General features: G+C 38.9%; 48 protein-coding genes and 1 riboswitch. Of the genes, 32 read left to right on the top strand and 16 right to left on the bottom strand.

Annotated features, from left to right (window positions below; all coding sequences use genetic code 11):
* The first annotated feature begins 18 nt into the window (after positions 1 to 18).
* The 5 genes from SPK86_RS12980 (at position 19) to SPK86_RS12960 (ending at position 5,069) form a co-directional block, all read left to right on the top strand.
* Positions 19 to 957: an ABC transporter permease gene (locus SPK86_RS12980; RefSeq protein WP_330949555.1), complete on the top strand. Its 939-nt coding sequence runs from the start codon at positions 19 to 21 to the stop codon at positions 955 to 957.
* 20 nt (positions 958 to 977) lie between these two features.
* Entirely contained in the window at positions 978 to 1,859 is an 882-nt protein-coding gene (locus tag SPK86_RS12975; protein WP_284141513.1) for an ABC transporter permease, read from the top strand.
* A gap of 13 nt (positions 1,860 to 1,872) precedes the next feature.
* A complete protein-coding gene (locus SPK86_RS12970; RefSeq protein WP_330949554.1) occupies positions 1,873 to 2,736 on the top strand; it encodes an alpha/beta fold hydrolase in 864 nt (287 codons plus the stop codon).
* A gap of 33 nt (positions 2,737 to 2,769) precedes the next feature.
* Positions 2,770 to 3,621, top strand: a complete 852-nt coding sequence (locus SPK86_RS12965; protein WP_330949553.1) for an alpha/beta fold hydrolase — start codon at positions 2,770 to 2,772, stop codon at positions 3,619 to 3,621.
* Positions 3,622 to 4,052: 431 nt separating this feature from the next.
* Entirely contained in the window at positions 4,053 to 5,069 is a 1,017-nt protein-coding gene (locus SPK86_RS12960; RefSeq protein WP_330949552.1) for a phosphotransferase enzyme family protein, read from the top strand.
* Between the two features lies 1 nt (position 5,070).
* On the opposite strand, the gene SPK86_RS12955 is transcribed toward SPK86_RS12960, so the two are convergent.
* Complete coding sequence (locus SPK86_RS12955) at positions 5,071 to 6,513, bottom strand: amino acid permease (RefSeq protein ID WP_330949551.1); 1,443 nt, start codon at positions 6,511 to 6,513, stop codon at positions 5,071 to 5,073.
* A gap of 294 nt (positions 6,514 to 6,807) precedes the next feature.
* On the opposite strand from SPK86_RS12955, the gene SPK86_RS12950 reads away from it, so the two are divergent.
* The gene (locus SPK86_RS12950) at positions 6,808 to 7,947 is read left to right on the top strand and encodes a response regulator (protein WP_330949550.1); all 1,140 of its coding nucleotides are present in this window, start codon (positions 6,808 to 6,810) and stop codon (positions 7,945 to 7,947) included.
* 76 nt (positions 7,948 to 8,023) lie between these two features.
* Here the strand turns inward: SPK86_RS12950 and SPK86_RS12945 are convergent, their stop codons facing one another.
* Positions 8,024 to 11,083: a hybrid sensor histidine kinase/response regulator gene (locus tag SPK86_RS12945; RefSeq protein ID WP_330949549.1), complete on the bottom strand. Its 3,060-nt coding sequence runs from the start codon at positions 11,081 to 11,083 to the stop codon at positions 8,024 to 8,026.
* A 365-nt stretch (positions 11,084 to 11,448) separates the two neighbouring features.
* Here SPK86_RS12945 and SPK86_RS12940 point away from each other — a divergent pair, with 365 nt between their 5' ends.
* From SPK86_RS12940 to SPK86_RS12915, 6 genes are all read left to right on the top strand, one after another.
* The gene (locus SPK86_RS12940) at positions 11,449 to 16,776 is read left to right on the top strand and encodes a SpaA isopeptide-forming pilin-related protein (RefSeq protein ID WP_330949548.1); all 5,328 of its coding nucleotides are present in this window, start codon (positions 11,449 to 11,451) and stop codon (positions 16,774 to 16,776) included.
* Positions 16,777 to 16,793: 17 nt separating this feature from the next.
* Complete coding sequence (locus SPK86_RS12935) at positions 16,794 to 17,387, top strand: class D sortase (RefSeq protein WP_330949547.1); 594 nt, start codon at positions 16,794 to 16,796, stop codon at positions 17,385 to 17,387.
* A gap of 68 nt (positions 17,388 to 17,455) precedes the next feature.
* On the top strand, positions 17,456 to 18,121 hold the full coding sequence (locus tag SPK86_RS12930) for a response regulator transcription factor (protein WP_330949546.1): 666 nt from the start codon (positions 17,456 to 17,458) through the stop codon (positions 18,119 to 18,121).
* 200 nt (positions 18,122 to 18,321) lie between these two features.
* Positions 18,322 to 19,158, top strand: a complete 837-nt coding sequence (locus SPK86_RS12925; RefSeq protein ID WP_284141502.1) for a PRD domain-containing protein — start codon at positions 18,322 to 18,324, stop codon at positions 19,156 to 19,158.
* A 117-nt stretch (positions 19,159 to 19,275) separates the two neighbouring features.
* Entirely contained in the window at positions 19,276 to 21,132 is a 1,857-nt protein-coding gene (locus tag SPK86_RS12920; protein ID WP_284141501.1) for a beta-glucoside-specific PTS transporter subunit IIABC, read from the top strand.
* Positions 21,133 to 21,177: 45 nt separating this feature from the next.
* The gene (locus SPK86_RS12915) at positions 21,178 to 22,644 is read left to right on the top strand and encodes a glycoside hydrolase family 1 protein (RefSeq protein ID WP_330949545.1); all 1,467 of its coding nucleotides are present in this window, start codon (positions 21,178 to 21,180) and stop codon (positions 22,642 to 22,644) included.
* A 350-nt stretch (positions 22,645 to 22,994) separates the two neighbouring features.
* Here SPK86_RS12915 and SPK86_RS12910 read toward each other — a convergent pair whose 3' ends face one another.
* Together SPK86_RS12910 and SPK86_RS12905 are read right to left on the bottom strand one after the other, a co-directional pair.
* Entirely contained in the window at positions 22,995 to 24,059 is a 1,065-nt protein-coding gene (locus SPK86_RS12910) for a hypothetical protein (RefSeq protein ID WP_284141499.1), read from the bottom strand.
* Positions 24,060 to 24,195: 136 nt separating this feature from the next.
* Positions 24,196 to 24,963 carry a sulfite exporter TauE/SafE family protein gene (locus SPK86_RS12905; protein ID WP_330949544.1) on the bottom strand — a complete coding sequence of 256 codons (768 nt, stop codon included), beginning with the start codon at positions 24,961 to 24,963 and terminating at the stop codon, positions 24,196 to 24,198.
* An 89-nt stretch (positions 24,964 to 25,052) separates the two neighbouring features.
* Here SPK86_RS12905 and sat point away from each other — a divergent pair, with 89 nt between their 5' ends.
* From sat to SPK86_RS12880, 5 genes are all read left to right on the top strand, one after another.
* Positions 25,053 to 26,801, top strand: a complete 1,749-nt coding sequence (gene sat, locus SPK86_RS12900) for a sulfate adenylyltransferase (RefSeq protein ID WP_330949543.1) — start codon at positions 25,053 to 25,055, stop codon at positions 26,799 to 26,801.
* Between the two features lie 17 nt (positions 26,802 to 26,818).
* Positions 26,819 to 27,559, top strand: a complete 741-nt coding sequence (locus SPK86_RS12895) for a sulfotransferase (RefSeq protein ID WP_330949542.1) — start codon at positions 26,819 to 26,821, stop codon at positions 27,557 to 27,559.
* A 144-nt stretch (positions 27,560 to 27,703) separates the two neighbouring features.
* Complete coding sequence (locus SPK86_RS12890) at positions 27,704 to 28,387, top strand: galactosyltransferase-related protein (RefSeq protein WP_330949567.1); 684 nt, start codon at positions 27,704 to 27,706, stop codon at positions 28,385 to 28,387.
* Positions 28,380 to 29,003, top strand: a complete 624-nt coding sequence (locus tag SPK86_RS12885) for a hypothetical protein (RefSeq protein ID WP_284141496.1) — start codon at positions 28,380 to 28,382, stop codon at positions 29,001 to 29,003. Before SPK86_RS12890 ends, SPK86_RS12885 begins: the two co-directional genes overlap by 8 nt.
* A 178-nt stretch (positions 29,004 to 29,181) precedes the next feature.
* A complete protein-coding gene (locus SPK86_RS12880) occupies positions 29,182 to 30,477 on the top strand; it encodes a glycosyltransferase (RefSeq protein ID WP_330949541.1) in 1,296 nt (431 codons plus the stop codon).
* A gap of 95 nt (positions 30,478 to 30,572) precedes the next feature.
* Here the strand turns inward: SPK86_RS12880 and SPK86_RS12875 are convergent, their stop codons facing one another.
* Entirely contained in the window at positions 30,573 to 31,238 is a 666-nt protein-coding gene (locus tag SPK86_RS12875; RefSeq protein WP_330949540.1) for a collagen-like triple helix repeat-containing protein, read from the bottom strand.
* A 182-nt stretch (positions 31,239 to 31,420) separates the two neighbouring features.
* On the opposite strand from SPK86_RS12875, the gene SPK86_RS12870 reads away from it, so the two are divergent.
* The gene (locus SPK86_RS12870; RefSeq protein ID WP_330949539.1) at positions 31,421 to 31,963 is read left to right on the top strand and encodes a CotY/CotZ family spore coat protein; all 543 of its coding nucleotides are present in this window, start codon (positions 31,421 to 31,423) and stop codon (positions 31,961 to 31,963) included.
* A 42-nt stretch (positions 31,964 to 32,005) separates the two neighbouring features.
* On the opposite strand, the gene SPK86_RS12865 is transcribed toward SPK86_RS12870, so the two are convergent.
* Positions 32,006 to 32,374 carry a carboxymuconolactone decarboxylase family protein gene (locus SPK86_RS12865; protein ID WP_443089785.1) on the bottom strand — a complete coding sequence of 123 codons (369 nt, stop codon included), beginning with the start codon at positions 32,372 to 32,374 and terminating at the stop codon, positions 32,006 to 32,008.
* A 178-nt stretch (positions 32,375 to 32,552) separates the two neighbouring features.
* On the opposite strand from SPK86_RS12865, the gene SPK86_RS12860 reads away from it, so the two are divergent.
* The gene (locus SPK86_RS12860; RefSeq protein ID WP_284141328.1) at positions 32,553 to 32,981 is read left to right on the top strand and encodes a pyridoxamine 5'-phosphate oxidase family protein; all 429 of its coding nucleotides are present in this window, start codon (positions 32,553 to 32,555) and stop codon (positions 32,979 to 32,981) included.
* A 141-nt stretch (positions 32,982 to 33,122) separates the two neighbouring features.
* Positions 33,123 to 33,329 carry a hypothetical protein gene (locus tag SPK86_RS12855; protein WP_284141329.1) on the top strand — a complete coding sequence of 69 codons (207 nt, stop codon included), beginning with the start codon at positions 33,123 to 33,125 and terminating at the stop codon, positions 33,327 to 33,329.
* A gap of 20 nt (positions 33,330 to 33,349) precedes the next feature.
* On the opposite strand, the gene SPK86_RS12850 is transcribed toward SPK86_RS12855, so the two are convergent.
* From SPK86_RS12850 to SPK86_RS12840, 3 genes are all read right to left on the bottom strand, one after another.
* A complete protein-coding gene (locus SPK86_RS12850) occupies positions 33,350 to 33,640 on the bottom strand; it encodes a hypothetical protein (protein WP_330949538.1) in 291 nt (96 codons plus the stop codon).
* A gap of 13 nt (positions 33,641 to 33,653) precedes the next feature.
* Positions 33,654 to 34,175: a hypothetical protein gene (locus tag SPK86_RS12845; protein ID WP_330949537.1), complete on the bottom strand. Its 522-nt coding sequence runs from the start codon at positions 34,173 to 34,175 to the stop codon at positions 33,654 to 33,656.
* A 74-nt stretch (positions 34,176 to 34,249) separates the two neighbouring features.
* Positions 34,250 to 34,909: a hypothetical protein gene (locus tag SPK86_RS12840; RefSeq protein WP_330949536.1), complete on the bottom strand. Its 660-nt coding sequence runs from the start codon at positions 34,907 to 34,909 to the stop codon at positions 34,250 to 34,252.
* 295 nt (positions 34,910 to 35,204) lie between these two features.
* Here SPK86_RS12840 and SPK86_RS12835 point away from each other — a divergent pair, with 295 nt between their 5' ends.
* Positions 35,205 to 35,732, top strand: a complete 528-nt coding sequence (locus tag SPK86_RS12835; protein ID WP_330949535.1) for a hypothetical protein — start codon at positions 35,205 to 35,207, stop codon at positions 35,730 to 35,732.
* Positions 35,702 to 36,139 (top strand): Mov34/MPN/PAD-1 family protein, encoded by a 438-nt coding sequence (locus tag SPK86_RS12830; protein ID WP_330949534.1) that lies wholly within the window; start codon positions 35,702 to 35,704, stop codon positions 36,137 to 36,139. The genes SPK86_RS12835 and SPK86_RS12830 overlap by 31 nt, the downstream gene beginning before the upstream one ends.
* A 35-nt stretch (positions 36,140 to 36,174) precedes the next feature.
* Here SPK86_RS12830 and SPK86_RS12825 read toward each other — a convergent pair whose 3' ends face one another.
* Complete coding sequence (locus tag SPK86_RS12825) at positions 36,175 to 36,363, bottom strand: hypothetical protein (RefSeq protein WP_330949533.1); 189 nt, start codon at positions 36,361 to 36,363, stop codon at positions 36,175 to 36,177.
* A 156-nt stretch (positions 36,364 to 36,519) separates the two neighbouring features.
* Here SPK86_RS12825 and SPK86_RS12820 point away from each other — a divergent pair, with 156 nt between their 5' ends.
* The 6 genes from SPK86_RS12820 (at position 36,520) to SPK86_RS12795 (ending at position 43,967) form a co-directional block, all read left to right on the top strand.
* Positions 36,520 to 37,320 (top strand): AraC family transcriptional regulator, encoded by an 801-nt coding sequence (locus SPK86_RS12820; RefSeq protein ID WP_284141330.1) that lies wholly within the window; start codon positions 36,520 to 36,522, stop codon positions 37,318 to 37,320.
* A 189-nt stretch (positions 37,321 to 37,509) separates the two neighbouring features.
* Complete coding sequence (locus SPK86_RS12815; protein ID WP_284141331.1) at positions 37,510 to 38,748, top strand: LL-diaminopimelate aminotransferase; 1,239 nt, start codon at positions 37,510 to 37,512, stop codon at positions 38,746 to 38,748.
* Positions 38,749 to 38,779: 31 nt separating this feature from the next.
* Positions 38,780 to 40,105, top strand: a complete 1,326-nt coding sequence (gene glnA / locus SPK86_RS12810; RefSeq protein WP_330949532.1) for a type I glutamate--ammonia ligase — start codon at positions 38,780 to 38,782, stop codon at positions 40,103 to 40,105.
* 176 nt (positions 40,106 to 40,281) lie between these two features.
* Entirely contained in the window at positions 40,282 to 41,370 is a 1,089-nt protein-coding gene (locus SPK86_RS12805; protein ID WP_330949531.1) for a GerAB/ArcD/ProY family transporter, read from the top strand.
* Positions 41,360 to 42,826 carry a spore germination protein gene (locus SPK86_RS12800; protein WP_330949530.1) on the top strand — a complete coding sequence of 489 codons (1,467 nt, stop codon included), beginning with the start codon at positions 41,360 to 41,362 and terminating at the stop codon, positions 42,824 to 42,826. The genes SPK86_RS12805 and SPK86_RS12800 overlap by 11 nt, the downstream gene beginning before the upstream one ends.
* 1 nt (position 42,827) lies before the next feature.
* A complete protein-coding gene (locus SPK86_RS12795) occupies positions 42,828 to 43,967 on the top strand; it encodes a Ger(x)C family spore germination protein (RefSeq protein ID WP_330949529.1) in 1,140 nt (379 codons plus the stop codon).
* Between the two features lie 94 nt (positions 43,968 to 44,061).
* On the opposite strand, the gene opp4C is transcribed toward SPK86_RS12795, so the two are convergent.
* The 5 genes from opp4C to SPK86_RS12770 form a co-directional block, all read right to left on the bottom strand.
* A complete protein-coding gene (opp4C, locus tag SPK86_RS12790; RefSeq protein ID WP_330949528.1) occupies positions 44,062 to 44,970 on the bottom strand; it encodes an oligopeptide ABC transporter permease in 909 nt (302 codons plus the stop codon).
* 11 nt (positions 44,971 to 44,981) lie between these two features.
* On the bottom strand, positions 44,982 to 45,947 hold the full coding sequence (locus SPK86_RS12785) for an ABC transporter permease (protein WP_284141337.1): 966 nt from the start codon (positions 45,945 to 45,947) through the stop codon (positions 44,982 to 44,984).
* A gap of 518 nt (positions 45,948 to 46,465) precedes the next feature.
* Positions 46,466 to 48,268 (bottom strand): peptide-binding protein, encoded by a 1,803-nt coding sequence (locus tag SPK86_RS12780; RefSeq protein ID WP_330949527.1) that lies wholly within the window; start codon positions 48,266 to 48,268, stop codon positions 46,466 to 46,468.
* 118 nt (positions 48,269 to 48,386) lie between these two features.
* A complete protein-coding gene (locus SPK86_RS12775; RefSeq protein ID WP_330949526.1) occupies positions 48,387 to 49,409 on the bottom strand; it encodes an ABC transporter ATP-binding protein in 1,023 nt (340 codons plus the stop codon).
* Positions 49,402 to 50,394 (bottom strand): ABC transporter ATP-binding protein, encoded by a 993-nt coding sequence (locus SPK86_RS12770; RefSeq protein WP_330949525.1) that lies wholly within the window; start codon positions 50,392 to 50,394, stop codon positions 49,402 to 49,404. The genes SPK86_RS12775 and SPK86_RS12770 overlap by 8 nt, the downstream gene beginning before the upstream one ends.
* A 214-nt stretch (positions 50,395 to 50,608) precedes the next feature.
* Between SPK86_RS12770 and SPK86_RS12765 the strand changes: the two genes are divergently transcribed.
* From SPK86_RS12765 to SPK86_RS12750, 4 genes are all read left to right on the top strand, one after another.
* A complete protein-coding gene (locus tag SPK86_RS12765) occupies positions 50,609 to 52,129 on the top strand; it encodes an amidase (protein WP_330949524.1) in 1,521 nt (506 codons plus the stop codon).
* A 600-nt stretch (positions 52,130 to 52,729) separates the two neighbouring features.
* Positions 52,730 to 53,689, top strand: a complete 960-nt coding sequence (locus tag SPK86_RS12760) for an AAA family ATPase (RefSeq protein ID WP_330949523.1) — start codon at positions 52,730 to 52,732, stop codon at positions 53,687 to 53,689.
* On the top strand, positions 53,689 to 54,957 hold the full coding sequence (locus SPK86_RS12755) for a DUF58 domain-containing protein (RefSeq protein ID WP_330949522.1): 1,269 nt from the start codon (positions 53,689 to 53,691) through the stop codon (positions 54,955 to 54,957). The genes SPK86_RS12760 and SPK86_RS12755 overlap by 1 nt, the downstream gene beginning before the upstream one ends.
* Positions 54,951 to 57,152, top strand: coding sequence for a transglutaminase TgpA family protein (locus SPK86_RS12750; RefSeq protein ID WP_330949521.1), 2,202 nt, complete (start codon positions 54,951 to 54,953; stop codon positions 57,150 to 57,152). The genes SPK86_RS12755 and SPK86_RS12750 overlap by 7 nt, the downstream gene beginning before the upstream one ends.
* A gap of 43 nt (positions 57,153 to 57,195) precedes the next feature.
* Positions 57,196 to 57,297, top strand: a riboswitch (purine riboswitch).
* Between the two features lie 120 nt (positions 57,298 to 57,417).
* Here the strand turns inward: SPK86_RS12750 and SPK86_RS12745 are convergent.
* Positions 57,418 to 57,671 (bottom strand): hypothetical protein (locus tag SPK86_RS12745; RefSeq protein WP_330949520.1); only part of this gene is annotated, 254 nt, incomplete at its 5' end.

Genomic DNA, 57,671 nt, shown 5'->3' with positions numbered 1-57,671 from the left:
AAGGAGGAGCAATAATCCATGCTACAGTTTACGATAAAAAGATTAGGACAAAGTATTGTATTAATATTGATTGTGACGATGATTACCTTTTTTCTCATGAATTTGGCACCTGGTGGTCCATCTTCCATGATGCGAATGGATGCAACTGAGGAAGAAAGGGCAGCAATTTCAGAGCAGCTAGGTCTCGATGATCCGATTCCAATCCGATATGGAAAGTGGCTCATAGACGCTATGCAAGGTGATCTAGGCCTTTCTTTATCAAGCGGACAAGAAGTGACAGATAGAATATTAGAAAGGTTTCCTTTTACTTTGCAATTAACGATGTGGACGATTGTCTTGTCTATTATTTTTGGAGTTTTATTCGGAATCATTTCGGCAACAAACCGTAATACTTGGAAGGACCATACGATAAATTTTGGCAGTGTTATTGGATTGTCGGTTCCCTCTTTTTGGTTGGCGATCATGATGATTTTGTTGTTTTCTGTGCAATTAAAGTGGTTACCATCATCTGGAGTTGGTGAAGGAAGTCTGCTTGATCAATTTAAAGCATCAATTATGCCAGTAGTTATTTTATCAACAGCTACATTGCCAACAATCGTTCGCTTTACACGATCATCGATGTTAGAAGTGATTACTCAAAACTATATTCGGACATCTCGTGCAAAAGGAATTAAAGAACGAACGGTTATTTATTCTCATGCCTTAAGGAATGCACTTATTCCTGTGATATCAATTATTGGGGTTCTTATACCGAGGTTATTAAGTGGTGCGGTCATTGTTGAATCTGTTTTTGGCTGGCCTGGGATGGGACGACTTATTGTAGAGGCAGCACAATCCAGAGATTATAATTTGGTAATGGGAGTAACTGTGATAGTTACTGTGTTAGTTGTAGTCTGTAATTTTATTGTAGATATTATTTATTCAAAAGTAGACCCACGTGTTAAAAATATGGGTTAATTGGTTTAGGGGGTGTATACATGAGTGAGATGACAGAAATAAGAGACGTTAGGACCTCAACCGTAGGATTAAAAAGCTTTTTTCATCAGCTGTCAAAAAATTATGTTGCGTTCACAGCGTTTCTATTTCTCTTAATTATTCACCTTGCTGTTTTTCTTGGACCACTTGTATGGACAGTTAATCCAGAGGCGGTGGATCCTATTAATGCATTAGCTGGCTGGTCATTAGAACATCCTCTTGGTACGGATAATTTAGGTAGGGACGTTTTAAGTAGAATGCTATATGGCGGACAAATTACACTTCTAGTAGGTTTTGGTTCTATGTTATTTACCGTTTTAATAGGTGGTTTAATTGGAGCGGTTGCTGGATACTTTGGAGGTTGGATTGATACGATACTTATGCGTTTTACAGAGGCTATGATGTCGATACCTAACTTTTTCCTTGCATTGGTAGCATTAACTGTACTTGGAAAAAGCCCGTTTATGATTATTATGGTTATTGCTTTTACCTCTTGGATGGAGATTGCAAGAGTAGTATATGGAGAAACGTTAAAATGGAAGGAAAGTGAATTTGTTGAGGCTTCAAATGTGATGGGATCTAGTCCTATCCGCACTTTAATGAAGCACGTCATCCCACAGGTAATTCCTTCTATTATTGTTGCGAGTACGCTTGGAATTGCATGGGCAATTTTAACGGAAAGTGCAATTAGCTATTTAGGTTTAGGGATACAACCACCAACTGCTACTTGGGGGAATATGCTTCAGAATGCCCAGCAGTATATTTGGACTGCCCCTGTGTTAGGTGTTCTTCCTGGTGTAGCAATTACGTTGGTAGTTTTAGCGTATAACTTTTTTGGAGACGGATTAAGAGATTTACTTGATCCTAAAAATTCTCGAAAATAATTGGAGTGGAACGATGTTTATAGAAATTAATGGATGCAAACTTTATTATGAAGTACATGGACAATCTGATGAAAAGGACACTATTTTTTTTATTCATGGTGGTCCTGGACTAGGTGATTGTCGCGGGGATGTAACTACTTTTAAGCATTTGGAGTCAATGTATCAGCTTGTGTTTTTAGATATGCGTGGATCAGGTAGGTCAGCAGATGTACCGCCATATACGCATGAGCAATGGGTAAAGGATATAGATGGTTTGCGGGATAGACTTGGTATCGACTCCATCATCTTACATGGCAGCTCCTATGGTGGATTTATTGTTCAGGAATATGTTTTAAAATACCCTGAGCGCACAAAGGCGATCATATTAAATGTAACGGCACCGGATAATCAGCATCATTTTGAAGCAATCGATAATGCGTTGAAAAGTGAGAAATCAACTATATGTAAAGAAGATCTAAAACGTTTATTTGCAGGTAAAGTTCAATCAAATCATGATTTTAGAACATTGTATGGAGCTATATTACCTTTGTATACAATGAAAAACGATATTGAAGCCCAGCAAGAAAAATTGAATCAAATTTATTTTCATTATCAAACACATAACGATGCTTTTCATAAAAATCTAGAAACATTTGATTTAAAGGATAAATTAAATGAAATTAGAGTCCCAACACTTGTTGTAGCTGGGAAAAAGGATTGGATAGTACCATCTAAGTATGCGAGGAGTATCGCAAATCTAATCCATCACTCAACTTATGTGGAGTTTGAAAACTATGGACATTCCTTAGTAAGAGAGGTTCCAGATGTGTACAGTGATTTACTGCAAAAGTTTTTGATGGGGAACCTTACTGGAAATCTAGTAGTTGATATTAACTAGCCCGTGAAAATCAATCAAAGGAGTTAATTTAAAATGTATGTGAAGTTAAACGGCTGTAAAATATATTATGAAATTCATGGAAATAAAGAAGGAGAAACGATTTTCTTTATTCATGGTGGTCCAGGCATGAGTGATTGTCGGGGAGATGTTCATGCATTTCAAAAATTAGGGGATATCTATCAGCTCGTATTTCTAGATAATCGTGGCTCTGGTCGTTCGGAAACAGTGCCCCCATATACACATGAACAATGGATTGATGATATTGATGCTTTAAGAAGTCATTTAGGAGTCGAAAAAATTCATATTCTTGGAGGAAGTTATGGCGGATACTTAACATTGGAATATGTGTTGCGATATCCCTCAAAGGTTAAATCGGTAATTTTAAGAGATACTGCAGCAAGCAGTAAATATAATTATATTTCCGAGGAAAAAGCCTTAAAAAGTAATTTGCCAGGAATAAATAAGGAAATGCTTGATCGTCTATTTAATGGACAGGTTCGCTCGAATGAAGAATTTAAAGAGATGATAAAGGCTATATTGCCTTTATATACAGTTGAATTTGATGAGAAAGCTGCTGAAGAAAAATTAAATAACATCTTCTTTCGATATGAAACACATAATTATGCGTTTCGGGTAAACAAACAGCATTATGATATCACGGATCGATTAAAAGAAATTGAGGCGCCTGTTTTAATAACGGTAGGGATTCATGATTGGGTAACACCTGTTGAATGCTCTGATGAATTGGCAGCAGGTATAAAGAACAACACTTATATAAAATTTGAAAATAGTGGACATTCTCCGCACGTGGAGGAGAATGACAAATATTTAAAGCTTGTAAGAAAATTTCTTAATGAAAATGGAGCTTTACCACATATCAAATAAGATGGACAACATGTAAAGTAGTGCAGCTTATCCTCTAAGCTGCACTTTTTTCTGTGTAAATTTATGATAAAAAGAAGTTTTGGTAGAAATATTCAGGCTCCTAATTTTGTTAAACTCTGATTAGGCCCGATTACTTAAAGAAGCTTTGAATGAGAAGCGAAAAATAATCAAGAATTAGATGAAATGATCAAGAAAGCGCCTAAAACGATCAAGAACCCGCTCGAAACGATCGAGAAAGCGCCTAAAACGATCAAGAAGTCGCCAAATTCGAGCGAGAACACCCCAAACTCGAGCGAGAACACCTCAAACACGATCGAGAAATCGCCAAAACCGAGCGAGAATACCCCCGCAAACGATCAAGAATGCGCTCAACATTTATCTACCATCTTTGGTAGAATGAAAATCAACAGTTAAATAGGGGGGAGAGCGGATTGGAGCAATCGGTATTAATTCAAAGTGCGGAGAAGTATGGGATTCCTCTTTACGCTCCAACTTTGGTAGGTGGATTTAATAATAACGTCTATGAATGTACCTTTAGGGAAAAACCAAAGCCAATCATCTTGAAATTTTACGAAGCTACGTCATTTCAGACAAAATCATTAAAAGCTGAGGTGGAGTGGGTGAATTATTTGCATCGCGTCCATCTTGATGTAGCCACTCCAATTGCTTCAAAAAAGGGAAACCTTATCGAAAAAATTAAATCAACCGAGGGAAAAAGGTATGTTGTTGTTGCCTATGAAAAAGTAAATGGAGTTCAGATTGATTGTCAAAATCCTGGGATATGGAACGAAAACCTTTTCGAACAATGGGGACAAGCGATGGGGAAGATGCATGAAGCAGCTAAAAATGTTCCCTTATCAACATTCCATGCCGAGATTCCCCATTGGTATGAGGAAAGATTGCTTTTACAAACCCCTGAAAATATTGATAAATCCATCCTGCTTCAATGGAAGCAAGTCAAGGTTGAAATGGCAAGCTTTAAAGCTAGTCAAAAAAACTACGGTATTATTCACCACGATTTGCATCATGAAAATTTTTTGAGGAAGCAAAGCGGTATTGCTTTGTTTGATTTTGGCGATATTGTTCAGCATTGGTTTATTTATGATATTGCTATTTCTTTCTATCATGCCCTGCAAACTGTACCATCCCAAAACGAACGACAACGAGATACTTTTGCCCAAGGGTGTCTTATCCACTTTCTACAAGGCTATAAAAAAGAAACAAGCATCGATGAAAGGGAAGTGCTGAGGCTCCCGTTTTTCTTAAAGTATCGTCGAATATACTCCTACATTTACCTAATGACACACCTCACAATAGAACAAAAAAAGGAAGAAAGGATTTCCAATGCATTATTTCAAATGGAGAAAGCGATTGGCGAAGAACTCCCGTGTACGCCTTTAACAGGAGCGGATATATTAGCCTGCCTGCAAGGTGAAAATGAAAAGTGACTTATGCTTTTATCGTAATAATACCTGTTGCTAGAAGCACAGCCATGACGGCACCGAGAAGAAAAATAGACCCCATTGCGAGCCATTCTTTCTTTGTTACTGCTTGCTTTTGGTCCTTTTTTGTTTTGTAAAATACGAGCATTCCGATGCCATAAAGAAGACAGGATGCTGCGATGGATACAATGCCGACAGAAATAAAGCAGTAGACTGTATAAAGAATAGCAAGAACGGTAGCAAGGAGATGCTTTCCTCTTAATGAATCGGCTTTGACGACCTTAAATGCAAACATGGAAGAAAGAAAATAAGGAATCAATATACACGTTGTTGCTAATAAGAGGACGAAATTATACATGCTTTGTAGACCTTCCGAAAGAAGCACGAAAAAGAAGACCTGTGTTATTCCATTCGTAATGAGTAGTGCAGCGATTGGGACATCTTGTTTGCTTGTTTTAGTGAATATGTGTGGTAGCAATCCTTCTTTCGCAGCGATGTATGCTAATTGAACGGAAAGCATCATCCAGCTAATCAAGGCTCCGAGAAGGGAGATGAGAATGCCGATTTTTACAATGGCTGATCCGAAAGTGCCGATAGCTGTAGCCGCAAGCACGTCGGCCAGTGGTGTTTCTGCAGCTGCTAGTGATTTTGCTGGGATTACTCCCATCGAAATAACCGATATACCGACATAAACAGCAAGTGTGACGAAGATGGCAATAATCGTTGCTTTTCCAACAATGTTTTGGGATTTCGCTTTTTCTGCTAATACAGTAGAGGCTTCTACCCCGATAAAGCACCATAAAATAACTCCCATTGCCCTATTTATTTGCGTGAGGAAGCTAGTGGAAGCGGTCGGCTGTGTTGAGCTAGCTAACACAGTAGTCCAATTTGCGACATTGAAAGTTTCAGGATGCCACACAAACGCGCCAATGACCATCACGAGTACTAATGGGATAAGCTTGGCAATGGTGACGATTATATTAATGAATCCAACATTTTTTGCGCCTTTTGTTTGCAGCCATACGATGAACCAAAGGATTACCGATGCGAGCATAAAGAGGAGGATAGGTTGCAGACGATAGCCGGCTGGTAAGAGACTGTTTAATGTCTTCATCATTAAGGTAAAGAAAGCAACATTACCAAGCAGTCCGCTAACCCAGTAACCAAAAGCGGCTAAAAAACCGATAAAATCTCCAAAGCCAGACTTTGCGTAGGAAGCGATGCCACCGGTTAGCTTTGGACGCTGATGTGTGAGCAGCTGAAAGATAAATGCCAATGAAACGACGCCAATACCACCAATACCCCAAGTAATGACAATTACTTGTGGATTGGCTTTTAAGATGAGATCAGTTGGACTGTTAAAAACGCCTGCACCGATCATAGATCCGATTCCTAATGCAACGAGTGCAACAATTCCTAATTTCTTTTTCGAAGATGCAGATGTTTTCATTATTATCACCGCTTAGAAGAATGTGAGCAACTTGGAGAATTGCATTTAGTAATATGTGCTTAGGTGATGTTTGTGATACAAAGGACTAAGTTTATGGTTGAGCTTGTGGAGCTCTGCCCAAGGTAATACTTGAGCTTCTATGGAGAATAATTTAATTTTGCGCGGGACATTAGACCTGTTATAGGTGATAAGTAATACTGAAAAATAGCTAGACTACTCATAAAGTTGTTATAATAAACTTAGTAGAAGTATTTTTATAACCTATTTCCAGATCAATAAAAGGGGGCGATCTTCATGCGTGCGATTTTGATCGATGATGAGCAGCTTGCCTTAGACTATCTAGAACATCAACTTCATGAATTAGGCAATGTAAGGGTAATCGGGAAATACATAAATCCAATCGTAGGGAAAGAAGCAATTATTAGTCAAGATGTTGATGTTGCTTTTTTAGACATTAATTTACCAGAGATAAATGGGTTAGAGCTGGCAGAACAATTATTAGAAAAAAAACCAGAACTTATCGTTGTTTTTGTTACAGCTTATGACCAATATGCGGTCGATGCGTTTGAATTAAATGCACTCGACTATATTGTTAAGCCGCTCACAAAGGAACGCGTCAAGAAAACATTATTACGTGTTGCCAATCACTTACAAGTGCAAAAGGACTCGCCACAACCTAAAGAAGAAAAGAGCGTTCGTATTTATGTTTGTAACCAGCTTACTATTGAAAAAGATGAAGGGCAGGTTGCCTTCTCTTGGCGGACAAAAAAAGCAAATGAATTATTTTTATTTTTACTTCATCACCGTGGACAGCTTATTAGTAAAGGAGCATTAGTGGAGCTTCTGTGGCCAGAGCTCGAAGCGGATAAAGCATATTCACAGTTATATACAACGATTTACCATGTTCGTAAAGAATTAAAGAAATATAAAGGACATATTCAAGTTACCAATATGTCTGAAGGGTATAGATTAAAACTGATGAATGTTCAAATTGATATAGATGAATGGGAAAAGGGTCTTCAATCTGCACCACCCCTTCAAGCAGAATCTATTCAAGTGTATTTAGATGTAATGAAAAACTATACAGGTCCTTATCTACAGGCTTACGATTATTTATGGTTAGAAAATGAGCGGTATCGGTTTGAGCGATTATGGATTGAGACGTGCTTTAAGATCGCAGCGTATTATCATAAAAATAAGAGCTGGGCTGCTGCTATTTTATGGTATAAAAAGGTTTGCACGGCATATCCGGAAACAGAAGATGCGCATTTTTCCTTAATGAAGATTTACGCAACAATTAACGATCATATCCATGTACGGCAGCAATATGAAAAGCTAAAGCAATTTTTAGATGAAGAATTTGGTGTTTTACCGAATGAAAAGATAAACGTGTGGTATGAAAGTTGGGAGAAAAACCACCATGCATTGCTATAAATAAGGCGTAACATAGCATGTTAAACGATTGAAAAGGCTGAAACAAAACAATAGGCTTTGTTTCAGCCCTTCGTTATTATTTTTTTGGAATATACAATATAACGGTAGTTCCTTCATCCAGTTTGCTTTGAATTTCTAATCCTTTACCAAACAACTGTTTTAACCTTCTGTTTGTATTTGCTAAACCTACACCTTTTACATTGTGGAGATTCCCATAAAGAATATGGTTTATTTTCTCTTTACTCATCCCTACCCCATTATCAATAACATGTATTTGGTAGAAGCTATTTTCTTCAAAAATTTTAATCCAAATGGTTCCTCCATCCATACGTTGTAACACACCATGACGTACGGCATTTTCTACGACGGGTTGAAGTGATAAAGGAGGTATTTGAACGTCAATGTTCTCTGGTACTACCCATTTAACCTCTAATCTCTCTCCAAATCTTTCCTTTTCAATAAATAAGTAGGATTTGATTAAGTCAAGCTCATTTCCAAGTGGAATAAGGGATTTTCTATTTTGAACATCAAAGCTTCTTCGTAAATAATTTCCAAACTCATGTAACAGCTCTACCATACGAGTTGTATTCATTTCTCCCAATGATGCAATAGTATTGAGCGTATTATATAAAAAGTGTGGCTGGATTTGAGCTTGTAGCCAAGCGGCTTCTGTTCGAAGCTGTTCGTTAATAGCTTGTTTTAAGTTAGTTAATGCCCGTACACGTGGCTTCAATTGGAATGTATTCATCGTTTTGGCGATATAATCATTTGCACCAGCGACAAATCCTGAATAGATATCCTCAAATTGATTGCGTGCGGTTAAAATCAGTATTGGTAATTCCGATAACGAATATTGCTTGCGGATATGCTCTGTTAATTCATAGCCAGACATTTGTGGCATCATGACATCGGTAATAACGAGATCCCATGTATTCATTTCAAGCAGTTCCAGTGCTTGTTTGCCACTCATTGCAGTGATGACTTCATATTCGCTAACAAGGATGTTTTTTATAATTCGTAAATTAACCGGATCATCATCAACTACTAGAATTCTAGGCGCATCCTCTTTTCGAAGGTTTTCCGCTTCTTCCACTGTTGACCGAGAGTTTGCTTGAATCGGTGCAGCTTCATAGGTAGAAGCGACTTCTTCCGCTATATGCTCTTCCTTCTGTTTAGCATCAGCAGCAATCGGAAGCGTGAAATAAAATGTCGACCCTTCACCAAGGATTGACTCCACATAAATTGTTCCTCCGTGTAATTCTATTAACTGCTTACATATTGTAAGCCCTAATCCAATTCCGCCACCAACCGATGTTAGACTGCTGTCTGCTTGAACATAAGGCTGAAATACTTGCTGCTGAAGCTCCTGATTCATTCCAATTCCGGTATCGGCAATAAATATGGTAGCTATCCCATTTTCATGCGTCGCACCAATTGTAATGGAGCCCTTCTCTGTATATTTTACTGCGTTATGAATTAAGTTAAATAAGATTTGAATCAATCGATTCTTATCTGCATTTACATAAGGAAAATGATTTGGAATCTCGAGTGAAATATCAATATCCTTCTGCTCTGTTGTAAAATAAATCATGTCAAGCACACCAGCGGCAACCGATTCTACATCAATATTTTTTCGGTTAAGTTGTATCGATTGGTCTTGAAGTCTTGTTATGTCCAAGAGATCGTTCAAGGTAAATGACATTCGTTGTCCGATTTTTATAAGCAGCTGTAAATTTTCTCGATTAAGCTCAGAAAGTGATTCTGTTTTATCATCAAGTACTGTTTGAGCGATGTTAATGACGCCATGAAGCGGATTTCGAAGCTCATGGGACGTATTCGCTAAAAACTCATCCTTCTTTTTATCGGCTATTTGTAGTTGGGTGCTTTGTTGCTCCGTTAATTGAACGATTCGTATATGACGTTTAAATAATAGAAAAGCAATCACAACAACAGAAAATATAAATTCAAATGGATAGTAAGGGATATCAACTATCCCCATTTTAATTGCTGTTCCCCATAAAATATTTGATGTATAGCTCGTTAAGAAAAGCAGGATGTACAACGAGTCAGGATGTCCATCCTTTACAACCTTTATAGTATTCGTAAATAAGTAAAATAGTGAAAGTGTATAGTAGATGAATACGCCACTTCCGAGATATTCGATTTGTTCAATTGGAAGCAAAATTTCCCCAATTGTTATTATAGAATAAACAAAGATCAATCCTTTAAATAAACGTGTACGTTTTAGGCCAAATAAATGCCTTGTAAAAATAATCATCGATAGTAAAGTGCTATTAAAGATGAATAGAAGTATTTTGTTAGAAACCCCGATGGGAAATGGCAACTGTACTACAATGTCATCATCAATTAATATACCAATAGACGATAAAAGGAGCATAGCACCGTAAAAAACAACTTCCCTTTGATACCTACCTTTTCCTAAAAAAAATAATATAAATGCGTACATGCTGTGTAATAAATAAATAATGCTTACGATGAGTTGCATTGTTCTCGAGGAGCTAGCCTCTTTACTAATCGCAGTCTCTCTCCCAAATTTTACTGATTTCGTAATCCCTCCGCCAAAGATAGGGTCTTCAAAATTGGACACATGCACCATAACGATTGCTTCGTTTTCATGGGTATGAAAATTTTGCGAAAAGGGACCACGCTTTGTAACATCAAGATCTTTTGATTTGGAAGGACGATTAAATGCTTTGATACGTTCTCCATTTACATACACTTCTGCTGCGGTGGAAACATGCTTAAATCGAATTCCATATAAGTGATCTTTATCCTCTGGAAGCAAAATTTTTAAGTAATAAGTGCCAAATCCATAGGATGCATTCTCATCTTGTTTTTTAAAAGCGGTCGTCCAGTCTCCAGGAACAGCCATTAATTTTCTATTAGTATGATGAGGAGACACTGTGGGATCTAAAAACTCATTTGGATAAAAAAACCACTCGCCATCAAGTGTAATCGTCATTTTATCATCAAATTTCCAATTGCTTAGATCAATCACACCATTTGCTGCTTGCGGTTGGTCTAAGGGCTTATGATAGATAATCCAGCCTAAGCGAAAATTAGCTAAGACGATTAACGTTAAACTAATAATGATAAAAATCTTTCTATTTGTCATCGCCCCAGATTGCCCTCCTGCAAGTTAACTCACCATATTTTCTACCGGCTACTTTATTAGATTTATTATGCCCGAAGTTCTTTCAGTAAACAAGCTTCAGAATTTATCCTATACGTTAATGACAGTGATTCCCCCACTTATAGCCTATTAGGAGCCGACAAAGAGAGGAAGTAGAGGATGAAGGAACCCCCGACTAATTGAAGTTTCCTTCTTATTAAGTGTAACTAATCTCCATAAACACCTAGATGCTTTGTATAAAATTGTAGAGAAATTGTAGAGTTGAGTTTGATAACCTTAAAAAGTATGTCAAAGTCTATTTTAAGACGGAAAGCATAGTAAATGAAAACGATGAAAGGATGTCGAAGATGAAAAGGAGATTATATGTTTTTTTAGCCCTGTTACTCCTTTTTCAAACAATTTCTAGCAGTCTAGCAATCCCTATCCAAGCGAATGCTTTAAACAAAGAAGCAAACATTGTGAAAAATGTAGAGATTTTGGATGAGCAATCAGATGCTAATGTTGAGCAAGAGGTCAAAACAACTACTATTCGTTTAGACTGGTCTATTGCCGACATAAACGTTGAAAAAGGAATGACTTATACAGTTAGCCTTCCAGAAGAAATACGAATTGAACAACAACAAGAAGGCGAATTAGTGTATGAGGAAGTGAACATTGGAAATTACACAGTGACGAAGGATAACAAAGTTACTATTTCCTTCAATGAAAGTGTGGAACAAGCAGCAAATGCAACTGGGACAATTGTTATCGAAGCACAAAAACAATTCAACCAAAATGAAGAAAAACCAGAGCAATCACAGGAAGTAGCCACCAAGAATGAAGCAGCAAAGACAGATCAAACTAATCCTTCTGAACATGAGATCTCTCAACCAAAAGAAAACAATGCTGTAGTAACTGCGGAAGCTTCTTCCCCTACCAATAAAACTTTCGATGCAACGCAACCCTTAGCAGATGTAAGGCAGATCATTACAGAAAACATATTAACAAGTGCATCGTTATCCTATGAAGATATAGATGGAAATCCAGTAGATAAACCAGGTATTGATTCACTCATTTCAATTGACTATACATGGGCATTAGAAAATGGCCATTCCTATAAAGGTGGAGACGAATTCCGGTTTCAAGTACCAAATGAGCTGGAAATCTATACGGAGATTGATCAGCAAGAGATGATGTTTAACGGTGAAGTAATTGGTTATTTTTCTGTTAACAAAACTGGTGAAGCAATCATTTCATTTACCCCATTTATTGAGGAATATTCCAATATTCATGGCAATCTTCAAATATGGACCGAATTAAGTGAAGAAATTATTATAACCGAAGATAAAGAAATTATCGTTACGCCAATTGATGGCGAACAATCAACGACGATTCCAATTGATTTTCAACCAACAGGTCCTTCAGTAGATAAAAAAGGATTGCCAGATAGAGCATACAATGCAACCCAGATTGAATGGACTATTGATTTTAATAAAAGCTTAGAAACCTTGCAAAATGCGCGCCTAGAGGATCCGATATTAGCTGGTCAAATTTTAAAGCAAGATTCGGTAAAGCTTTACTATTTAAATACGAAGCTTAATGGAGAGACTTCTCTTGGTAGTGAAGTAAATCCTGCAGAGTATTCCATCGGAAAAACAAGTACTGGCGACGACTTTACGATTGATTTTCATCAAGAGATCAAATCTGCTTATCGCGTCGTTTACGAAACAATGATTACTGATGAGGATCAAGCAACGTTTCAGAACAATGCAAAGCTGCTCGCTGATACAACTGAAGTAGAAAATGCTTCAGCAGTTGTTACAGTTGGACGTGGTACGCCATTAGATAAAAAATCAGCTAAATATGATAAAGAAAATCAAACGATTACTTGGGAAATTAAGTACAACTACAATGAGAAAGCCATTTTAAAAAATGATGCGTTATTAAAGGACTTTTTTAATGACAGTCAAGAACTGCTTGCCGATTCTTTTATCGTCAAGAAAATAACGCTCGATGAGCATGGTAAAGAAGTAGGTGAAGGGGAAGTTGTTCATAACTATACGGTAGCTCCGCAAACAGCAACTAATAAAAATGGCTTTCACCTTCAGTTTAGCGAGAATATCGATACTGCCTATAAGATTATTTATCAGACAAAGGCCATTGATCGGGTATATGAATCAGAAACAATCACGAACCGTGTAGAAAGTGGAAGTAACGGAAAAGATGCAACCCAAAAGATTGGACAGCAAATTTTATTTAAAAACCACGGCGAGCCGAACTACAAGGATAAAACAATCGAGTGGACGATTACATTTAATAAAGATAAACATAAGATGGACCAAGTTGTGTTAACCGATAATTTTACGAATGAGGGGTTAACACTATTGCCAGAAACAATCCGCATATTAAATGGCAATGTAGAGCTTGAGAAGGATATTGATTATGTTTTATCTAAAAATGAACAAAATCAATTTGAGATCACGTTCAACAGTATGATTGAGACACCGCATACCATTATCTATACAACAGCATTCGATTTTGAAAAAAGACAGGATCAAACCAAAAACTACTTGGAAAATCAGGCCATTCTTACATGGAATGATGAAGCGGGAAATCCCCAATCCAAGGAAGCAATAACACCGTTTGAGCCAGATGACTTTACTAAAGCAAATGGATTTAAGGCGGGATCTTATAATGCAATTGATAAAGAAATTACATGGAGTGTTGGAATTAACTACAATTTAAAATCGATTCAAACTCCTATTGTAGAAGATTATATTATTGGAAACCAGCAGCTGTTAAAGGATTCCATTCTTGTTTACGAAATGGACTTAACAGGTGGAGTAAACGGAGCAGAACCTAAAGAACTCGTGCCAAGTGATAAATATACAGTCACGTGGATAAATGATGCAACTGGAAATCCCGGCTTCCAGCTCGCGTTCCATGATGGAATCAGCGCTGCATACAACATTGTTTATAAAACAAGCTTAAATAATTTGGACCTTGTTGAAGAGCGCTATGAAAACACGGCAACACTTTATAATGGTGCTGTAAAAGAAACGGATTTAAATGCTCTTGTGTCGATCCCACATGGAGGAAAATACACAGCAAAGTCTGGTGTTCAGAATGGGAAAATCATTGACTGGCAGGTAGATATCAACTTTGGTCAATCACAAATAGTGAATGCCACAGTAATCGATGAGCCTAGCATAAATCAAGCTTTGTTAGAAGGTTCATTCCAATTATTTAAAACAACCGTCGATGCTGCTGGCAATGTAACGAAGTCAACCGCTTTAGAAAAAGGAAAGGATTATACGTTACAAGTAAATAAAAATCCAGATTCGTTTACATTGACGTTTGTGAATGAAATCAATGAACCATATATTTTAGAATACCAATCTTTGATTTTAGAAAAACCAGGACAGCAGGTTAGCAATAACATATCCTTTAATGGTGAAAAAATTGACCTTGTAGAAAATGAATCTAGTCATACGATCACGGTAAAACGAACAGCAGGTATGGGAGATGGAACAGGGGAAATAGGAAACCTAACGGTAACGAAAACAGATCAATTCTCTGGTGAAGTGCTGCAAGGTGCAACGTTTATCTTACAGGATAAAGATAGCGGAGCAGTTATTGGAACACAAACAACGGGTGAAGATGGGCGTGTTGTTTTTGATCGGTTGCTTTATGGAGAATATGTATTGATTGAGGAAGAAGCACCTGAAGGATATTTAATCAATCAAGCAAGCCAGACGGTTACGATTGATCAACCGTATGTGGCAGGAAGTGAAACAGAAGTTGGAAATGAGCTTACGGTTTTAAACCAAAAAATAATCCGTGCAGTAGCTTTGACAAAAAAAGACAAAGAGACAGGTGAATTATTAGCTGGAGCGGAATTCGCTTTACAAAAGAAAAATGGTGCTACCTATGAAACGATTCAATACGCTGTGACAGATAAGCAAGGACTACTTTCTTTAAAAGACTTAGCTCCTGGTGATTATCAATTTGTAGAGCATAAAGCGCCAATCGGCTATCAGCTAGATGCGACGCCAATTACTTTTACGATTAAAGCAGATCAAACGGAAATCATTTTGTTAACAGCAGAAAATATCGAGCTTGGCTCTGTCGAGTTAACTAAATTTGCTGCTGATGATGAGAATAATGTACTTGAAGGTGCGCAGTTTAGACTTGAAAAGGAAGATGGAACGGTTGTTCACACAAGCTTACAAACGAATGCAGCAGGTAAAATTACTGTTCCGCACCTTGAACCAGGAAACTATCAATTCGTGGAAATAAAAGCACCAACCTATTATCAGCTAAACCCAGAACCAATTCCTTTCACGATTCAACCAAATGATAGCTCAACCATTTTACTTAAAGCACCAAATCATTTGATTAGAGGAGCAGTGGAATTAATCAAGGTAGATGGGTTTGATAATGAAATTGGATTAAAAGGAGCCACTTTTACCTTATTAGATCATGAAGGAAATCTACTGAAAGAGGATCTTGTTACAGGAGAAGGCGGAAAGCTAATAATTGAAAATCTAGCTCCAGGCCAGTATCAATTGATGGAAACAAAAGCTCCTTTGCATTATCAAAGGGATGGAACACCAATTGATTTTACGATTAATAAAAGTGAAACAGAAGAAAAGCTGGCCATAACGAAATTACAGGCAGAAAATGATTTAATTCCTGGTTCTGTTGAATTAACAAAGGTATCAGAAGAAAATATGGTTTTGGCAAATGCGGTATTTGACCTGCAAGATAGCGCTGGAAATACGATTCTTCCAAACCTAACAACGGATGCTAATGGAAAAATTATTGTTCATGATTTACGGCCAGGATTGTATCAGTTTGTGGAAACGAAAGCACCAACCAATTACGCATTAGATCAAACACCAATTCAATTTGAGATTGTAAAAAGCCAACAAGAAATGGTAGCAATCACTACTACGAATGAGTTAATCAAAGGTATCGTAGAAGTGACAAAGGTTGATGCAGAAGATCGTACGAAACCATTAGCTGGTGCAGAATTTAGTCTGCTAGATGCTGAAGGAAATAAACTACAAGAAGGTCTGACAACAGATTCGCAAGGCATGCTTCGCATAGAGAATTTAATGCCGGGCAACTATGAACTCGTTGAAACGAAAGCACCTTTTGGCTATTTACTTGATGAAACGATCATACCTATTGAAATAAAGTTTGGGCAGGAAGAACCGATACAGCTCGTCGTTGAAAATGAAGTAATACGAGGAGATGTAAAGATTAGAAAAGTGGACGCCGATACAAATGAACCATTAGCTGGAGCAGAATTTGAGTTAAGAGATGCGAATGGTAGCATTGTTTCAACGAACTTAGTTACAAATAGTGCTGGTGAAATTGACGTTCACGACTTACGACCAGGGGAGTATCGTTTAATTGAAACAAAAGCTCCTGCGGGCTATGAGATATTAACAGAACCAATTCTATTTACCATTGAATTAGGTCAGCAAGAAGTAAAGGAGGTTGTGGTAAAAAACGTTGCTATTCCACAACCTGTACTACCGGATCAACCAAATGATTCGAACAATAATGTAGATACATTACCGCAAACAGGCGAAACGTTCTTTCGCTATCTGATGATTTTCGGAGGTTTCTTTATCATTGCTGGTCTGGTTTTGATTTTCGGTAGAAGAAAACAAATCGATTATTAGGAGAAAGGATGGGTTTGATGCTAAAAAAGAGAAAATGGATTGGTTTTTTTCTTATCGCTTTCGGACTCAACCTCATCTCGATTCCGCTTTATTACGAGTGGGAGCAGGAGAAAAAGCTAGCAGCACTTGAAGAAGCACTATCCTTTGTTTCTGAAGCGGATGAAACAGCAACAGGGATTCAACCGATTGAAGAACTTCCTTTTTCCGAAGAAGAATTGAAAAGTGTGGTAGAGTTAGAGATTCCATCGATTCAATTAAAACAAAAGGTACTACCAGAAACAACGCAGGATAATTTGAGTATTGCGCTTACACAAATTAAGCCATACCAAACACCTGGGGAAGGGAACTTTACGATTGCAGGTCATCGGGGGTATCGAGGCGATCGGCATTTTCGGCAATTACCGAATGTTGTTGTAGGAGACAGAGCATTGCTGCATGCAGCGAATCAGACATTCATCTATGAAATTACATCATCAGAAGTAATTGATCCAACTGCAGTAGAAATTTTGCAAGATGAAGAAGACATTAGTGAAATAACATTGATAACCTGTACTGTAGACGGAAAAGATCGAATTGCATTAAAGGGTAAATTAATCAATGGAACAAATTAATGGATACATCCTGTAGATAAATCCCTTCTTCTACAGGATGTATTTTTTAGAAAGATGGAGATCACGTTATGATAAAAGTCGTAATAATAGATGAAGAAAAATTATTTAGTAATGGATTAAGAATTATTCTAGAAGCCGAAAAAGATATGCGTGTATTAGAGCTAGTGAAAAATGCCGAGATAAACTGGCAGGAGGTAGTTGCTTTTTCCCCGAATGTGATGCTTTTACATGTGAATAAGCGTGATTATACCTTACTTAATATAACAAGAGAGCTGCAAACTAGATTTGTAGACATGAAGGTGGTCGTAATATTAGCGGAAATGGATATGAATCGACTGCGAAATGCAATGCTTCTAGGAGCACAAGGATATTTATTATGGGATATTAATGCTCACTCGCTTATTGAAGCGATTCGAAATGTTTATCATGGGCAATTTGTTTTTTCAGAAGAGATCGGAAGAAGGATAATTAGTTCCACCATCGATGAAAAAGAAAAGATGAAAGGAAAGCTTTTGGAAAAAGGAATCGACGTAAATTGGCGGGATATTGATATTCTCTATTTACTTTATTACCATTACAAAAATAATGAAATTGCCAATGAGCTTCAGCTGTCCGAAAAAACAGTTAGAGATTATGTTAGTAAGGTGTATAAAAAACTAGGTGTTGGGAAGCGACAAGAGGTTGCTCACTATTTAAAGAAAGTAATGTCTGAAGATTTTTTTGCGATGAAATGAATTCATGCTTATGATTGTTTGTTTACAAGTGAACAATATTGATTGACAGATTGAAATTATCATGCTATTTTAAAGATAGATACAGGAGTGTCACTGACTCGATCAGGCACCACCAATTCAAATGTAACATGAAGAATCGCTTCATTTTTGTTATGTTTTGAAGTTGGTGTTTTTTTATGGCTTTTTAGGGGTGAAATACGATGCTTACCGTAATCAAATCACTAAACAATAATATTATTTTGGCCAAATCAGAAAAAAATGAAGAATTAATTGTATTCGGTACCGGTATAGGATTTAAAAAGAAAAAAGGCGATGTAGTAGATGAAAGTCAAGCAACAAAAGTATTTCAATCCGAAAAAAACATTCAGACCAGTCAGTTTCTAGAGCATATTTCGCCTGAAATGTTAGCTGTAACCGAAAAAATTGTTCGGTTGGGTGAGGAAAACCTGCAAAAAAAACTGAATCAGTCTATTTTATTTTCATTGGCAGATCATTTACAATTTGCGAAGGAAAGACCAAATGATGTGAATCAGGATAACCCTTTACAATGGGAGATTCCGTATTTATATCATGATGAATATGAGGTTGGTAAGCTCGCTTTACAATTGATAGAAAAAGAAATAGGGCTAACACTTCCTGAAATGGAAGCAGCTTTTATCGCGCTTCACTTTGTAAACGCTCAAATCGATACGAATTCCATGGAAGATACCATTCAAATTACAAAGCTAATTAAAAATGCGGTTAAAATTATTCAACAATTGTTTGATGTACATCTAGATAAAACGACGATTAGCTATTCAAGATTTATTACCCATTTGCGCTATTTTTTAGCACGACATAAATCGAAAAGCACAGTCGATGTGAATATGGATGAAACATTGAAGGAAATAATTCAAGAACGCTATATGAAAAGCTATGCATGTGGTTTAATTATCAAAGAAATGGTAGAAAAAGAATTTCAATGGCAAGTAAGTAATGATGAAATATCCTACCTTGTTATTCATATTGAAAGACTTTTACAAGAAAATAAAGCGTAGTATTTTAGGTGTGTTACTTTTTAAGGCATTAACCTAAGCAGCTGGTTGTCACAAGTTATATTGTGCAACAGTGTGCTTAGGTTTTTTTAATGAAAAAAACGGAAGAAGGGATCGAATATGGACAACAATAAATTAGCAGCAGCAATTATAAATGAAATTGGGGGAAGCGCGAATATCGAACAAAGCTGGCATTGTATTACACGTCTGCGCTTTAACATTGTTCATAAAGAAAAAGTAAATCTAGAAAAGATCCAATCCTTGGATGGCGTATTAGGTGCCCAATTTAAAAGCGGTCAATTCCAAGTAATTATCGGCAATAGAGTGAATGAAGTTTATGCCGAAATTAGTCGTATCTTAGATAAAGCACCTGCTAATCAAACGAAGGCAAAACAAAAAGGAAACGTGATTGAGCGTGTTTTTGATGTGATTTCTGGAATCTTCACCCCGATATTACCTGCGATTGTAGGAGCAGGACTTCTCAAAGGTTTGCTAGCATTATTTGTTGTACTAAATTTGCTCTCGGAAACAAGCTCTAATTATCAAGTACTACATTTTATTTCAGATGCACCATTTCATTTCTTGCCATTTTTAATTGCTTTTTCAGCTGCTAAAAAGTTTCGAGCAGATGCTTCTTTATCTATTGCTTTAGCAGCGATCATGATGTATCCAAAAATAATGGAATATGCGGCCAGCGGAGAAGTTAGCAGTTTGAATTTTTTAGGGTTATCCATCCCGATGAACAGCTATGCTTCTTCTGTTATTCCAATCATATTAGGGGTTTGGCTGTTAAGTTATGTATCGAAAGTTGCAGAAAAAATAATTCCAAGATCTTTACGAATCATTTTTGTGCCATTGATTAGCTTACTTGTTACAGCACCACTAGTACTCACCTTTATTGCTCCACTTGGAAGCTACATTGGTGTATATTTGGATATGTTTTTCTCAGGCTTATTCTCTGTTGCTGGTCCAATTGCAGGACTTCTAATGGGTGGCTTGATGCCATTAATTGTGATTACAGGAATGCATTATGCCTTCTTTCCTGGAACCTTCGCAAGCTTTGATAAATACGGATACGATATTATGCTATTGCCGATGAACTTAGTTGCTAACTTAGCTCAGGCTGGTGCAACACTTGGCGTATTTCTCAAAACAAAGGACAAAAAGATGAAGCAGTTGTCTTTTTCAACGTTTATTCCAGCAATGTTTGGTATCACGGAACCTACCATTTACGGGGTAACAATGAAATTGAAAAAACCATTTTATGCGAGTTTAATAGGTGGGGCTGTGGGTGGAGCAATATTTGGTACCTTAGCAGTTAGAACAACTGCTTTTACAGTGCCAGGTATTATGTCTATACCTACTTATATTGTAAAAGATACGAACAATTTCATTTATGCCTTAATCGGTATTGCTGCTAGTTTTTTGGTTGCACTTGTTATTACACTAATGATGAACATTAACAAGGAAAATGAAGATAATCAGGCTATATCTGATAATCGAACAGAAAATGCAAGCCAGCCGATTAATATAGTTTCCCCATTGACAGGTAACATCGTTCCGTTAGAGCAAATTCCAGATTCAACATTTTCGGAAGGACTAGTAGGCAAGGGTGTTGCGATTTTACCAGAAGGAGATGTGGTATATGCTCCTTTTTCTGGAACGGTAACAATGGTTACACCAACGAATCATGCAATCGGTATTACCTCCGATACGGGAGTGGAGCTACTCATTCATATTGGATTAGAAACCGTTTCGTTGAATGGAGAGGGATTTCATTTACATGTAGAAGAAGGAACTAAAATTCAGCCTGGAGACAAGCTGTTAACATTTGATATGGAACAATTGAAGCAAAAAGAAGTTTCGTTAATTTCACCAATTATAGTGTTAAATTCTCCAGATTTTTTGGATGTTATTTATACCGCTGAACAAAAAGTTTTTGCGAGTGAAGATAAATTATTGATGTTAATTAAGTAATTTACAAAGATTTAAGTAATGAATACGATGGAGGAGGAAAAGAATATGTCAACATTTCAAAAAGGATTTCCAGCTAATTTTTTATGGGGTGGAGCTACTGCAGCGAATCAAATTGAAGGAGCTTTTGATAAAGATGGTAAGGGCCTATCTACATCCGATATGGCAGCTTTTAAGGATCCATATGCAGGAGGAAGCGTCAACAATTTTACGTTTGATGTCAATTCAGAGGAGCTAGAGGAGTATTTGCAGCATCCTGAAAAGTATTTATTTCCAAAGCGTTGGGGAATCGACTTTTATCATCGTTATAAGGAAGATATTGCGCTATTCGCTGAAATGGGATTTAAAACATTTCGGATATCGATATCATGGGCTCGTATTTTTCCAACAGGATTAGAAGCCGAACCAAATGAAAAAGGGCTGCAGTTTTATGATAATGTATTTGACGAATGTGCTAAATACGGCATCGAGCCTCTAGTAACGATGTCTCATTACGAGATGCCAATTACTTTAACCCAAAAATACAATGGATGGATGAGTAGAGAGCTTATTGCGCTTTTTGAAAAATATGCGCGCGCGATCTTTCAACGATATAAGAATAAAGTAAACTATTGGATTACATTTAATGAAATGAATATGAACTTAAATAGCTTATATACAGGTGCTGGCGTACTCGCAGACAAGGTTGAAAATAAACTGGAAGCGGCATATCAAGCATCACATCACCAATTTTTAGCGAGTGCAGCTGCAGTAAAGGCTGCTCGTGAAATAATGCCAAATGCAAAAATGGGTTGTATGATAAACCAAATTGAGTCTTATGCAAAAACAACCAAGCCTGAGGATCAATTGCAAGCATTAAAATCGAATCAATTAAACATGTTTTATCCAGATGTCAAGGTGCGGGGAGCTTACCCAGCTTATATGGAACGCTACTTTGCTGAAAATGATATTCACGTTCATATGGAAGAAGGAGACAGTGAGCTATTAAAAGAAGGAACGGTTGATTTCGTGGCATTCAGCTACTATATGTCCCATGTGACAGAGGCACGTCCAGATGCATCAAAGCTTGCCGGAACCTTTGATAGTCCGATTAAAAATGAGTATTTAGAGCTATCAGAATGGGATTGGCCAATTGATCCAATTGGCTTAAGAATATCATTGAATAAACTTTATGATCGATACGAAGTGCCACTATTTTTAGTAGAAAATGGATTAGGTGCAAAAGATGTTCTTACGGCCGATGGAAAAATCCATGATGATTATCGGATTGATTACATTAAAAAACATATCATCGAAATGAAGGAAGCAATAAGAGATGGCGTTGAATTAATGGGCTACACTACATGGGGCTGTATTGATTTAATAAGCTGTGGTACGTCACAGATGAGTAAGCGCTATGGCTTCATTTATGTGGATCAAGATGATGAAGGAAAAGGCTCATTAAAGCGAATTCCAAAGGATTCTTTTTATTGGTATAAAAAAGTAATCGCTTCAAATGGTGAGGAATTAGAATAAAAAATTTTTGGAGAGGCAGTTGCCTCTCCTTTTTAGTGTTCCAAGCAACGCTAGCGAGAACTCGCCAAACTCGGGCGAGAACAGCACAAACTTGAGCGAGAAAGTGCCCTAAACGATCAAGAAACCCCCAAAACGATCGAGAATCAACCAAACTCGATCAAGAAAGCCCCAAAACGATCACGAAGCTCCCCAACTCGATCGAGAATAGCCCAAAAAAGATTAGCTCTCCATCAAAGTTGTTCAAGAACCTCTCAGCGCAGTGTCTACAAATACAAAAACAGTCCTACGAATGTAGGACTGTTTCCCATACGAACAAGTGCTTTTTTATGACAATCTTCTTACCACAAGGATTACACAGTGTTATTAATACGTTCCCTTAATACTCTTTTCCTGATACATACTTTGATAATATCCTTCTCGAGAAGCTTCCAATACACGCTTACACTTGGTCCGTCAGTAATTGGACCTGGTCGGATCCCTCTATTTTGTAGCTTAGCTGGTCCTTCACATAAAACATCGTAGCCGACAATGTCGAATATATCTCCTTCATTTGCGTCATCCCGATCAATGATGCATTGGAATGGGCGATCATCGAGTCGAATCGTGTTGCTGGATTGTGTGCCGTCTGCTGCAACAGCGGTGTACGTTATTTCTTTAGAAAGTTTTCCACAAATGACTACTTTTTCAGGACACACCATTTCGACTACAGGTGCTTGTGTAAAGAATACCCTTGTTTCGATAGGAGCTGAAGCTAATGCAGGTGGAACGAGCTGTGTCTTGAATTCTACTGGAACCTGACAGCATGTTTGCGGATTTGGTATTGGACAAACTGTTGTCGTAAATGAAGTCGAGGTCGAAGTAGAAGTACTAGTAGAAGTAGAGGTACTAGTCGAAGTAGAAGTACTAGTAGAAGTACTAGTAGAAGTAGAGGTACTAGTAGAGGTCGAAGTACTTGTCGTTGTAGTAGTTGTACCACCGACGAAGTTTGCCGCTAAACAAATACTACTAATGATTGGAATGTCTTGGAAATGAAGACCGACCCGCACAAAGTCTGTTTCATCTAATGGATCAGTTACTGGATCTCCTGTACAGATGACGAAGTTTGCTGTTTCACCTGGTTCGATTCGATCGGGAGGACTTGTAAACATTTGTACAATATCTGCATCTGGTAAACATCCACCAGGGCAATTGCCTCCACTTAATTCTCCTTCATCTCCAGGTCCAGAAATTTGATAAAATGGTCCAGTTCGATTCAAGTTGAGGCAAAGAGATCCGATAAATGCAGTTGGCGGAGTGAATGAAGAATTATTTTCAACTGTAACTTCTACACATCCAGCGTTCGGTCCGGTAGTAATATTGGAAACTGTCACTGTTGCATGTAAATTAAATAAATTAATGTTAGCAACTACTGGCATGAAGCGTACACTTCCTTTCTTTTTTTTTGGAAAGCCCTTTTGTTGGTACTTTCCAATTACAAATAGCATATGTCTTTGGAAAGCGTACGGTATGGTTGAATAAACTAGACCAATACTATTTTCGCTATTGCCTAAGTTATCCATTTAATACAAGCTTACAGCCAGTGATTAAAATGATACTTAAGATAATGATGCGAACAGTAGAAGATGGCATGATGGTCGATAGTTTGCTTCCAATGATGACACCAGGAATAGAGCCACATAATAAATTTCCTGCTAGAAAATAATCTACATGTCCATATCCCGCCATTAATAACCCTGACATAGTTGCTAAAATAAATGCATGGGTAATATCAGTTCCTACGACAGAAGCTGGCTTCATTTGAAAAAAATAAAGGAGAAAGAGTCCAAATAGACTTCCCGCCCCAATGGAAGTGATGCCGACAACAACCCCAATGACAAATCCACTAGCAATCGTTATATATTTCTTTTCTTCTATCGTTTTACACTGCCAAATATTTGGTGACGTTCTTCCATAAATCAACTGTATAATCGGGATAATGGAAACAATGATTAAAAGGAAGCCGAGTAATTGTAAGATGAATGCTTCATTATAATAAGGAGCTAAACATACATAAAAAAGAAAATTCGCCATCATCGCTCCTGGAATGCTTCCAAGCGCTAAATATCCAACAAGCCGGAAGTTCACGGTTTTTAGACGGATATGATGGATTGTGCCTACTAATTTGGTTAAGGCATTATAGATAAAGTCTGTTCCAATTGCAGTTGTTGGTGGAACTCCAATAAATAGAAGTGTTGGTGTTAATAAGGATGCCCCACCTACCCCAGTCATACCAACGAGTCCGCCCACAAAAAAACCGATGAATATAATTTCGCTATTCAATTCGTTTCACCTCAAATGTCTAGTCAATTTATCAAACGGTCTCATACGCTATAAAGGAAATTATTAATAGCTTAGAGGTGAAGAATACTATGCGCGTACTTCCACATGGTGGGCAATTAATCGATCGCTATCATCCTTCTTATTCCATTGAATCACTGACAGAAGAGATAGAAGTGGATGCATTTACACTTGCAGATATGGAGTGTATTTCCAATGGAGCCTTTAGTCCGCTTGAAGGGTTTATGAACCAGCAAGATTATGAAAATGTACTGCATCATATGCGGTTACAAGATGGAAGGGTTTGGCCAATGCCTATCACACTTTCTATTTCGAAGGAGCAAGCCGAAGTGATAGACAAAGCAGCAGCTATCAAACTCAAACATGCTGGCAAGGTTTATGGTGTATTAGAAATAGAAGATATGTATGAACGGCAAATAGAAAAAGAAGCAAGGCTTGTGTACGGAACCTTGGACGCTAATCACCCAGGCGTTGCAAGAATCTATCAGCAGCCTTGTATGAATGTAGGCGGAAAAATTCACATGCTATCTCGACCAGCAAGAACGATTTCTGCTGCCTATTATTTAGATCCAAAGGATACGAGAGCGTTCTTTGAAGAAAAGGGGTGGAACACAATCGTAGGCTTTCAAACGAGAAATCCGATTCATCGTGCCCATGAATATATTCAAAAAACAGCATTAGAGGTTGTCGATGGCCTTTTCATTCATCCATTAGTAGGCGAAACAAAAAAGGATGATATTCCAGAAACGATTCGAATGAAAAGCTATGAAGTATTACTAGATAACTATTTTCCTGACGCAAATACGTTGCTTGGCGCTTATCCCGCGGCAATGCGATATGCAGGTCCGCGAGAAGCGGTACTTCATGCGATTGCCCGAAAAAATTATGGCTGTACGCATTTTATTGTTGGGCGTGATCATGCAGGAGTGGGAAAATATTATGGGACGTATGATGCACAACGGATTTTTAAGCAATTTGATAAAAAAGAGCTGGATATCGAGCTATTGTTTTTTGAGCATAGCTTTTACTGTAAGGAATGTCACGGAATGGCTTCACATAAAACGTGCCCACATGATGATTCCAGTCGTTTTACTTTATCTGGCACAAAGGTAAGGGAAATGCTAGGCAAGGAGCAACGACCACCAAAGGAATTTAGTCGTCCAGAAGTCGTAGATGTACTCATAAACGGATTAAGTACGAAGCCAAACAAGCAAGAAAATTATTCACATACAGTATGGCACGATGCAACAGTAAATAAGGAAAGTCGTCGGAAGCTATTAAAGCAAAAAAGCTTTGTTCTTTGGTTTACGGGATTGTCTGGCTCAGGAAAGTCCACTATTGCTAATCGATTGGAGGAGCTGCTGCATGAAAAAGGGATAGCGACATATTTACTTGATGGGGACAATGTACGTCAAGGGTTATGTAGTGATTTAGTATTCCATGAACAAGATCGGCAAGAAAACATCCGCAGAATTGGTGAAGTAACAAAGCTTTTTATTGATAGTGGTTTAGTCGTTTTAACAGCTTTTATATCTCCTTTTGCAACGGATCGTCAAACCGTAAAGGCGCTTTTGCGGGAAGAAGAATTTATCGAGGTATATGTGGAATGTTCGTTAGCGAAATGTGAGGAACGTGATCCAAAGGGGTTATATAAGAAAGCACGAAAAGGCGAAATCAGTCATTTTACTGGCATCTCATCACCATACGAAGCTCCAACCGCGCCTCACATTCATGTGAACACAGAAAGGATGACAATAGATGCTTGTGTCCAAGAGATATGGACGTATTTAAGAGAAAATCAATATGTGAAAGTGGAATAATGGAAGGAGGGGAAAAAATGGATTTACTCATATCAGCAGCAACACATCGTTCAGGCTCCACGCTTGTTCAGCGAATTTTTAATCGGCGTAAGGAAACCTTGATATGGGGCGAGCAATATGGTATTTTAACGCAATTTCAACGCATGCATCAGCTTCTCAAGGAGTATTCGACGAATCATTGCCAACAACGAGAAAACTACTTTAGAGATGGAGAAAATCCGAATCATTGGATTGCATGCATGGTTCCAGAGTTGGATTATGTGGATCACGCTGTGGAAGAATCGGTTAAAACATTGTTTGCTACGCTATATGCCCAGCATAAAGAGGGGCACGACATCATCGGCTTTAAAGAGGTGCGCTATGGAAAAGAGGAGCTGACATTATTCCGAATATGCTATCCAGAAACACCGATTCTGCTCCTTGTTCGCAATCCGCTTGATGTGTGGAAAAGCATGCTTGGAGCAGGGCTTGGCAATAATGTCGTACCATTTGCAAAAAAGTGGCAAACCAATGCGAGTTATTATTTAGACCTTGCCAAGCAGGACCCCGCAGTATACCTCGTACGTTATGAAGATATTGTTCTAAAACAGCCCGGTGCGACCTTGACTATTGCAAAGCTTGGAAAGTTATCAGAGGAAGAGATTGATTCGGTGATTGCTAAAAAAATATGGAGTACACCAAGAACACCTACGACTGCAGATGAGCATGCAATTATCCAAACGTGTGGTTCTACAATGAAAGCATATGGATACATGTAAGGGAGTTGAAACGTAAACTGGCATGGACTTTTTATTCATGCCAGTTTTTTTATACGCACAAGCATTGGAATTGTCCATACGAATGATTGAGAATTTCATAGAATAATTGTATTAACAGTTGGAAGGTGAGTAAGATTGGATAACGTGTCAATTATTATCCCGATAAGTCTGAATGATACGCCAAGAAACCAGGCGTTTCATTGGGTGAAAAAATATTATCAGACCATGTTTCCTGAAGCAGAGCTTTGTATTGGAATATCAAATGAAAAGCCATTTTCAAAGGCGAAAGTGATTAACCGAGCGGTGGGGCAATCAAAAGGTGAAATTCTTGTTTTGGCAGATGCGGACATATTTTTTGATCCAAATGTTTTGCACCAGGCTATTGCACTGTTAGAAGACCATGCATGGGTGATTCCTTTTCAGCACGTGTATAACCTATCAAAAGAAAGCACGCTGAAGCTATACGATATCGAGCCGCAATGGCCCATTCCGATTGAGTTGGAGACAAGAGCACGCCCTAATGCGGCAAGAGGAGGAATTAATGTGGTACCACGTGCGCATTTTAATCGTGTCTGTGGCTTTGATGAACGCTTTGTTGGCTGGGGAGGAGAGGATGATGCTTTTGCAGCTTCCTTAAACCAGTTATGCGGAAAGGCAAAACGGTTAAATGCTTATGTCTACCACCTATGGCATAAACGCAACAATGCGGGGAATTACAAGGAAAATCGAGAACTGTTAAAAGCTTATTCTGCCGGAAAAGAATCGGTTAGAAGAGAAGTAGAGAAACGCCGTGCAGAAGGCTTCACACTGGAGAAGGAAAATGAGTAATCGCAAAATGAAAAAGTTTCTCGTACTCGGTCACCCAAGAAGTGGAACAGGCTATATGGCTACCTTGTTTCAGAGGTTTGGCTATGATGTTAGTCATGAAAAAATGGGGAAGGATGGGATAAGCAGCTGGATGTTTGCAGTTGAGGAAAATCAAGTGTTTATGGACAGATCACTGAATCGCAAGAATTACCAATTTGAACATACCTTAATGACGATGCGGCATCCGAACGACATTGTCAGTAGTATTTATTATACCGGCGATATGAAAGGGCGTAGTCTTCATTACCGGCAAGCGTATCTTCCGTTAGAAAATTATCAGGGCATCGAAAAAGCTGTTCAAAGTGTAGTAGGGTGGTATGCACTAATCGAACAGCAGGACCCAGCGCTAATCATGTATGTAGATCGTCAGCCTGCACAGCAGCTTGCCCACTTTTTACAGATGAAAGAAGCAAAGGACTATCCTTTGATACCTGCTTTAAATCGGAAAGTAAATGCACGCAAGCACGCGGATTTATCTTGGGAAGATATAAAGCATGCCTGTCATGAACAAACATGGGAAGCGTATCGTCGTTTTTGTAATCGTCAAGGCTATCGTGCAGAAGAGGATGCACGTTGAACAGGAGAAGAAAAGATGAATACACTGATAGAACGAAATGGAAGGGACAGCAGGAGTGGCACGAATCTCGAGTGAGGACACGCAAGCGGCGTCCCCTGTTGTAAAAGACAAGAAATGAAAACAGTCTGTATAGACTGAAATAAATGCCTAATTATACGTTAAGGGGAGGAAGGTAAGATTGAAGGTCGCATTGTTAACGATGTTTAATGGATTAGATAGCACGTATTCCATCGTCAATGTCGTGGCAGAGCAGCTGCGAATGATGCTTGATGATGGTGTAAAACCAGTAATGCTCGTGAGTGAAAGCTGTCCACTTGATTCACGGTACGGGATATTTTTAGATGAGCGGATTGAGTGGAGAAAGGTCGCTAATTTTGTCGATGGTAAACAAATTCATTGGCGTGATTATACGCAAGCAAAAGGAGAAGTACATGATACATTTTTTGAAGAGGCAGATGTAGTTGCCAATGATTTAGTGGAAAAGCTAGCCGACGTAGATGCTTGTATCATGCATGATATCCATTATCAAGGCTGGCATTTACTACACAATGTTGCAGTTCGTAAGGCACAGGAGCGTCTTCCTAGCTTGAAATTTATCGCATTTACACATTCTGCCCCTGTTCAACGACCGTTGGAAATGGAATGGCCATTTTCAGCGCGATTTACACCAATGCCAAACACAACGTATGTATATCCGACTGCTTCTGGTATGGCAGCCCTTGCAAAGCAATATCATGTATCAGAAGGCGCATGTGCAGCGGTGAATAATAGCTTGGATTTACAAAGCTTTTTGAGTGAACCGACTGTAGAGCTTGTCAATGCTGTTGATTTATTTTCACCAGACATTGTTATCGTTTATCCAGGTCGGCTTACACCTGGGAAAAAATTTGAGAAGGTTGCCGCTCTAGGCGGGGCAATAAAACAGGGGACGGAAAAGACAGTGCAAATCATCTTTTGTGATTTTCCTAGCGCTGATATTAAGTCTGATGCATATAAGTCAATTGTTCGCCAAGCAGGAGTTTCCTTTGGATTAGTGGAAGAAGATATGTTTTTCACATCCGATATGCCGCGCTTTAAAAATGGATTTCCGAGGCAGGCAGTTATGGAGTTGTTTTCATTGTCAAATCTTTTTATTTGTCCTTCCTTTTCAGAGTCCTTTGGCTTAACCGTTTTAGAAGCGGCGAGTAAGGGGAACTTTCTCGTTTTAAATGAGCGTGTTCCTGCATTAGAGGAAATGGGGAAAAACTTACATGCTTATTTTATGCGGTGGGATGCGCGCAATTTTGGATTTGAATCCTTTGAGGAATATCATCCTTCTGAGCGAGCCTATTTGATTGAACATGGAAATATCATTCTAAATAAGATGCGAGAAAATCCTGTTATCCACGCGAAAAATTTAGCTCGCCAACGATACCATCCCAAATGGGTTTGGCAGCACCAGTTAAAGCCGTTGCTTACGCAGCCTTCAAAGTAACTGCAAAAATAAAACACCTCCGAACAATGTGAGGTGTTTTTCTGATTGCCTTATATACTTGTTTTACTTTACGGTTAAAGTCTGTAGAAGGTCATTTAAAGGGGCTCATTTTTATCGATATGCGGTTTAGCGTTTATCTTTTTGATGCAAATTTTGATGACATCTTTTTCGATGAATCGAAAGGCAACCTTTTTTTCTATTGTTTCCTTCCATGAGAAGTTCGCTTCCTGATTGCTAACCTCACACAGGATTTCCATTTGTTCAATCCTAAAGGTATCGTGTGCTTTAATGTCATCTCGATCAATAATACAAGAAAAATGAACTTCGTCATAGATTGTGTGTGGTTTGATGCTACCATCAATGAGTGCTTCATAACCAATCTCTTTTTTCAATATGCCGCAAATAACAACCACTTCATCACATACTTTTGCAATCTGTGCAGTTATTGTTTTTTTAACCTTTGTGCTCCCAACAATTGCAGGAGGAATGAGTTGGGTAGCGTGCTCAAGCAATAAACGACAACAAAGGGGCTTTGGTGGAGCCGGTGGTCCAGGTGGTCCAGGCGGTCCAGGTGGTCCCGGTGATCCAGGTTTTCCCGGTGGCCCAGGTTTTCCTTGTGGTCCTGGTTTCCCTTCCGGTCCTTGTGGTCCACGATTTCCAGGTCGTCCTTTAGGACCAGCTGGACCTTGTGCTCCTTTTTTTCCTCGTTTTCCTGGTGGACCAACACAGCAGCATTCTGTGCATTTGCACTTTGGACACATAATTTCACCCCACATTCTACGTATCTATATACCTATACTATGTAGGACTCATTGCAGTCGCAAGTCATTTTTGAAAAATCCACTACTGCCTTATTTATCATAAATAGAGGTAATAACCTATACCGAAAATGCGTGAATTAATATGCTACTATATACTGTATTTTTGATTGGGGTGAGCAAGCGTGCGTGAGGAAGAACTAAATGAATTGGAGTCGAGTCAATTAGAAAACGAGAAGTATGAAAAACAAGAGCATCATAAAGAAGATGAACAAAAAGAAAAGGGTAAAGAATGTCATTGTCACCCATGCATTTGTGAATTATTGCTTGATATTGTAAATAAACAAAGAGGAATTAGCTTACACGGTGAGCAGCTTTGTTCGTTAAGACAAGTAAATAAAAGACTGATGCAGAATACCGTTCCAATCATGCTCCAAACGCCTTATGGTAATCCGTTTTATACATGGGGTAATATCGGGAGTGAGGACTGTTTTGTTACCGTTTTTTTTAAAGTGGTTAAGGTAGATTGCAAGAAGAATTGTGCGGTGCTCCAGCTTTTAAAGCCGAATATAAGTCTGATTGATGAGGAAACAGATTGTGTAGAGGATGCACGAATTTGTGAGGTAGACGCTGTGACAAAAACGAAGGAGTGTATTTTAGTTGATCTAAGCTGCTATTCGGCAGTAAAGTGTTTGTCCGTTGATTTGGTTGTGGAAGGTGATTGTTAAAACAACTACCCTTCTCTAAGAGGATGGGTAGTTGTTTTTGGTTTAATGTGGAGTTTGGTTGTAATGATCATACGTATCTAATGCTAAGGTGACTCCTTGTGAAAATGCTGCTCCACCGCCAAGGGCAGCACTAATCGCAATCGTTTCCATTAATTCATCCTCTGTTGCACCGTTTTCGATTGCGCCTTTTGTATGGTACATGATGCAATATTCATCCTGCGCATAGATGCTAATGCCAACTGCAATGAGCTGTTTTTGCTTTTTCGATATGGTTCCTTCCTTAAAACAAGCTTCTGTAAAATTAAAGTATCCTTGCACCATTTCCGGCATGCGCTTATGAAGACGATTACTCCCTTGCTTGTAGTCTAAAATTGATTGATCAAAATAATTTACTGCTTCTTCATCATACATATCCATCGTTGTTCCTCCTTATTCAACTGCCTTTTCATAGCGTGGAGTCATATCGTTTTACCTATACGTGGAATAAAATCCCAATCCTTTCTTCTATACACGAACCATTGTAGGCAATGTTTAGCATAGAGGCAGAAAGGAATACTACTAGTGAAACACTGAAAAAGGAGCTGAAAACATGGATCAACAAAGTTTAAAAGCGAGTATTGAAAAAATTATGGATGAGAGCTATGTAGGAACATTAGCAACCGTTAAGCAAAATAAACCATTTACACGTTATATGACATTTCAGCATCAGGACTTAAAGCTTTACACGGCGACAAGTAAAGCAACAGATAAAACAGAAGAAATAGAAGAAAATCCATATGTACATGTGCTTCTTGGCTATGAAGGAGAAGGGTTTGGAGATGATTATGTGGAATATGAAGGAAAAGCAACGATTAATACATCTCAGGAATTAAAGGATAAATTATGGAATGATTATATGGAGAATTGGTTTGATGGTCCAACGGATGAGAATTTTGTTGTCTTAGAAATAGAGCCTAAACAAATTCAGCTCATGAATAAAAAAGGAGAAGCGCCACAAGTTTTACAGTTACATGAATAGAGATAGTAAAGAAAAGGGATCACTCTAAAAAGCTGATCCCTTTTTCATAAAATTATCAAATTACTACTGGAATGTTTTGGGATTTTAGCACATAATTAAATATAGATGTATATGGGATGAGTAAAAAGGAGTGGAAGGCATTTGGATCTAATGAAATTACGCTTCTATATCGAAGTGCTAGCAATTGCATTGGGATTAACCGTATTTCTTTGTGTCATTCCTATCCAAGTATATGAAAATGGACAGCCACGCGTGATGACAGTAGGATTAGGAATGATTCTTTGGTATATCATATTTACACGTAATGAAACCTTTCATCTACTCACAGAAAAATGGTTAAAAAAATAGCGTTGAACAATTTGAATGTTTTATGAATTATGAATATATTCATTATCTAGTTTATCATTAATTGTGGTGATTTTTTGATTGAGCTGTTCTAGTTTGTCAAAGAGTCGAGGAATCTGTTCATCCATTTCACCTCGACTCTTTGCCTGAGCGGTGGCATATAAGTAAATAAGTAGTGAAAAAGTTTGATTCGATGTACTCATCATTGTTTCATTTGGTTGCGCGGGCTGTTTTGATGTTTTCTTAAGATCACTTTCTATTGCTGTTAAAAGTAATTCTTCTAATTTATGTTGAAATGTTCTTGCATTTTCCATGTGACCCCTCCTTCTAATGGTTAATTTGTAATGTGTTTAATGATGCAATGCCTTCTTTCTGTTCTTCACAATAATAGTATCCATTAACATTTACATATTGATTAAATGGAAGCTTGATTTGAAAATTTTGAAAGGAAACCCCACTTTTAGGAGCTATTAAATTAGTTGTTGTTGGCTTAAAGCAATAATGTGTTTGCGGGTCATGATCTTCCAGAAGAACACGTACCCACGGGGCTTTTACTCGAGTGTTCGTACTACCCTCCACCGTATATTTTCCAGAAAAATCAATATCTCCATCTGAATCAAGATGAAGCAGGATAATCGGTTCATGAAACGGAAAGGAAGTCTCATTCATCACATGAAAGCTAGCTAAAATTAAATGGCTATTATTTGGTTCTTGATTAATGATTATCGAATGTGTGAAATAACATATAGTGGAACCCTGTTGCACATGCATAAATTTTTCATTTATTTTCCTTTCCGTATTGTTCATCTTTTGCTCGATTTCAGTCATTAGCGCCATCAGCTTTTCCATTTGTTTTACACCTCCAATTAAAATAGGAGAGGGAAATTCCCTCTCCATATTTTATGCAGTATGAATACGTTATATTAGCCGCCAGGGAACAAAACAGGACATTGTGGTGGGATGGCGGGTGTTGGACACTGCTCAAATATCTGTTCTCTTGGTTGACAGAAGTCTGCGGTTAATTCAAGTGTTACGTTTGTCACTGTTTGTACACTTTGACAAATGGTAAGTGCAAGGTCTACACTATCTAATGCTCCTGCAATACAATTTGCGCTTGCACCACAATCTACCTCTGTTATCCTAACAGATAGTTCAGTTCCTTCTGGTGCACATAGAAACGAAGATTCTGGAACGATGATTGAAATTGGATCGGATTGCTCTACAAATGGTGTAGTGTCATCTAATCCACTAAATTCAAAAACTACATTGATTGTTTTTGTGAAATTGACACTTTGTAAGGTAACGGATGTTCCATCAATATTGAAGGTGCGATTTTGACGTTCCCCTACTTCTGTAACTGGGACTTCTCCATTAGGTGGTATTGGATTTCCTGCATCATCAACTAAAAAACAATCTACACTAAGGTTTGTAACCGTAGTAGCACATGGATCGATGGGTAATGTGCCGAGGTCAGCGGCTGCAATATTTCGATTTATACTTGTCTGTAATAAAACCCAGTCATATACTTTTTCAGTGTTTATACATAATTGTTCTTGTGCACCCTGTAATGGCTGTTCTAGCATTCTTTTCATCTCCTTAATTAATTTATCTCTTTCAATATCAGTTTATGAATGTTTAATTAAAGCGAAACGGTTAATAAACCACTTTCACTAGTAATTTGCTTTAAATGTGCTTTTGTATACAGCTAAGCTATTGTAACGCTTGATTTCAGTTTTTCATATAATGTTGAAATAGAAGTCAATATATAGAAGTTTTCATGAAGTATAATCATGCAAAATATGTAGAGTGTTTTTTCAAGAATTTAAACTGTAAATGATGCAGATCTATATATTTATATTTATTTGAGAGGTGAATTTTATGGTTGATAAGCATCTTAATACAGATAAATCAATTAAACAACAATCATCTTCATCAGAAGAAAAAACAATTCCAGAACAAGTGAAAACACAGGGTGAGCAAACAAGAAAGGATATATTATCACTTTCTAAAAAGGATGCACTGTCTAATCAAAATCAGGAAAAGAGAGTTACCTTTCGCGATATTCAACAAGCGAATGAAATTTCGCAAATTTTCCCTAATTACTTCGCGCCGAAAACATCAATTAGGAATGGGAAAAATAATCGCTGGTTCACAAGCAAAATGAACCGACAGTCTCCATTGTTAGAAAACCAAAACAAGAGACTAGTAAGTAAAGGAGTAGCATCTACTCCTGCTAAGAAAATTGAAAAAACAACAGAACGAGAAAATGAGTTGCAAGCTGAAAGACAATTGAACTCCTCTTCCTACCACACTCCTTCTAATGCTGATATAAAAGTAGATAAGCTGAAAAAGGAAACAGAAAAAGAGCCGTCATTTTGGCAGCGGATATGGGAACGATTCAAATAACAACATCTCCTCGATTATTTATTCCAATGAACCTGTATTTAGATATTTTTCAGCATTGCAAAAGTGAGTTTCCATATGAAGCGGTTGGACTACTTTCAGGATTAGATTCAACTGTGAAGCAAGTATGGTTTTTTCAAAATGAGCGAAAATCTAGAACAAATTATTATGTTGGGATAGAACAAATAAAAGACGTGATAAATCAAATTTCAATACAGAAGGAGGAACTACTAGCTATTTTTCATTCCCACCCAACTGCACGTCCTCTTCCTTCCAATAAAGATATTCGGCATCACCCAAAAGCTGGCGGATTTATGGTTATTGTATCGCTTCAAAATAATATTAATATAAAAGCCTTTCAAGTTATAAAAGAATCATACAAAGAGGTTGCCATTTATATCATAGAATAGGCTAGCTTTTTGCAAGCTAGCCTATAATGGTAAGTCTAGTTAAAATGTTTAAATCGACTATTAACTTTGATGTTATTCTGTTTATCGCGTGTATGGTAGGCAAAGCTTTTTGGGATGATTTTTGATGATTTTTGATTAGTGATGTGTAGGCTAGCTTCACATGCACAGCCCCCACGTTTAAATTCTTGTTCAGTACGAATGCTTCCATTTTCATTTGAAGTCATAATAGATCTCTCCTTTAATGAAGGTTTATTTTATGGTATGAAAAAAAGACAAAAAAGGTATGGACATCCGATATAAGTGGATTTGTGAGATGCGGGTTTTGATGAGATAATGTATGATAGAAGTAAGAAAAAGACAAACCACCGGGAGTTTTGAAGGTGTTACATATTAATCCAGAGCATTTCACGTTAAAGCAAGCGGTCGCAACGATTCATTGTGAGCCGACATGGCAATGGAAGAAGCGTCCTAATCCGTTAGCGAATTATGATTTGTTCTATGTGTGGAGTGGAACTGGTACTGTCCAATTACATGGCGAGGAATATAATGTCCAAGCAGGGCATTGTTTTTTGTTTCGTCCTGGTGATATGCCTACAGCCACTCATCATCCACAGTCCCCGCTCGTTTTAACGTATATTCATTTTGATACGCTGCGTCGTACAGAGCTGGGTCAAATTCCTAACGCACATCATGTGATTAATGATCGAATCGCTTTTGAGGCGATGCTCACAAAATATGTACGTTTGTTTTTGTTGAGGCAGTATGGCTGGGAGATAGAAGCAAAGCTCATATTAAAGCAATTAATGATTCAATTGTTGCGTGAGGAGCAAACAAAAGGAGACGAAGTGCTGCCGATGGAAGAAGGGAAAGGCCTTCAACAGGCAATCTATGAGGTAGCTAATTATGTACAACTTCATCCTGGTAAAAGCCATTCCTTAGATAGCCTTGCAAGTCGAGCACAATTATCGCCTCGTTATTTTTCGCGAAAGTTTAAGGAGTTCATTGGCTGTACCGTAAAAGAACACATTATTCGTTCGCGTGTGAAGCGTGCCGAGCATTTGCTTTATCATACTGGAATGACCGTAACAGAAACAGCCTTTGCCTTAGGGTATAAAGATATTCATTTTTTTAGTAGACAATTTAAACAAGTTACTGGGAAAAATCCTTCTGAGTTTCGATGATTTTTTCATTTATACAGTTTTCTTTTGCATATAGATGTAAAAGAAGACTGTTTTTTATTTCACTACAAGGCTTGGATTTATTCGATTAATGCAAAAAGAATGCCGTTTTATCCAAATAAAACCCTTGAGCTACATGGTATGATGAGTGACATAATTTTCAACGAGACAGACTGTTTGGGAGGTTTTATTATGCAAGCTCCGTTCATTCAAACTCTTTTTGCAGATCGCATAGGTGGCAAGCAATTTGGACTTTCTGAGGATATTTATAAATTTGAAAAAATAAAGCGAGCGAAGCGGGAAGCAATCCAAGCAAAGCCGCAGCTGAATCTAATTGATCTAGGTGTAGGTGAACCAGATGAAATGGCTGATCAAGCTGTTGTTCGTATGCTAGCAATGGAAGCGGAAAAGCCAGAAAATCGATTTTATGCTGACAATGGAATTCAGGCTTTTCAGGAGGCGGCTGCACAGTATATGGCAGAGGTATTTCGAGTAAAAGAACTAAACCCATTTCTAGAAATAAATCATGTTATTGGGTCAAAGTCAGCACTTGCCATGCTACCAACGGCTTTTATAAATCCAGGTGATGTGCTCCTAATGCCAACACCGGGATATCCAGTTATCGCTACACATACAAAATATTGTGGTGGGGAAGTAGTAAATCTTCCGCTCTTAGAAGAAAATCTTTATTTACCCAAACTAGATACAGTCGACCCTGCTATCCTACAGAAAGCAAAGCTTTTGTATATAAATTATCCAAACAATCCAACAGGAGCCGTTGCAACTGCATCATTTTTTGAAGAGGTGATTTACTATGCGAAAAAATACCAATTTCTCGTTGTTCATGATGCTGCATATGGTGCATTAGTCTTTGATGGGCTTGCTCCTTTAAGCTTCTTATCTATTCCTGGCGCAAAGGATGTGGGGGTTGAGTTACACTCGCTATCAAAGTCCTTTAATATGACGGGCTGGCGAATTGGATTTATTGCTGGTAATGAAAGCATCGTAAAGGCATTTCAAACGATAAAGGATAATAGTGACTCAGGGCAATTTATTCCGATCCAAAAAGCGGCTACATATGCGTTATCTCATCCAGAAATAACGGAACGAATACGTGATAAATATGAAAGACGCCAAAAATATCTTGCTGATACATTAAATAATATTGGCTTTTCTGTTCAAAAGCCAAAGGGTTCCTTTTTTCTTTATACAAATGCACCTAAACAGCTTGCGAATGGAAGAAGCTTCCCGACTGCTGAAGCTGTTAGTGAATACTTAATCCGAGAGCATCTCATTTCAACAGTACCTTGGGATGATGCAGGAAGCTATTTGCGTTTTTCGGTGACCTACGAAGCGAATAGTGTGGAGGAAGAACAACGAATGATGCAGACAATTGCAGAGAGATTGAAGAAGGAGGCATTTTTGTTTTAAGGTCTAAACATAGTATATGAGGAGGAATTTTATGACGAAGGAAGAAATTAGACGCCGAATTGCTGAACAAAATGTACGATTTCTGCGCCTGCAATTTACTGATCTATTTGGAACGATAAAAAATGTAGAAATTCCAAGTAGCCAGCTAGATAAAGCGCTAGATAACAAAATGATGTTTGATGGTTCTTCGATTGAAGGATTTGTACGAATCGAGGAATCAGACATGTATTTGTATCCCGATTTAGATACGTTCGTAATCTTTCCGTGGACAGCAGAAAAAGGAAAGGTTGCCCGGTTAATCTGTGATATTTATCATCCGAGTGGTGAACCGTTTGCTGGTGATCCTAGAAATAATTTAAAACGGGTCTTAAAGGAAATGGAAGCAATGGGATATACCGATTTTAACGTTGGACCTGAACCAGAATTTTTCCTGTTTAAATTAAATTCAACCGGAGAGCCTACCCTTGATTTAAACGATCATGGCGGTTATTTTGATTTAGCACCAGTAGATTTAGGGGAGAATTGCCGCAGGGATATTGTATTAGAGCTAGAGGAAATGGGCTTTGAGATTGAGGCCTCACATCATGAAGTAGCACCTGGACAGCATGAAATTGATTTTAAATATCAGAATGCATTAAAGGCATGTGATGCTATTCAGACCTTTAAGCTCGTCGTGAAAACAATTGCACGGAAGCATGGACTCCACGCGACCTTTATGCCGAAGCCGTTGTTTGGAGTGAACGGCTCAGGCATGCATTGTAACCTCAGCTTATTTGCAAATGAGAAGAACGCTTTTTATGCTCCAGAAGAGGAGATGGGTCTAAGCCATGTGGCGAAATACTTTATTGCTGGGCTGATGAAGCATGTGGAAAGCTTTACGGCAATTGTGAATCCAACGGTCAATTCATATAAGCGTCTTGTGCCAGGATATGAAGCACCTTGCTATGTTGCCTGGTCTGCGAAAAATAGAAGCCCATTGATTCGAATACCAGCTTCCCGCGGGAACAGTACACGTGTGGAGGTAAGAAGTGTCGATCCAGCAGCAAATCCTTATTTGGCAATGGCTGTACAGCTTGGTGCTGGTCTTGATGGCATCCGGAATAAGCTTACGCCACCTCTTCCAATCATGGAAAATATCTATGCGATGTCGAAGGAAGAGCGTAAGGAACGTGGGATTGGACAATTACCTCACTCGCTAGCAGATGCGTTAACCAAACTGGAAAACAATCAGGTTATCATCAATGCATTAGGAGAAACGATTTTTAATCGCTTTTGTGAGGCGAAGCAGATAGAGTGGGAAGGATATCGCACGACCGTCCACCCTTGGGAAAGAGAACAATATATGAAGCAGTATTAAATCGAAGCTTGTAGAGAGTGCATTCTCTACAAGCTTTTTTCATAGCGCTAGGCTGAATTCGTTTGTTTCGTTTCACCTTCCATCATAAAACTATCTATACAATCGAAACGAATGCATAGCTCCACGTTTTTCCACACATGCTAAGGCAGAAGTAATCTATTGGGGGATAGCGTCACATGTCCAACAAAATTCGAATTCCACAGTTTTTTTCCATTATCATTTTAAGTGCTGGCTTAAGTAATCATGTGCTCGTCATCCCGTTGCTCATTGATGCGGCAGGAAGAGATGCATGGATTAGCGTCATTATTGGGTACCTGCTAAGCATCCCTCTATTAGGTATGCTCGTCTATGTTACGAAAAACTTACCTAATGAGTCGGTGTTTCAATGGCTAGAGAAGTCCTATTCAAAAGGGTTAAGCAAAGTAATCGCTTTTGTTGTGTTTTTTTATTTATTTATCTCCGCTTGGAGTACGTTAATGGACACAGTGAAGTGGACGCATCAAACCTATTTACCACGAACACCAGTGTTTGTTCTCGCCCTACTTCTGCTTGGCGTTTCCCTTTATATATCGACTGGAAAGCTGAAAGTAATTGCCATTTGTGCTGGTGTATTACTTCCAGTTGTTATATTATTAGGTATTTTTGTAGCATTTGGAACGACGCCTGATAAATACTATTTCCTCCTCCGCCCAGTACTTGTGGAAAATACATGGAAGGATGTATGGATAGGTACGATTTATATTTTTGGATCATTAGCGGAGCTTTTTTTAATTATTTTCTTTCAACATCGGATTGAAAAAAAGATTCGCTTTAAGCATGCGTTTATATTAGGTACGCTGTTATGCATATTAACGGTTGGTCCGTTGATTGGTAGCTTAGTAATTTTTGGACCATTAGAGGCAGGGAAGATTAGATATCCAGCTTTTATGCAATGGCGAATCTTGCACATTGGTGTGTATTTTAATCATTTGGATTTTCTTTCGATATACCAATGGTTGGCTGGTAGTTTTATTCGCTTAAGCTTGTTTCTTTATTTAATGACCGATATTTTTTTAATCCAAAAACAAAGGAAACGAATCGTTGTGCAAGCATTGGTTTGTTTCGCTTTTATTCTCCTGGTTTTCGTTCCTATCTCAGATGATATGTTTTTATCTTTTCTAAAAAAATATTTTTATTCTGGAGGTACCATTATTGCATTTGTAATTACTGCGTTTTTAGCAATCCTTGTAAAGAAGTATAAAAGGGGGAAAGCCTATGAAGGGTAGACGGACGGCGCTCGGAGTGGAGGATTTTCAATCATTTTTTAATCACTCAACAGATATCTGCGTGGAAGAGCAGACACTTTATCGTAAACAAGAGTCAGTCCAGATGATTATTGTTTTTGGACAAGGGCTTATTAGCACAAGCACCTTACTGAAAAGTATTTTACCGAATATACAAAAGCTATATAGTGATGATGGTGAAGCAGGATTAAAGAAACAAAATAGTACAGAGAGGTTAGAGTGCAAAAAACATAAAAATCCACAAATTGAGCAAAAAGTGCAGCAAAAAGTATTTGATGGAAATGTTGCTATTTTAATTGAAGATACGATTTATTTTTATGATATTGCCGACGCGCCAAAGCGTACACCTGAAGAGTCGATTACCGAAGTATCTGTTCGCGGACCAAGGGATGGATTTATTGAAGACTTAGGTTCGAATATCGCCTTAATTCGCAAACGTATGAAAACAGACACACTAGTAACGAAGTCTTTTGTGATTGGTCGTAGAAGCCAAACAAAGGTGAGTCTCGTTTATATGACAGATATACAAAATAAAGCGATTGTCGATGAAGCAGCTAGAAGACTCGAAGCCATAGATATTGATTTTCTAATTACCGATAATCAGCTCATCGAATTATTAGGGGATAAGAAAATTTCCTTGTTTCCATTAATGGAGAGCATCTCTCGACCAGACGGCGTTATTAGCTGCTTGGCAAGAGGAAGGTTTGCTATTTTTATGGATAATTTGCCAAGTGTTGTGATTGGACCGGCGAATTTAGGGTTACTTTTAAGCACATCAGAGGATGCACATACACCATATTACTATGCTACCTTTGAAATGTTGCTTCGCTTAGTCGGGTTATTCGTTGCTATCTTTCTACCAGCATTTTGGGTGGCGCTTTCTGCTTATAATGTTGATCAAATTCCTTTTCCTTTGCTGGCAACGATAGCTTCGTCGAGAATTGGTATCCCCTTTAATACAACTGTGGAACTCATTCTCATGCTTAGTTTGTTTGAAATATTTAGAGAAGCAGGTGTTCGTTTACCAAAAGCAGTTGGACAAACTGTTGCCGTTGTAGGAGGGTTAATTGTTGGTGATGCGGCAATTCGAGCTGGACTAACGTCGCCAACGATGCTCGTTATTTCCTCGATTACTGCTGTTGCAACGTTTACACTTGGCAATCAGTCACTCTTTGGAACAGCAACGGTGCTTCGCTTTGGTGTTATCCTATTTTCGGCAGTACTTGGCATGTATGGATTTTTCTTAAGCTTGTTTTTAATTATTGCATACTTGGCCAAGCTGGAGTCCTTTGGAATATCCTATTTAAGTCCATTGGCTCCATTAAGTATCAAAGGGCTACTCAAAGGATTCGTAAAAGTGCCAGTGGAAACTGATACGACTCGTGCAGAAATGTTGAAGGTTAAGGACGCAACTAGAAAACCGAAGCGGAGGAAATAGAATGCGCATCATACAATGGATAAAGCTCCTTATCGTTGCTTGTGTATTTTTTCTGCTAGCAGGCTGTTGGGATGAAAAGGAAATTGGGGAAGTAGATTATGCGACAGTGATTGGCATTGATTATCAGGATGAGGAATATATGCTTTATGTTCAGCTTCTAGATTTTGCCAATGTCGCCAAGCAGGAAGGCGTAAAGCAAACACAGCCAGCACCAATATATATTGGAAAAAGTAGTGGTTCGACGTTGAATGAGGCAATTAATCAACTAGTTGAAACGTCGCAACAGGTTTTAAATTGGGGGCATGTTGGTGCAGTCGTCTATTCGGAAGCAGCGTTAAAAAACGGGCTTGAGAAGATCGAACAATCGATGCGAAGAAGTGGGGAATTTCGTAATTCTGCATGGATGTATGGAACGAAGGAGCCGATTGAAGAGCTATTAAGTATACCAGGTTTTTTTAATACACCGCCATTGTATACGATTCTTTATAAGCCAAAGGATTTTTATAAAGAATACTCTTATATTAAACCGAATCGGATGTATAATTTTGTCTCCATCTACAAGGATCCAGGTGGTACGTCATTGCTTCCATCTTTATCTATCGATCGAGATGATTGGACGGAAGCAGTCGTTCAAAATGAAACGAAGAAGACGCTAAAAATCAATGGAGTATTTCCCATTGAATATGACGGTAAATACACGGATTGGTTGGATAAAGACGAAATACCAGGATTAAAGTGGGTAGGTGCAGGTATTCAAAAGAGTCCGTTAAAGCTTGAAAAAGATGGCAAAAAAATTGGTAGTGTAGAAGTAGAACGCCCAAAGTCAAAGATAAAACAAATAAGGGGTGGAACAGCTCCAATCTTTGAGATAGAAATTAAAGCAGAAGGTTCAGTGGAAGATTTAATCACAAGTTTGTCAGAGCGAGAAATTGTGAAACAAGCCAAAGAGGAGATTGAAAAAGAAATAAGAAAAACTTATGAAACAGCGGTTGAAAAGCAGGTGGATATTTATAATTTTAAAAATGAACTATTCCGTAATGGAATGTCGCCAAGAAAGCTAAAGGATGTTCACTTAACAAAGGAAAGCTTAGGGAAGGTAAAGGTTTATTTTACACTAGAAAGTATGGGGATATATGAGTGAAAAGCAACAACAACCTTTGACTACAATAGGCAGTCAAGGGTTGTTGTTGTTGTTGAAGATTCAATTTTTTTAAGCAATGCCAGTCATAACCACATTATCGGCGATTGCTTTTTGGATCAAAGGCATCGCGTAGTCCGTCCCCGATGAAATTAATAGCAAGCACTGTGACGAGTATACCAACACCTGGGGGAATCCAAGCTTCTGGATGATCGCGTAAAATGCGAATGTTTTGCGCCTCTGATATCATATTGCCCCACGTGGGAGTTGGTTGTGGAATCCCCATTCCGATAAAGCTTAAGCCAGATTCGATAATGATCATGGTTGCCATCATTAAAGTTGCATTAACAATAATAGGGCCAATCGCATTCGGAATAAAGTGCTTAAAGATAATGCGAAAATCACTTGCACCTATAGCTCTTGCGCCAAGTACAAATTCCTGCTCGCGAAGCGATAAAAATGTGCCACGAACAATGCGCGTTAAGGTAGGCCAGGTTGTAATCGCAATAACAAAGACAAATATCGAGATCGTTATTTTTTCTAACAGGGCTATAATTGTAAGGGCAAGGACGAGAAAGGGAAGCGCCAATACTAAATCAGCTAAACGCATGATGATGTTATCAACCATTCCACCATAGTAACCACTAATTGCTCCTAATATAACGCCAATAACGAGTGTGAAAAGCATCGCACTAAAGCCGACCGTTAAGGAGATTCTAGCACCATAAAGGATGCGCGCAAAGTTATCTCTGCCAGAGCTGTCAGTTCCAAGAATGTGCTCAGAGGATGGTGGCTTTTCCACCATAAGTAAGTCTCCTTTCGTAGGATCGTGGCTAGTAAGCTGTGGTGCAAAAACAGCAGCGAGAACAATGAGCACCATTGCAATGACCCCAAGAATAGCGAGCTTATTCTTTAAAAAACGTTGTAAGGCGAGCTGGAATGGACTTTTTGGCTTTTTAATTTGTGAAGATACAGAAGGAGTTGGTCGACCATGATTAGCTTGCATCTTTATTCACCTCAATCATAGCGAATTCTCGGATCGACAATACTGTAAAATATATCTGCGAGCAGGTTACCAATTAAAATCGTCACCCCTAATAAGAGGTTAATGGCCATAATGACTGGATAGTCCCGATTTGTAATCGAATTAATAAACAATGTCCCTAGCCCTGGATAGCTAAACACTTGTTCCGTAATGATTGCTCCACTTAACAGCGCTCCAAATTCAAAGCCCATTAACGTAATAATGGGGATAATGGCATTTCGTAATGTATGCTTATAAAGTACGTTACGCTCTGTCATTCCTTTTGCTTTAGCAGTTCGAATATAATCACTTCCGAGTACATCAAGCACCTCAGAGCGCATATAGCGCATGTAGCTAGCAGTTCCGGCTAGTCCAAGTGTGATTCCGGGTAATACCATATGATGAATGCGATTAAAAAATGCACTTATTCCAGTTACTTCTGTACTTGTAATACTTCCTTGAGCTGGAAACCAGCCTAAATTGATGGAAAGAACATAGATGGCAATAAGACCAAAAAAGAAGTTCGGGATCGCTAATCCAAGAAACCCAAAAGTCGTTGCACCGTAATCAAGCAGGGAATACGGATTACGTGCTGAATACATTCCAATTGGAATCGCAACAATTAATGTGATCGCGAGGGCGAAAAGCCCGAGGTTTAAAGTTTTTACGACACGCTCGGAAATCAGGCTTTGTACTGACCGTCCATTGTAATACATCGATTCACCGAAATTTCCCTTTGCTACTTCGCTCACCCATGCTGCATATTGCACTGGGATAGGATCATTCAGGCCTAATTCCTCTCGTTGCTTTTCGAAAACAGCCGGATCGACAGTAGGGTCTAAGATTTTTCCAGTAAACGGATCACCAGGGGCAGCCTTTGCTAATCCAAAAACAATGATTGTCAATAAGATAAGCATGGGAATAAAGATTAATATTCTTCTTATAATGTACTTGTACATAATAGTGCCTCCTAGTAAGGAGGAGAGGATGAGACAAAACAAAAGCATTGGTATCAAAATCCGAACAAATCCGTTTTAGTTTGAAAATGGGTTCGCTTTCACCACAGGCACAAGCGCGACATCTGCTCAAAAAGACTTCGCAGTGTCTTCTTTGCCGCGGCACGGCCTCAACTAACACGGAAAAGAAAATACGCTTTTCCGTGTGGATTTTTCGACGTACAGGACGTACTAGCGCAGACGTTGCTACAGGACGTAGCGGTTTTAGTCTGCGCTCCCCTGTTGCTGTTCCCGCAGGACAAGGAATGCTTCGGCAGCGACGCTTCGCACGCAGAAAAAGTGCTTTTCTTTTTCAAGGAGTCTCACCCCTTTCAACTGCCGATAAATTCATTAAATTGAATTAAATACTGTAGTCAATATTTCGTTTGGATTTTTTAGATGTAAAATTGTTTTGTCCCAGCCTCCCACTGTAATTTTCGTTCAAGTTAGAACGGGAAGATAGCTTAGTGAATTAGAAAAAACTATTTTGCATCCTTGACCCACCATAAATGCGCATTATTGTACATCGAATATGGTAGTGGATCAATGCCGTTTAAGCGCTCATTATATGCCCATAAGCTATTTTGTGCATAAAGCAGCAATGCAGGAAGGTCTTCCGAAAATGTTTTTTGCCATTCCGCATACACTTCTGTACGAAAATCTTGCTCAAATGCTTCTGGTGCTTTTAATGCTTTCTTAATCAGTTCATCTGATTTTTCATTGTTCCAGCGTGAGAAATTATACGGTGCTCTCCGTGACCATAGACCAGTAGGATCTGGATCAGCACTTCCTAGACTCCAGCCGAGTAAATATAGATCCCAGTCTGTATTATCATTTGTCAGGCTTTCTACATAGGCAGTCATTTCCTTTGGCTGGCGAAGATTAATATTAATGCCGACTTCTTCTAGCATTTGTTCAATAAGTGGCGCGGATTTTTCGCGAAGCTCATTTCCTGTTGGATAATCCATATTTAATACCCACTCATTGCCATCTGGATCTTCACGGAAGCCGTCATCATTTTTATCAACATACCCTAGCTCATCGAGGATTTGTTTTGCTTTGTCTGGATCATACGTATAGTTAACGGCTGCGTTCTCATCATATGCCCAAAATTGCTTGGCAATTGGGGAATTAATAACTTGCCCGCGACCATGTAATAAACCTTCAATCAATCCTTCACGATTGACAGCATACGCAATCGCTTGACGAACTTTAGGATCCTTTAACTTTTCATTAGGAACCCAATTATCCGGCTCAAGTAAGCCGTTCTCTACATCTTCAGCAGAACGGTGATTATGTTTAAAGCCGAGTAGCTGATATCCAAAGTCAGCCTGTTCAATAATTTTTATGTTTCCAAAATCATTTACGGTATCATAATCAGCTGGTGCAATTCCGTTTGGATCAGCAATAAAGTCTAATTCGCCAGATTGCAGTAAACCAGTCATGACAGATTGTGCGACAACCTTCCAAACGATTTTGTCAAGATAAGGAGCGCCTTGCCAATAATCATCGTGGCGTTCTAGAATATATTGCTCACGTTCAACCATTTCGGTGAATTTAAAAGGTCCTGTTCCGATTATCTTACCTGCTTCTAAGGATTCTGGTGCCTTTGGCATGTCAGCAACAGGAATATCTTTGAAGATATGTTCCGGAATAATGGAGAAGCTTGCCGTATATAACGGATTGACATTCGGCTCTTCGAATTTAAACGTAACCGTATAATCATCCTCTGCGACAACGGCATTGAATTCCTTTGATTTTCCTTCTACATAATCCTCATATCCAAGTAGTGGCATGACATAGGCAGTACGAATTCCGCCAGAGGCCACATAATCTGGATCAGCCATTGCCTTATATGTGAAAACAACATCCTCTGCGGTAAATTCCTCTCCATCATGCCACTTGACACCTTCTTCTAATGTAAAGGTGATTTCAGTTTGATCATCATTTGTTTTCCATTCTTTTGCTAGATTTGGCGTGAATTCTAAGCTTTCATTTTGTGTCACTAAGCCCTCATACACGAAATCAATGACATTGGCTTCATATGCTTCTTCATAGAAAATAGGATTAAACATACCTGCTGGTGCCGAGTACATCGCTCCAACAATGGTGCCACCCTTTTGCGGTTCATCCTTTTCCTTCGCATCCTTTTCGCCTGTTGCTTCGGATTGTTTATCCTTTTCGTTTTCGGGTTCTGTCGTCTCCTCGTTACAGGCAATAAGTGTAACAAAGAGTGCTAGAAACAAAAATACGAGTAATAATCGTTGCTTGCTTATACGAAACAATAAAATTCCCCCTTTATCTTATTGGTGAACATCAAGCCTCCAGGAATGGAATCCAACGATCACCTCCTTCAAGCAGTATAGCTGGAGTCTTTATATTCCCATCGCTGATAACAAATAGTTATGTCGTCCTTGTATATAAATGACATGCAACAAACTGGCCATTTCTTACATCTTGTAAAACGGGACGCTCCTTTGCACAGCGTTCAAAGGCACTTGGGCATCTTGTGCGAAATGCACATCCAGATGGCGGGTTTGCTGGACTAGGCATATCCCCTGACAAAATAATTTTTTCCCGTTTTTGTTGGATGGGCTGTTGATGTTCGACTTTTGGAATAGAAGCGAGCAATGCTTTTGTATATGGATGAAGGGGCTGCTTATAAAGGTCATGCTTTGTAGCTATTTCAACGATTCTTCCTAAGTACATGACTGCAACACGATCACTAATATGCTTTACAACGCTTAGATCGTGGGCAATGAAAAGATACGTAAGTCCCAAATCATCCTGTAAATCCTTCATTAAATTCAATACTTGTGCTTGGATAGAAACATCTAATGCAGAAACTGGTTCATCACAGATAACAAATTGCGGTTCCATAATTAGGGCACGGGCAATACTGATACGCTGCCGTTGACCCCCGGAAAATTCATGGGGGTATTTTAGGCGATCGTCGGCACGTAGTCCGACTTTTTCGATCATCTCAATTGCTTTTTCTTTTCTTTCTTTTTTCGAAAGGGAGGTTTGAATGAGTAATGGTTCTTCAACTAGCTCAGCAATACTCATTTTTGAATTCAAGGAGGCGAACGGATCTTGAAACACAATTTGCATGTCGCGTCGATAACTGCGAACCGCTCGTTGTTTTAAAGCGGCAAGCTCATTTCCATTAAAGTAAATTTTTCCTGCTGTTGGATCAAGTAGGCGGAGGATAACCCGGCCAAGCGTTGATTTTCCTGATCCTGATTCACCAACAATCCCAAGGGTTTCTCCATTGCGGATAAAAAAAGACACATCATCAACGGCTTTTACATATCCTGTTGTACGCTTGAAAACCCCTTCTTTGATAGGGAAATACTTTTTCAGTGCTTGCACATCTAAGAGAATATCGGAACGTGCTTCGGTTTTATTTTCCTGTAACTCATGCATCAACATTTCCTCCATTCTCATATAAAAAGCACCTGACACTATAGTCTCTATCAAGGTCTATGAGTTCTGGATTTTCTTGCTTACATCGCTCCATTACAAACGGGCAGCGGGTCGAGAAACGACACCCCTGTGGGAAATCATATGCTGGCGGAACGGTTCCTTTAATGGTGTGGAGGCGGTCAACCTCTTCTTCGATCTTTGGTAAACTATTTAATAGTCCTTTCGTATATGGGTGACGATGATGCTTTAATATTTCCGATGTAGGTGCCTGCTCGACAATCTGCCCGCCATACATCACAAGCACGCGATCAGCATATTCAGATACGACACCAAGGTCATGCGTAATGAGGAGCAGTGCCATATTAAACTTCTCTTTCATACGAACCATTAGATCTAGAATTTGCGCTTGAATCGTGACATCGAGTGCAGTTGTTGGCTCATCTGCTATTAATAGCTTCGGATTACAAGCGATCGCCATCGCAATCATAACGCGTTGACGCATCCCACCAGATAGCTGATGGGGATAGGATTTAATAAGCTTATCCGCTCTTGGGATCCCTACGGTTTCTAATAGATTAATAGCTTTTGCTTGTGCTTCTTGCTTTTCCATTTTTTGATGCTTCCGTAGCACTTCTGCTATTTGATTTCCTATTGTAAAGACAGGGTTTAATGCCGTCATTGGCTCCTGAAATATCATTCCTACTTCATTCCCACGTATCGCAGTCATCTTTTTTTGACTTAATTTATGAATTGCTTTTCCGTTCATGTAAATGGAGCCGTCCACGATTTTTCCTGGCTTTTGAATCAGCTGCATAATAGATAATGCTGTAATGCTTTTGCCACTGCCGGATTCGCCAACAAGGGCAACAGTTTCCCCAGGGTGTATCGTTAAAGAAACGTCATCAACCGCCTTAGCGACTTGCTTTTTTTCTAAGTAAAAATATGTCTTTAATGCTTTCACTGATAACACTGGTTCCGTATTCATGTATCCACCCCATTTTGCTTAGTCAAAATTGAATGCTATGATAAGTCTGTTAAGAGAAATTTACGTGTAGGAGAATAGACTTGTATCATAAATCGAATTATTCGTATATCCTATGATGGGTAACGTTAATTTATTCGTAAATAACGATGACTACTTGGAATGTGTTGGACTAGAACCCTTAATTTAAAGCCAGTGTGATGAGGAGGAAGCAAGAATGAATGAGAATACATATTTATCATTAGATGCAACAGCAATGGCACAGCTTATTAAGCAAAAGGAAACGACGCCGAAGGAATTAGCATTACTTGCATATGCGCAATTGGACAAGGTGAATGATTCCATTCATGCTGTAACACATCAACGGATGGAACAGGTGATGAAGGCGATAGCGAATATCGATCCTACATATGCGCAATTTTCAGGTGTGCCAATTTTACTGAAAAATATTTCGCAGGCGATAGAAGGGGAATTGCTTACATCAGGCTCTAAGCTTTTTCAACATTCAGTCGCAGAGCAGGATTCTCATTTTGTACGGAAAATAAGAGAGGCGGGTTTTTCTATGCTTGGACATACAAATACCCCGGAATTTGGCTTGAAAAATATTACCGAACCAAAGCTCTATGGACCAACAAGGAATCCGTGGAATTTAGCGTATTCACCAGGAGGGTCAAGCGGTGGAGCAGCCGCAGCGATTGCCGCTGGTGTTGTACCATTAGCCGGAGCAAGTGATGGCGGAGGCTCGATTCGTATCCCTGCATCTTTTTCTGGATTGTTTGGACTAAAGCCAACACGAGGTCGAACACCAGTAGGACCTGGCACAGGAAGACAGTGGCACGGGGCATCAATCGATTTCGTTCTTAGTCGAACAGTTCGCGATAGCGCAGCCTTGCTTGATGTGCTTCAAGTTATTCAGCCTGCAGCAGCTTTTCAAACGCCTTTATATCGCGCAGGCTATAAGCAAACATTGGAGCAGCCATTGCCAAAAAAATTGCGCATTGGTTATACGACAGCTTCGCCAGTCGGGACGCCTGTTTCCGAGGATGCCAAACGAGCGGTTAAAAAAGTGCTGCATTGGTTAGAAGGACAAGGTCATCTTGTGGAAGAAGTGGACAACGGAGTGGATGGCATCCAGCTTATGAAAGACTATTATTTAATGAATAGTGGAGAAATAGCTACGTTAGTGGAAGGCTTGGAGCGATCACTTGGTCGAAGTATTACCGCAGAAGATGTGGAAATCGAAACATGGGTGCTTAACGAAGCAGGAAAATCCGTTTCTGCGGCAGCCTTTTCAGCGAGTCTAGCTTCATGGGACGTAGCGGCCGCAAACATGGCTGCTTTTCATGAAACGTATGACTTTTATGTAACACCTGCAACCGCTTATACCGCACCGAAGATTGGTGAATTAACGCACAGTCCAGAATCAGAAGCACTACTGCAGAAAGAAATCGCCACATCAGATACGGTGAAAAAGCAGGAAGTGATTTGGGATATGTTTTTACCAAGCTTGACGTATACCCCGTATACACAGCTTGCCAATTTAACCGGCCAACCAGCAATGTCCGTTCCAGTGTATACATCAGAGGAAGGACTCCCACTTGGTGTGCAATTCATGGCACCAAAAGGAATGGAGCACCAACTGCTGCAGCTTGCTTACCAAATGGAGCAAAGTGATATATGGGTAGGGATGAAAGGAAATCCGTACTTTGAAAAACAACAAACCTATCATCAGGGATAGGGGATAGTCTGAGTTTTTATCGAATGGATCGATTCTTCTTTTCGAGATTGGAAAAGGAGAATCAGATCCATTTTTGTTGGGGGATAGTTCTCGCTCGAATTTGGGGAGTTTTTGGTCGTTTGGGTTGGATTCTCGATCGTTTAGAGTGGATTCTTGATCGTTTGGGTTGGATTCTTGATCGTTTGAGGTAGTTTTTTGATCGTTTGGGTTGGATTCTTGATCGTTTAGGGTAGTTTCTTGATCGTTTAGGGTGGCTCTCGATCGTTTGGGTTGGATTCTTGATCGTTTAGGGTAGTTTCTCGATCGTTTGGAGTGGATTCTCGCTCGAATTCGGGTAGTTCTCGCTCGAAAAGAGATCACCCTCGCTCGGATTCAACCAGCTCCACCCAACAAAGTGCAGGTAGTCCTCATTCTAGTTTCCCACACTTTTCTAAATACCTATCAATCTTGCTTGCGGTAGAAGTATATAAATCTACGGAACGGTGCATACTAGTTTTTGATAGTTCTTTCATTCATTTACGGTTTTTAGTATAGTTAAAGTAGAATTGTTTGAATGTTTGAAACGGGGATTCATAGAAAACTAAAGGGGCCGATATAAAGATGCAGGATGCCATGATTTATAATGAAAAAGTAGATAAAGTGATTAAAAATATAAATAAAGTGATGATTGGCAAGGAAGACATTGCCATCTTAAGCTTAACTGCACTCCTCGCAGAAGGGCATGTTTTACTGGAGGATGTTCCAGGTGTTGGAAAAACGATGCTTGTCCGTACATTGGCGAAATCGCTTGATTGTGATTTTAAACGTATTCAATTCACCCCAGACCTACTCCCATCAGACGTTACTGGCATCTCTATTTATAATCCAAAGGAAATGGAATTTGAATTTCGCGGTGGTCCATTATTAGGAAACATCGTGTTAGCTGATGAAATTAATCGTACCTCTCCAAAAACACAATCCTCTTTATTAGAGGGAATGGAGGAACGGAGTATTACGGTGGACGGGAACACGATGCAGCTGAATAAGCCGTTTTTTGTTATGGCGACGCAAAATCCGATTGAATATGAAGGTACATATCCGCTACCAGAAGCGCAGTTAGATCGTTTTTTGCTGAAAATGAATATGGGCTATCCAACCATGACTGAAGAGCTTGAAATGTTAGAGCGAACGTCAAGAGAACACCCTATTCATACAATTGAAGCTGTAATTACGAAGGAAGAGCTCGTCGCGATGCAGGAGGAAGTACAGCGTGTTTATGTGGAACAAAATGTACAGCAGTATATTGTTCAGCTTGTACGAGGCACACGATCACATGAATCTATCTTTCTAGGTGTTAGTCCCCGTGGATCAATTGCATTAATGAAAGCAGCAAAGGCATATGCTTACATTAACGGACGCGATTTCGTTATTCCGGATGATGTAAAATATCTTGCTCCATTCGTGCTATCACATCGAATTATTGTTCAATCAGATGCACGGTATGAAGGAAAAACAAACGAGGATGTTATTCAAAGCATTGTAAAAAACACTTATATCCCAGTGCGAAAGGAATTTAGTTAATGAAAGACCATTTTCGCTTTGTTGGGAGTTTAGTGCTTCATATCGTTTTAATCATCGCTTTGTTTTCGTTTGCAATGTTTCAAGGAGGATTTACAAGCTGGTTTTTATTTTATAGCTTTCTCCCTATATCCATCTATCATCTTGCATTACTTTTTTATCCAATTAAAAGGTGGCGGGTGGAAAGAAAGCAATTGCAGCATATGGTAAGAGCTGGAGGTCATGTACCTATACATGTGCAGATCTCCCGAAAGCTTCCTTTTCCACTATTTTATTGTGTTTGTGAAGAACTGTTACCTCAAACGTTAAATAAACTGGATACCCGCAAAGAAAAATATGTGTACTTGCATCAACCACAAAAACTACAAGTAAGACGCAGAATCAAAAAAATGATATTTCCGTGGTTCCGTCGACAGATTCGTCTCTCGTATGAACTGCAGCATATTCCGCGAGGGGTGCATCAGCTCCAAGCAATTCGGATATCGATTGGCGATGTGTTTGGCTTTGTTAAAAAAGAGCATGTTTTTTTATTGGAGGATGAGCTGATCGCTTTTCCAAATGAACGACCACTGCAATTAGCAGAAAAACTAACAAGCTTTCAGCAAGGCACAGCATCCTCACTCGCATTTAATTTAAAGAATACAAATGTTGCCTCGGGAATTCGTGAATATATTCCAGGGGATCGTTTTTCTTGGATCGATTGGAAGCAAACGGCGAAGAAAAATGTGGTAATGACGAAGGAGTTTGAGCAAGAAAAAAGTGAAGACACGTTAATTGTGCTGGATGGCTGTTATCATGAACGATTCAATGCATTAGCTTTTGAAGCGGCAATCGAATTAACGATTTCTTTAATCGGAGCGATTCAACAAAAATCCTCTCAAGTAGGGCTTCTATCCATTACGAGTGAAACAGTTTTCTTTCCCGTGCAGCACGATCCAACAAAGCGCGAAGGCATTCAGCAGCATTTAACTCGGATTGAAGCAAATGGAGAGCGTCATTTTGCGGAGCAATTAAAACAAGAGCTTGTCCGTATCCCGGGAACCAATTCGCTTGTAATTGTTACTACCAATCTCGATCATGCATTATCAAGCTTTCTTCAAAAAATAAAGCAACGAAAACGAAAGGTCCATGTTTTCTTTATTGATGCGGAAGTGAATATTCGAGATGAACAATATAACGCAGTGCAACAGCTCCAATTGCAGGATATACATATCCACATATTGACGGAAAAAGAGCTTTTGCAAAGTCCGATTGAGGTGAATACATGGTGAAGCAAGATCAAAACGAGATCCCATTTTTATATGCCTTCATAATGTATGTTTTAGGGCTGCTCCTTTTCTTAGAGTGGTTATACCCGATTGGACAAATTACAGACACGAGTAATATGAATTTGTTCCTAGTTTATGCGTTGTTTTGCTTTGTTATATCCTTGCTGCAAACGAGATGGTGGCTCTCTTTTTTATTAAAAGGATTTGGAATGCTATTTATCATTCAGGCGCTGTTTTTTGAGTCTTCGTTTTTTAGCATGGACTGGATGCTTTATATGGTAGATGATTTTCAATGGAATGTGGAAGCATTGTTTTCGCAACGCTGGTATGAATTGACGCCACTGTTTCGAAGCACGCTATTTCTAGTGCTTATTTGGCTAATGAGTTATTTAATTCATTATTGGTTTGTTGTCGTAAAACGGATTCTACTTTTTGTAATATTGACATTTATCTATTTGGCAGTGCTAGATACGTTCACAGCTTATAAAGTAGGATTATCGATTATTCGACCATTTGTCCTTGCATTTATTGCATTAGGCTTATCCAACTTTTTTCGTGTACTTTATGATGAAGGCATTCGCTATGCATGGGCGCGAAAAAATCCGCGCTGGATCATACCGATTATTGTAACGGTTTTAGCTGCTTCCATTATCGGTGTTTCCGCACCAAAATTTGGCCCACAATGGTCTGACCCGGTCCCGTATATCCAAGCGGTAACAGGATATGGGAATGGAAGTGGAGGAACGGTACAAAAGGTTGGTTATGGTGAGGACGATTCACGCTTAGGTGGATCATTTGTACAGGATGATACCGTTGTCTTCCAAGCGAAAGTGAATGAAAAGCATTATTGGCGAATCGAATCAAAGGATATTTATACCGGAAAAGGCTGGGAAAGGTCAGAGGAGCTTGCTTACATGGAACAAACGAATAGCCTTTCTTACAACTCCTTTTCACAGCAGGTAGAAACAGAAGCATTAGAAGGGGAAGTTGAATTTGCAGAACCATTAAAAATCAAAAAGCTGCTTTATCCTTATGGAACGGAAAAGGTGGAAGTAGATACTAATGTACGTTTACTAGTAGATGAAGAGCTCGGTGAAGCACGAACGCAAATAAATGGGAAAGATATAAGCTTAAAAGGCTACAAGCTGCAATACAATCACCCTTCTTTTCCAATAGAATTAATGAAGGAGTCTTTTCCGAATGATTCGGGCGATGCAGAGATGCGAAAACGTTATCTACAATTGCCAGAAACGCTTCCAGATCGCGTGTATGAGCTAGCAGCGGACATTACAAGTGACGACTATAATCGCTATGATAAAGTACGATCAGTGGAAAAGTATTTTAGTAGGAATGGATTTGTCTATCAAATTAGCGATGTACCAGTTCCTAGTAAGGATCAAGATTATGTTGATCAGTTTTTATTCGATTCGCAACTCGGGTATTGTGATAACTATTCCACCTCCATGGTAGTAATGCTGCGTACACTCGGAATTCCTGCAAGATGGGTAAAAGGATTTACAAGCGGGGAGCGCATCGAGAGGGGAGCCTCTACCGGGAAGGAATTTGACGTGTATGAGGTCACCAACAAAAATGCCCATTCTTGGGTAGAGGTTTATTTTCCAAAGGTTGGCTGGGTACCATTTGAACCGACACAAGGCTTTTCTAACTTAGCAGAATTTGATGTTAGTACAGGTACAAGCTCAACAGATGATACGTTAGATGCACCGGAAACAGAAACGAATCCTCAGGAACAACAAGAAAACATCAAGAAAAAAGAAGAAGAAACAGCAGTAGAAGCATCAAGCAGTGCAACGAAGGAAAAGAATCCATTCTCGATGAATCTGTTTGTTTATGCCGGGATTGTTATGCTGCTCGGAGTAACATTTATGTTATATTGTCGCCGTTTTCAGCTGCAGACCGCTTTTATCGAACGAAAGCTTATGCAAAATCCAGACGCACAAACCTACCAAGAAGCATATCATCATTTGTTAAAGCTGTTAAAACGAAATGGCATCCCACGCGATAGTGATCAGACGCTAAGAGAATATGCAAAACGAATTGACATACGCTATGACACAGATTCAATGGGGCAATTAACGAATGTATATGAACGAATGCTTTATAATAATGAAAAAAATAAAAGCACAACAGAAATCACACAATTATGGAAAAATTTAATTAAACGAATTATGGGTTGACCAAGCCTGCATTGGTTAGTAAAATAAGTAGCATTAAAAGCTATAAAAAATATATGTTGCCGTTCGTATATCCTTGATAATAAGGTTCAAGAGTCTCTACCGGGGCGCCGTAAATGCCCTGACTATGAAGGCAGATTTATTTAGGTATAACTAGATTTAGTAAACCTGGATTTCTGCCTTTTTGTACTTTTCCGTATGGTAGAGCTGCAAAGAGAGAGAAATGCAGGTTTTTTCATGTAAGCATGCGATGTGAGCGACCCGCGAATTAGCGAGTAGTATGTTCCACAGCGTTTTGTGTAAAACTGTGGAGAAGCAGGTTGGATGATAGCGGGAGTGCCGAGAGAAGGATAACGCTTCGAATATAGGGTGAAGCGCGGAAACGATCAAGAATAGGGTGAACTCGATCAAGAAATGGCCGAATTCGATCAAGAATCGGGCTCAAACGATCGAGAAATGGCCGAATTCGATCAAGAATAGGGTGAACTCGATCAAGAAATGGCCGAATTCGATCAAGAATCG

This window comes from Virgibacillus sp. MG-45, from assembly GCF_036409425.1.
Taxonomy (GTDB): Bacteria; Bacillota; Bacilli; order Bacillales; family Amphibacillaceae; genus LDC-1.
The sequence above is the reverse complement of the archived record's forward strand: the minus strand, read 5'-3'. Positions and strand labels throughout refer to the sequence as shown.

Excerpts from the sequence above, each read along its gene's own strand:
- SPK86_RS12815 (WP_284141331.1), top strand. The coding sequence starts at position 37,510 with ATGCAAGCTCCGTTCATTCAAACTCTTTTTGCAGATCGCATAGGTGGC.
- opp4C (WP_330949528.1), bottom strand. The coding sequence starts at position 44,970 with ATGCAAGCTAATCATGGTCGACCAACTCCTTCTGTATCTTCACAAATT.
- SPK86_RS12865 (WP_443089785.1), bottom strand. The coding sequence starts at position 32,374 with ATGTATGATGAAGAAGCAGTAAATTATTTTGATCAATCAATTTTAGAC.
- SPK86_RS12825 (WP_330949533.1), bottom strand. The coding sequence starts at position 36,363 with ATGACTTCAAATGAAAATGGAAGCATTCGTACTGAACAAGAATTTAAA.
- SPK86_RS12910 (WP_284141499.1), bottom strand. The coding sequence starts at position 24,059 with ATGCCAGTAGTTGCTAACATTAATTTATTTAATTTACATGCAACAGTG.
- SPK86_RS12975 (WP_284141513.1), top strand. The coding sequence starts at position 978 with ATGAGTGAGATGACAGAAATAAGAGACGTTAGGACCTCAACCGTAGGA.
- SPK86_RS12760 (WP_330949523.1), top strand. The coding sequence starts at position 52,730 with ATGCAGGATGCCATGATTTATAATGAAAAAGTAGATAAAGTGATTAAA.
- SPK86_RS12930 (WP_330949546.1), top strand. The coding sequence starts at position 17,456 with ATGATAAAAGTCGTAATAATAGATGAAGAAAAATTATTTAGTAATGGA.
- SPK86_RS12805 (WP_330949531.1), top strand. The coding sequence starts at position 40,282 with ATGTCCAACAAAATTCGAATTCCACAGTTTTTTTCCATTATCATTTTA.
- SPK86_RS12875 (WP_330949540.1), bottom strand. The coding sequence starts at position 31,238 with ATGTGTCCAAAGTGCAAATGCACAGAATGCTGCTGTGTTGGTCCACCA.
- SPK86_RS12895 (WP_330949542.1), top strand. The coding sequence starts at position 26,819 with ATGGATTTACTCATATCAGCAGCAACACATCGTTCAGGCTCCACGCTT.
- glnA (WP_330949532.1), top strand. The coding sequence starts at position 38,780 with ATGACGAAGGAAGAAATTAGACGCCGAATTGCTGAACAAAATGTACGA.
- SPK86_RS12800 (WP_330949530.1), top strand. The coding sequence starts at position 41,360 with ATGAAGGGTAGACGGACGGCGCTCGGAGTGGAGGATTTTCAATCATTT.
- SPK86_RS12965 (WP_330949553.1), top strand. The coding sequence starts at position 2,770 with ATGTATGTGAAGTTAAACGGCTGTAAAATATATTATGAAATTCATGGA.
- SPK86_RS12920 (WP_284141501.1), top strand. The coding sequence starts at position 19,276 with ATGGACAACAATAAATTAGCAGCAGCAATTATAAATGAAATTGGGGGA.
- SPK86_RS12770 (WP_330949525.1), bottom strand. The coding sequence starts at position 50,394 with ATGAATACGGAACCAGTGTTATCAGTGAAAGCATTAAAGACATATTTT.
- SPK86_RS12925 (WP_284141502.1), top strand. The coding sequence starts at position 18,322 with ATGCTTACCGTAATCAAATCACTAAACAATAATATTATTTTGGCCAAA.
- SPK86_RS12860 (WP_284141328.1), top strand. The coding sequence starts at position 32,553 with ATGGATCAACAAAGTTTAAAAGCGAGTATTGAAAAAATTATGGATGAG.
- SPK86_RS12850 (WP_330949538.1), bottom strand. The coding sequence starts at position 33,640 with ATGGAAAATGCAAGAACATTTCAACATAAATTAGAAGAATTACTTTTA.
- SPK86_RS12885 (WP_284141496.1), top strand. The coding sequence starts at position 28,380 with ATGAGTAATCGCAAAATGAAAAAGTTTCTCGTACTCGGTCACCCAAGA.
- sat (WP_330949543.1), top strand. The coding sequence starts at position 25,053 with ATGCGCGTACTTCCACATGGTGGGCAATTAATCGATCGCTATCATCCT.
- SPK86_RS12980 (WP_330949555.1), top strand. The coding sequence starts at position 19 with ATGCTACAGTTTACGATAAAAAGATTAGGACAAAGTATTGTATTAATA.
- SPK86_RS12775 (WP_330949526.1), bottom strand. The coding sequence starts at position 49,409 with ATGCATGAGTTACAGGAAAATAAAACCGAAGCACGTTCCGATATTCTC.
- SPK86_RS12835 (WP_330949535.1), top strand. The coding sequence starts at position 35,205 with ATGGTTGATAAGCATCTTAATACAGATAAATCAATTAAACAACAATCA.
- SPK86_RS12840 (WP_330949536.1), bottom strand. The coding sequence starts at position 34,909 with ATGCTAGAACAGCCATTACAGGGTGCACAAGAACAATTATGTATAAAC.
- SPK86_RS12755 (WP_330949522.1), top strand. The coding sequence starts at position 53,689 with ATGAAAGACCATTTTCGCTTTGTTGGGAGTTTAGTGCTTCATATCGTT.
- SPK86_RS12940 (WP_330949548.1), top strand. The coding sequence starts at position 11,449 with ATGAAAAGGAGATTATATGTTTTTTTAGCCCTGTTACTCCTTTTTCAA.
- SPK86_RS12915 (WP_330949545.1), top strand. The coding sequence starts at position 21,178 with ATGTCAACATTTCAAAAAGGATTTCCAGCTAATTTTTTATGGGGTGGA.
- SPK86_RS12955 (WP_330949551.1), bottom strand. The coding sequence starts at position 6,513 with ATGAAAACATCTGCATCTTCGAAAAAGAAATTAGGAATTGTTGCACTC.
- SPK86_RS12950 (WP_330949550.1), top strand. The coding sequence starts at position 6,808 with ATGCGTGCGATTTTGATCGATGATGAGCAGCTTGCCTTAGACTATCTA.
- SPK86_RS12795 (WP_330949529.1), top strand. The coding sequence starts at position 42,828 with ATGCGCATCATACAATGGATAAAGCTCCTTATCGTTGCTTGTGTATTT.
- SPK86_RS12785 (WP_284141337.1), bottom strand. The coding sequence starts at position 45,947 with ATGTACAAGTACATTATAAGAAGAATATTAATCTTTATTCCCATGCTT.
- SPK86_RS12765 (WP_330949524.1), top strand. The coding sequence starts at position 50,609 with ATGAATGAGAATACATATTTATCATTAGATGCAACAGCAATGGCACAG.
- SPK86_RS12935 (WP_330949547.1), top strand. The coding sequence starts at position 16,794 with ATGCTAAAAAAGAGAAAATGGATTGGTTTTTTTCTTATCGCTTTCGGA.
- SPK86_RS12945 (WP_330949549.1), bottom strand. The coding sequence starts at position 11,083 with ATGACAAATAGAAAGATTTTTATCATTATTAGTTTAACGTTAATCGTC.
- SPK86_RS12845 (WP_330949537.1), bottom strand. The coding sequence starts at position 34,175 with ATGGAAAAGCTGATGGCGCTAATGACTGAAATCGAGCAAAAGATGAAC.
- SPK86_RS12750 (WP_330949521.1), top strand. The coding sequence starts at position 54,951 with ATGGTGAAGCAAGATCAAAACGAGATCCCATTTTTATATGCCTTCATA.
- SPK86_RS12970 (WP_330949554.1), top strand. The coding sequence starts at position 1,873 with ATGTTTATAGAAATTAATGGATGCAAACTTTATTATGAAGTACATGGA.